The sequence below is a fragment of the Rhodococcus sp. PML026 genome, assembly GCF_000963615.1.
In the GTDB taxonomy this organism is placed as follows: Bacteria; Actinomycetota; Actinomycetes; order Mycobacteriales; family Mycobacteriaceae; genus Rhodococcoides; species Rhodococcoides fascians.
This window is the reverse complement of record NZ_KQ031371.1, coordinates 402317-459987: the sequence shown is the minus strand read 5'-3', so window position 1 is coordinate 459987 and position 57671 is coordinate 402317. Positions and strand designations below refer to the sequence as shown.

The window sequence follows — 57671 nt, the reverse complement described above, 5'->3', positions numbered from 1 at the left end:
GGAAATCCTGTTGTCATTGGGCATATGGTAGTACAGGCAATGTCTTCCTACCGATGACTGCGGGGTCGAATTCTGCTCGATCGCGAATCGCTGCCGTAATTGCCACAAAGCGTATGACAATCCGTTTCGGCGAAGATCGCCTACCGGTGTTGCTATCATCCCGCAGATGAAAGCAAATGCTCCTCTGCGGGTGATGGCCGTTCTTGCGGCTCTGGTGTTGCCGTTCGCTGCGACGCCGGCAGTGGGTGCAGCTCCCGTCGTGCGGGCTCAGGCCGGTCCGGTGAACTGTGGCGGACAGTCCGACGCCATCCGGATCGGAGTCTCGCCGGGCGCGTCGATAGGTAGCCTCTCCCCAGCAGATCTGGATCGCGAACTGACGCTTGCCAAAGCCGCAGGAGCCTTCGCGGTTCGTCTCGACATCGATTGGTCCGCAATCGAATCGACACGGGGCGCTTTCGATTGGAGCCGAACGGACCGAGTGATCGATGCCGTCGTGGCCCACGGGATGTGCCCGCACGGCATCATCGCCTACACCCCCAGATGGGCGCGAGTAGCTGCCGCGGTCAACGATTCTCACTCCCGTCCTGCAAACCCGTCCACTTACGCGGCTTTCGCCAAGACGGTGGTTCAGCGGTACCAGAACCGCATCAAGATCTGGGAAGTATGGAACGAGCCGAACATCGTGACGTTCTTCAAGCCTGTTCCCGACGTCACGGCGTACTCGGCGCTGCTTCGAGCGGCCTACACGGCGATCAAACAGGTACAGCCCGGTTCGACCGTGCTCGTCGGGGGGATGGCACCGTCCGAGGACACGAACGGCAACATCGCGGGTACATCGTTCCTGTCGAAGATGTACGCGCAAGGATCCAACAAGTACTTCGACGCCTTCAACGTGCATCCCTACACGTGGCCGTTCCTACCCAACGACCCCAGCACAGCGTCATGGAACACCGCCATGAAGATGTGGTCGATGCGAGACACCATGGTTGCCGGCGGTGACAGTGGCAAACAGATCTGGATCACCGAATTCGGCGCACCGACCGGGACCAACCCCAACAGCGTCAGCGAGCAGGTGCAATCGGACAGCATCGGGATCGTTCTCGACGCCGTCCTCGGCAACGATTGGCTCGGACCGGCTTACGTCTACAGTCTCCGAGACGCCGGGTCCGACACCGCCGACACCGAACAGAACTTCGGCTTGGTTCGCAGAGACTGGACCCCCAAGATCGCCTACGGTCGCGTCGATGCCTACGCCGCGGAGCATTCGGCACCGTAGAACGATCGATTCCGCTGCCGGTGTTCGTAGGCTATGGTTCGCCCATGAATTCGCAGCCGGGGGGCGCGGTCCCTGATCGTAAGGACATCACGTTCGACTCGCACGGCGTCGACTGTGCGGCGTGGCTGTACCTGCCCGACAGCACCGAGCCGGCCCCGGTGATCGTCATGGCGCACGGTCTCGGCGGAACCCGGGGAATGCGACTCGACGCCTACGCAGAACGATTTCGCGCCGAGGGCTACGCGTGCCTGGTGTTCGACTATCGGTACTTCGGAGACAGTGGCGGGCGACCGCGACAATTGCTCGATATCGAGTCCCAGTTGCAGGACTGGGCGGCAGCGATCGCGTGCGCCCGGGGTCGGCAGGACGTGGACGGTTCGCGAATCGTGTTGTGGGGCTCGTCGTTCGGCGGTGGCCACGTCATCGTCGCGGCAGCACGGGATCAGCGTGTCGCCGCGGTGGTCGCGCAGTGTCCGTTCACCGACGGCATCGCCTCCGGGCTCGCTTCGAACACATGGACCTCGGTCAAACTGTCCGTGCGGGCCGTGCGCGATCTGCTGGGATCGGTGATCGGGCGACCGCCGGTGATGGTGGCGACCGCCGGACGACCGGGGACTACCGCATTGATGACGTCACCCGACAGTTACGACGGGTACCTCGCGCTCGCTCCGGACTCCGACGAGTCGTTCCACAATCGGGTTGCCGCCCGCTTCGCGCTGCAGATCGTGCGCCATCGGCCCGGACGTCGAGCGAAGGACGTCCGCTGCCCGATACTCTTCGTCGTCTGCAACACGGATTCTGTGGCACCGGCGAAGGCCACCCTGCGATACGCCCGGACAGCCCCGCTCGGCGAGATCGAAACCTACGACGCAGGCCATTTCGACATCTATCTCGGTGCTGACTTCGAGCAGGTGGTCGCAGACCAAATCGCCTTCCTCCTGCGCACTGTCCCGCCGCTGGTGGCTGCGGATCAGTAGACGTCGCGCACGTACCGCTTCTCCGCAGCGAGAGCCTTGACGTACGCCTCGGCACTGCCCGGGGCCAGTTTCCCGTGCTGTGCGACCACGCCTTTCAGGGCCGCATCCACGTCTTTGGCCATTCTCGACGCGTCGCCACAGACATAGAAGTGGGCACCTCGGTGAATCCAGTTCCACAGCTCGCTGCCGTGTTCACGCATGCGATCCTGCACGTAGACCTTGTCCTTCTGATCCCGGGAAAAGGCGACGTCGAGACGGTCGAGCGACCCGTCGCTCAGCATCGCGGTGAGTTCGTCGCGGTAGTAGAAGTCGGTGTCCGCGTGCTGTTCGCCGAAGAAGAGCCAGTTCGGGCCGGTGTGCCCGAGCGCGCGCCGCTCGTGCAGGAACGCCCGGAACGGTGCAATGCCGGTGCCGGGACCGACCATGATCATCGGCGTGGCGGAATCCTCGGGCGGTTTGAAATGGGTCGATTTCTGTACGTATATCCCGATGTCACGGTTGGCGGCATGGTCGGCCAGATACGTCGAGCACACCCCGCGTCGAGCGACACCGTGCACGTTGTATCGCACAGCCGAGACGGTCACCTGCACCTCCTCGGGATTCTCCTTCGGGCTCGACGAGATGGAATACAGACGCGGCTGCAACGGCTTGAGAACGCCGAGCCAATCGTCCACCGACGCGCGAACCGGATGTGCGGCAAGTACATCGATCGATTGCCGTCCCCACATCCAGTCGGCGAGCGTGTGTCTGTTGTCCGGATGCAACATGGCTTCGAGGTCGTCGTCCGCGGTACGCCGGTGTACGAACTTCAACAGATCCGGTGTGGCACGGGCGATCTCGAGGTGCCGACCCAACGCCGTACGGAGCGGCATTTCACCGTGCTCGGCCAAGTCGACGACGGCGTCACCGTCGAGGCCGGTGGCACCGAGCCACTCCTGCACGTACTGGTCACTGTTGCGAGGCCAGACCCCGAGTGCGTCACCCACCTCGTATTCGAGGGTGCCCGCAGGAAGGTGGAATCCGAGTTGACGGACGTCCTTGAGCGATCCGCGTGCGGTGAGCACTCGATTCCGAACGAGAGTGGTCACGAGGGGCGACTTCTTGCTGTAGCGCGGTCCTACGTCAGCGGCCGCAGGCCGACGTGCGGGTGCCCCAGGCTCGGCCGGCGCGGTGGCGGGATCGGACGTTGGCGAGTCACCTGCCAGCAGCGCGCTCACCGAGTCGAGCCATTCGGCGGCCTCGTTCTCGTAGTCGGGCTCGAGGTCGACCCTGCCGAGTAGTCGCCGCGCACCGAGTTGCTCGAGGCGTTCGTCGATCTTGCGGCCGTGCCCGCAGAAGTCTGCGTAACTCGAGTCGCCGAACGCCAGCACGGCGTAACGGATTCCGTCCAGTGCGTGTACCGAATCGGTTGTCAGGCTCTCCCAGAAGGTTGCGCCGTTGTCGGGTGCTTCGCCGTCCCCGGTGGTACTGCTGACGATCAACACGTCGGCCTCGGCCGGTAGTCGGTCTGCGGTGAACGAGTCCATGGAGTGTTCGGTGACGGCAGACCCAGCAGCTCGCAGATGAGAAACACTGGACTGGGCGAACTCCTCGGCAGTTCCCGTCTGCGAGGCCCACAGCAGGAGCAGTGGTCTGCCCGCTGCCGACGAGGTGTCCCCGGCGGTTGCTTCGGTGCCCGGCGAGGGAGTGCGCGAGAACAGGCCTGCGAGAACACCGTCGAGCCACGCGTGCGTCTCGGGAGTCAGCGGGGTCCGTTCGGGCAACGTGGGGATTCCCGGCGCGGAGCGACCTGCGTCGGTCCGAAGTCCCTCCAGCAGGCCGGCCATGTAACTTTGCTCGATGACGGTGAAAGGTTTTGCGGGTCGGCTCGGGCGGCCGACCAACACGGCGAGAGCGTCGACCGGATCGTGCACGTCCTCGGACGTATCGGGCGAATCCGATTGAGCAGCAGATACTTTCGTCAGCGACACGGCGCAGGCCTTGAATTCGGGTTGCTGCGAGTAGGGATCGACGGCGTCATTGGTCACCGCGTTGATCGCCAGGGATTCACCGAACTCGTCGCTCCAGTGGAACGGTGCGAAGCAGCCGCCAGGTAACACTCGGTCGGTGACCACGGCGGGCAGTACCGCACGGCCTCGACGCGACGACAGTTCGACGGTATCGCCGTCGGACAGATCGAGCCGGCCCGCATCGGTCGGGTGTATTTCCACGAACGGGCCGGGGTTCAGTTTGTTCAGCTTCGCGACTTTGCCGGTCTTGGTCATGGTGTGCCACTGATGGGGGAGTCGCCCCGTGTTGAGCAGGAACGGATAGTCGTCGTCCGGCATTTCGGCCGGTGCCATGGCGGGTCGGGCGAGAAACTGCGCTCGACCGCTTGCGGTGGGGAACGACAGGGCAGGAATCGAGCCGTCCTCCGACACCCGCAGGGTTTGGCTGACGCCGTCGTTGAGGTACCGGATGGGGTGTCTGGTGGTAGTCGACTCGGGCGGGCACGGCCACTGAATCGAACCATCGCGGAGCCCGTCGTAGGTGACGCCGCGAATGTCGTAACCGGTGGCGGGGTTCGAGAACTGCTTGATCTCCTCGAAGATCTCTTCGGCACTGGAGTACGTGAACGACTCGGAATAGCCTAGAGCGCAGGCCATGTCGGCGATGATCTTCCAGTCGGGGAGTGCTCCGCCGGGTGCTTCGACAGCCGGCTGGAACAGCGTGAGGTTCCGCTCGGAGTTGACCATGACACCATGGGCCTCGGTCCACAGCGCAGCGGGCAGCATGACATCGGCGTATCGGTTGGTCTCGGTGTCGGCGAAGGCGTCTTGAGTGATCACCAGTTCGGCACGTTCGAGACCGTCGATCACGGTTGTTCGATTGGCGACGGACGCAACAGGATTGGTGCAGATGATCCAGCAAGCTTTGATGTCGCCCGCAGCCAACTTCGAGAACATCTCGATGGTTCCACCACCGACGTCGGTGCGCAGTGTTCCGGGCGGGATTTTCCAGGCCTGCTCGACGAACGCGCGGTCGGTGTCGTTGGTGACCGCCCGTTGGCCCGGCAGTCCGGGGCCCATGTATCCCATTTCCCGGCCACCCATCGCGTTCGGCTGACCGGTCAACGAGAAGGGGCCGCTTCCGGTCCGGCAGATAGCACCCGTGGCCAGGTGGAGATTGCACAGTGCGTTGGTGTTCCAGGTGCCGTGGGTGGACTGATTGAGTCCCATCGTCCAACAGCTCATCCAGTTCTCTGCAGTCCCGATCATCTCCGCTGCGGCACGCAGATCTTCCTCGGCGAGACCGGTTGCAGCGCAGACCTTCTCGGGGGTGTAATCGCGAAGAAACTCCGGCATCGCGTCCCAGCCGTCGGTGAACTGGGCGATGAAGTCAGGGTCTGTGTTTCCGCCGTCGACGATCAGAGCCAGCAGGCCGTTGAGCAGCGCCAGATCGGATCCCGGTTCGAGCATGAGGTGCAGGTGCGCCTTGTCGGCGGTGGCGGTGCGCCGCGGATCGACCACGATCAGTTTCGCACCGGCCTTGACCCGGTCCATCATTCGCAGAAACAGGATGGGGTGGCAGTCGGCCATATTGGAGCCGATGACGAGGAACACGTCGGCGTTGTCGAAGTCTTCGTACGACCCCGGCGGACCGTCGGCTCCGAGTGACTGCTTGTAGCCGGTCCCCGCGCTGGCCATGCACAATCGTGAGTTGGATTCGATCTGATTGGTACCGATGAACCCTTTGGCCAGTTTGTTCGACAGGTACTGAGCCTCGATCGACATCTGCCCCGATACGTACAGCGCAACGGAATCGGGTCCGTGTTCGTCGAGGATCGTGCGGAGCCTGCGGGCAGTATCGGTGATGGCCACCGAGGTGTCCGTACTCTCCGGCCGGTCACCGCGCCGGTGGCGAATTCGAGCCTTGTCGAGGCGGCCCGGCGCGGCAAGCATGTCTGCGGTGGTGCTTCCCTTGGTGCACAGTCGGCCGAGGTTCGCCGGGTGGGTCTTGTCGCCGACCGACTTGGTGACCGTGGGCCCGATCGGCAGCGTCGACCGGGAGCTCGACTGGGACTTCGCCGCCGACGGCCCACCGACCTCGAGCACCATGCCGCATCCCACGCCGCAGTATGCGCAGAGTGTCTTCACCGTGGTGACCATGGCTTCCACAGTGCCCGGTGCAGTGTGCGCGGCCATTACACATCGGTTAGCCGGATATGACGTTGTCCTCACCGGGCGTCGAACGAGGCGGTGATGTGCGTTCGCGGCACCGCTCTGTGTGGCAGGGAGGTAACACCAACTTTCTGCAGTGCGATTGGTACTCGAACGTTATTCGTCGAACGGGCTGTCGAGTGGAATGTGTGGATTCTGCGCTGGCAGAATCGTCCGGGTCGGGCTCGAAGTGGGAAGTGGTGTGTTCATGAGGGTGTCTCGAGGATTCGTTCTCGCCGCGGTGGGAGTTGTCGCTTCGGTGGCGGTGCTGTCCGGGTGCAGCTCGCAGACGGACATCTCCGAACCCTCCGTTCCGATCGATTCCAATCCGATGACCGAACTGATGAAACCGAAGCTGACCGCGAGCGTGCTCGACGGAGCAGTCGGCTTCTCACCGGCGGACCCGGTGACCGTCTCGGTTGCCGACGGCAAGTTGTCCTCGGTCACCATGCTCAACCCCGATGGCGAGCCGGTATCGGGAGCCATTGCTCCGGACGGGCTGTCGTGGACCAACACCGAACCCCTCGGCTACAACCGCGAGTATCGAGTGCAGGCCGATGCGTACGGACTCGGAGGATCATCGAGCACGGTGTCGAGCTTCACCACCAGCCAGCCGGGCAATTTCACCAAGCCCTACGTTCTGCCGAATCCGGGCGACGTGGTGGGTATCGGGCAGCCTGTCGCGGTCCAGTTCGACGAGGCGATCACCGACAAGCTTGCTGCCCAGAATGCGATCACGGTCACCACGACGCCGGCCGTGGAAGGTGCGTTCTACTGGGTGAACAACAAAGAGGTTCGCTGGCGACCGGAGAACTACTGGGCACCGGGCACCAAGGTCGACGTGGCCGTCAACGTGTACGGGCGTGATCTCGGTGACGACATCTACGGCCAGGAGAATGCGACGACGTCGTTCACGATCGGCGACGCGGTCATTGCCACTGCGGACGACAACACCAAGCAGGTGACGTTCAACGTCAACGGCCAGGATGTCATCACGATGCCGACGTCGATGGGCAAGGACTCCACCCCGACGGACAACGGCGTCTACATCATCGGTGATCGATTCGAGCATCTCGTCATGGATTCGTCGACCTACGGTGTGCCGGTCAACTCGTCCACCGGGTACCGCACTCCGGTCGACTGGGCGACGCGGATGTCGTACAGCGGCATCTTCTTCCATTCCGCACCGTGGTCGGTGGGGCAGCAGGGCTACTCCAACGCCTCGCACGGGTGTCTGAACCTCAGTCCGACCAACGCCAAGTGGGTCTACGACAACACCAAGCGCGGTGACATCGTCGTGGTCAAGAACACCGTCGGTGGAACGTTGTCGGGCACCGATGGTCTCGGCGACTGGAACATTCCCTGGGACGAGTGGAAAGCGGGCAACGCCACCACTGTCTGATCGGTGTCGATCAGCTTCGATCGCGGGTTTGGTAGAGCGAAGGATCTATCCCGAGTGTCTTCAGGTACGCGACCGGTTCGATGCTCGAGCCGTTGTTGCGGACCTCGAAGTGCAGATGCGGTCCCGTCGAATTGCCGGTGCTGCCGACCGCCCCGAGGACATCTCCCGGTGCCACCTCGTCACCGACGGACACAGCGAGGCTGGACTGATGGCCGTAGTAGGTCTCGGTGTTTCCGCTCTTGACCCGAACGAGCTTGCCGTAGCCGTCGCCCGCGTCTCCGGCCTGAACGACGGTTCCGCCGGTCACCGCATGGATCGGGGTTCCGCTGTCGGCAGCCAGGTCCACACCCTGGTGGTACTGCGCGCCGTTGCCGGTCGGGTTGTTGCGTCCGCCGTAACCCGAAGTGATGCGATATTTGCCTGCGTCGATCGGGAGCACTGCGCCGCCGAGACCGACGGTGGGCGGCGCACTCGGAAGTTCGATCTCGGGTACATCCGCGGGAGTTGCGGTATCCGGCACCGACAGCACGTCGCCGTCGAGAACGATCGCCGCGACCTGGTTGATGAGCACACCGGTGGCGTCGAGCACCGCGGCGAGTATTGCGGCCCGCTGCTGAGCATCGGGCTGGGGGATCGGGATCTGAGGTAATTCGATCGTGGGTTGAGCGGTGGCCACCGCTGGGCTGAGCAAGCCGGTTGTGCCGATGCACAGTGCTGCCGACAAGATCGAACCCGCTATGACTCTGTGCATTCTGCGACCCACGAAAAGCCTCCTCGTCTCTGCCCGCCGTGCACCCGTCGGATGGGTGCGAGCTGGGCGTCGAGCATGTTCGGTGACGCTTCGGGGCACGCTGAACTCACGTAGCAGAAAACACATGAATCACGTTGGTACTTTTCTTCCCCAAAAGTGCCATTGGTAACCGTACGTCACAGAAACCCCATAAGAAACTCGAAAACTGAATTACAACAACGTAATTCGAGGTCAGGGTGGGTACGCACCGTCCGCTCGAACACCCTTACGAAGGGTGGAGTGAATGCACGAAAAAGGCCGGTCTCGCGAGGAGACCGGCCTTCTTCGTGTGGGGTGAGCGACGGGACTCGAACCCGCGACATCCAGGATCACAACCTGGTGCTCTACCAGCTGAACTACGCCCACCATTGCACGCGTCCGCAGAACCTTTTCGGGCTCTGCATCAGCAGCGTCGACAATACTAGCGGGTTGAATCCGAGGTTGCTAATCCGCCCCCGATTGCGTGTCGAGTTCGGCAACAACTGCTGCGATGTCGCTGGTAGAGGGCCCCGGCGGAGCCACGAAGGCCGTCCGGCGGTAGTACTGCAACTCTTTGATCGACTCCTTGATGTCCGCGAGGGCGCGGTGCGCAAGGCCCTTGGCCGGCTGCCCGTAGTAGATCCGTGGGTACCACCGTCGAGAAAGTTCCTTGATCGAGCTGACGTCGATCATTCGGTAGTGGAGGTAGGTGTCGAGCGCGGTCATGTCGCGAGAGATGAATCCACGATCGGTCCCGATCGAGTTTCCCGCGAGCGGAACCGTTCCGGCCACCGGGACGTGCTCCTTGATGTACGCGAGCACGCGCTGCTCGGCTTCCTCCAGGCTCACCGTCGACGCGCGCACCTCGTCGGTCAAGCCCGACTTGGCATGCATGTCGGTGACGACGGCCGGCATGTTCGCCAACGCATCGTCGTCGGCGTGGATGACGATGTCGACACCCTCTCCGAGGATGTTGAGCTCACTGTCGGTCACCAACGCCGCGATTTCGATCAGCTTGTCCTTGCTCAGGTCCAAGCCGGTCATTTCACAGTCGATCCACACGAGTTTGTCCTGCACTCGCTCCACAGTAGTGCGCCCACCACAGCCACTAGGGTTTGCGGTGGCGATCGACCCCGTTCACTTCAGCGCACGTTCACGAAAGGATGCGGACATGACAGGCGACCCGACGCAGCCGGCACCCACGCTCAGCCCTGCCGAGAAGGCGAAGGCGGCCAAAGCGGCGGCCGTGGAAGCCGCACGGGTGGCTGCCGAAGCTCTGGCTGCGGCCGACGCCGCCGAGGCCGAGGCGCGTGCCGCAGAGCAAGGGTCGGCACCGGCGGTGCACGGTAAAGCAAGCGAGATCGCCGCCGGATACACATCGGCAGGTGCGGCATTGGAACTGGGAACCGTCGTTCTGGACGGTGTCACCGACCCCGCTGCCCGCATTCGTATTCCGTTGGCCACGTTGAACAGGCACGGTCTCGTTGCCGGGGCCACCGGAACCGGCAAGACCAAGACGCTCCAGGGGATAGCCGAACAGCTTTCTGCCGCAGGGGTTCCCGTCGTCATGGCCGATGTCAAAGGAGATCTCTCGGGCTTGTCCGCGCCGGGCGAAGACACCGACAAGATCCGCAGCCGCGCTGCGGACACCGGCCTGACGGACTGGGCTCCAGCCGGACACCCGGTGGAATTTCTCTCGCTCGGCACTGAGGGAATCGGGGTGCCGGTGCGGGCCTCGATCACCGCGTTCGGACCGATTTTGCTCAGCAAAGTGTTGGGGCTCAACAACACTCAAGAGTCGACCCTGGGGCTGATCTTCCACTGGGCCGATTCCCAGGGACTTGCCTTGCTCGATCTCAAGGACCTGCGGTCGGTGATCATGCATCTGACGAGTGACGAAGGCAAAGCCGACCTGAAAGGCATCGGCGGTGTCTCGTCGGCGACCGCCGGAGTCATCCTGCGCGCCTTGGCCAATCTCGAGGCCGACGGCGGCGACACCTTCTTCGGCGAACCGGAACTCGAGACCGAGGACCTGCTCCGCGTCGGACCCGACGGACGAGGCGTCATCACCTTGTTCGAGCTCGGTGCTCAGGCGTCACGCCCGGTGATGTTCTCCACCTTCCTGATGTGGGTACTGGCCGATTTGTTCCAGACGTTGCCCGAGGTCGGTGACGTCGACAAGCCCAAGCTCGTGTTCATCTTCGACGAGGCGCATCTGCTCTTCGCCGACGCGTCGAAAGCCTTTTTGCAGCAGGTGGAACAGACCGTCAAGCTCATTCGCTCGAAGGGCGTCGGGGTCTTCTTCTGCACGCAGCTGCCCACCGACGTCCCCAACGACGTTCTCTCCCAATTGGGCGCGCGAATCCAGCATGCTCTGCGCGCCTTCACTCCCGACGACCAGAAAGCACTGAACAAGACGGTGCGCACCTACCCCAAGACCGACGCGTACGACCTCGAGAAGGCACTGACGTCGTTGGGAACCGGAGAAGCGATCGTGACGGTGCTCTCTGAGAAAGGCGCTCCGACACCGGTCGCGTGGACGAAGATTCGCCCGCCCCGGTCCCTGATGGACACCATCGGCAACGACGCCATCGCGGCCGCCGCGTCGTCGAGCACCCTCTCCGCCAAGTACCGCGAGACAATCGATCGCGAGTCCGCCTACGAGCGGATGAACGCTCGCGTGGCCGACGTGCCCGCTCCGGCAGAGAAGTTCGATATCCCACCGCTGCCCGCCGATCTGCCGGAACTACCCCCGAGCGAGCCGGACGGGCCGTCGGCCGCGGAGCGCATCATGGGCAACCCAGCGGTCAAGAGCTTCCTTCGATCGGCTGCCTCGGCCGCCGGGCGGGAAATCTCGCGCAGCATCTTCGGAACCGGTCGGCGTCGGCGGCGCTGAGCTTGCTCAGTCGGGAGTGGAGCCCGCGGAACGACCAGGATTCGGGTACTAGCTGCCGAGCTTCTTGTAGAAGCTGCCGATGATCGGCGCCGAAATGCTGCGCGGGCTGTACTGCCCGGCTACCGACATGCCCTTGCTGAGCAGGCCGGGAACGACGCGCATCTTGTTCTTCGCCAGGCCGTCCAGTGACAGCTTCGCGGTGTAGGCGCTGTCGATCCACAGGAAGTCGGGAACCATCTTGTCGACGATCGACGCATCGGCCGGGTCGGGTGTCTCGGTGCGGACCGGGCCTGGAGCGAGCAGGGTGACGTTGACGCCGGTGCCCGCGAGCTCACCGCGCAGTGACTCCGAGAACGTGTTGACGAAGGCCTTCGTCGCGGCGTAGGTCGCGTTGTTGGGGATGGCCATGTTGCCCGCCGCAGAACCGGTGATGAGGATGCCGCCTGCTCCGCGACCGATCATGCCGGGCATGACCGCCAACGTGAGGTCGTGTACAGCAACGGCATTGAGCTCCACCTGATCACGCTCGTACGCGGGATCGAGCCCGGCCACCGGTCCGAACGTCGCGATGCCTGCGTTGTTGCACAGGATCGAGATCTCACGCTCGGAGAGCTCGGTGACCAGCTCCTGGCGCTGCTCGCGGTTGGACAGATCCGACGCCCGCACCTCGACGGTGACGCCGTGCTCGGCGGTGAGCTTCGCGGCCAGCGCCTCGAGCAGTTCGCCGCGTCGGGCCACGACGATCAGCGAGTGACCACGGGTGGCGAGTTCGGTGGCCAGGGCTTCACCGATACCGGAGGAGGCTCCGGTGACGACGGCGCGGGCATCGGGGCTGGGCTTGGGCAGGCTCACGGTGAGACAGGCTAGCGGACAGATCAGATCGTGGCCGCGAGCCGGGTGCCCTGCTCTATCGCCCGTTTGGCGTCCAACTCTGCCGCCACGTCCGCACCGCCGATGATGTGTGTGGTGGTGCCCGCGGCCTTCAGCTCGTCGACCAGATCCCGGACCGACTCCTGGCCCGCGCAGATCACGATGGTGTCGACCTCGAGCAAGCGTGGGCGTTCGTGCTTCTCGCCGAACGAGATGTGCAGGCCCGCATCGTCGATCTTCTCGTAGTTCACCCCCGAAAGCTGATGCACGCCTTTGGCTTTCAACGCTGCGCGGTGAACCCACCCGGTGGTCTTCGCGAGACCGGCCCCGATACGTCCCGGCTTGCGTTGCAGGAGGTAGACCTCCCGAGGAGATGCGGCCGGCACCGGGGTGGTCAACGCGCCCGGCGCGGCCTCGGGCTCGGTGACTCCCCACTCCTGCTTCCATTCCTTCAGGTCCAGCGTGGGGGAGGCGTCGGTGGTGAGGAACTCGGAGATGTCGATGCCGATACCGCCGGCACCGATGACCGCGACCCGGTCGCCGACGGCCCTACCGTCGCGCACCAGTTCCGCGTACGAGAGCACGGACGGGTGATCGATACCTGGGATCTGCGGCATCCGGGGAGTGACACCGGTGGCCAGGACCACCTCGTCGAATTCGCCCGCGGCGAGTTCTGCGGCGGTAACCCGAGTATCGAGGTGTACCGCAACATCCGCGTCGCGCAGAGCGGTGGAGAAGTAGCGAATGGTCTCGGCGAACTCTTCCTTGCCGGGAATCAGACGGGCGATACCGAATTGGCCGCCGATCTCGCTCCTGGCCTCGAACAGGCTGACAGCGTGTCCGCGTTGCGCAAGGGTGAGCGCCGCAGACAGTCCGGCGGGCCCGGCCCCGACGACCGCCACCTTCTTGGTCTTCTTCGTCGGCAACAACTGCAGGTCGATCTCGCGACCGGCGCGAGGGTTGACCAGGCACGAGACCTTTTTGTGTACGAAGGCATGGTCGAGGCAGGCCTGATTGCAGGCGATGCAGGTGTTGATTCGATCCGCGGAATCGGAAGCAGCCTTCTCGACCCAGAACGGATCGGCGAGCATCGGCCTGGCCATCGCGATCAGCTGCGCGTCGCCGCGGGCGAGGATGTTCTCGGCGATCTCGGGCATGTTGATGCGGTTGGACGCGGCGACAGGGATGCTCACGTATTTTTCGAGCTTGCCGGTGATGTCGGCGAACGCCGCCCTGGGGACGGAGGTGACGATGGTCGGCACCCGCGATTCGTGCCAGCCGATGTCGGTGTTGATGATGTCCGCGCCTGCGGCCTCGACGTCCTCGGCGAGGGCAACGATGTCGTTCCAACTCTGGCCCTCCTCGACGAGGTCGGCCATCGACAGCCGGAACACGATGAGGAAGTCCGGGCCAACCGCAGCCCGCGTCTGTCGCACGATCTCGACTGCCATTCGGCGACGGTTCTCCGCAGAACCGCCCCATTCGTCGCGTCGCTTGTTGGTGCGCTCGGAGAGGAACTGGTTGATGAAGTAGCCTTCGCCGCCCATGATTTCGACGCCGTCGTAGCCGGCGCTCTGTGCGAGTCGGGCGCACCGCACGAAGTTTCTGATCTGCCAGCGAACGCCCCTCGAGGTCAATCGCCTGGGCCGAAAAGGATTGATGGGAGCCTTGATCGACGATGCCGACACACTCAGCGGCTGGTAGGAATAGCGTCCGGCATGGAGGATCTGGAGCGCGATCTTGCCGCCTTCGCGGTGCACGGCAGTGGTGATCCGGCGGTGCCGACGGGCCTCGATGCGGTTGGTCAGCTTGGCCCCGAACGGCAACAGCCACCCGGTGCGATTGGGGGCGTAACCCCCGGTGATGATGAGTGCGACTCCGCCGCGGGCCCGCTCGGCGAAGTAGGCAGCCAGGCGGCCGGTGTCGCGGGCGCGATCTTCGAGGCCGGTGTGAATCGATCCCATGATCACGCGGTTCTTCAGCGTGGTTGCGCCGACGTTCAATGGCGACAACAGAATCGGGTACGGACCAGTGGTCTGCTCGGTCTTCACAGTTTCTCCAATACCTCGGTGCACCATTCGGTGAATCCTTCTTCGACACGAATCCCGCCGCGGAGCACCAGGTATTGATGCAGCGCGGTACCGGTCAGGGCAGCGGGGGCCGGAAAGTCCTGCTTCTCGATCAGTCGATACACGTCGAGACGGGTGGCATGTACGTCGCGGTGGCGGGCGACTTCGACTTTCAACGCTTCGATGTCACCGTTGGCCGCTCCGCGAATCTTCACGGCGAGCTCCTCGCGAAGCTGCGAGGGATCGGTCGGCGCGGCGATCCACCGATCGAGTTCGCCTCGGCCCGCAGCGCTGACCGAATAGACCTTCTTGTCGGGTCGGCCGTCCTGCGCGACTGCCTCGCCGGTGATCCAGCCCGCTCCATCCATCCGCGTCAGAGTGCGGTAGATCTGCTGGTGAGTTGCACTCCAGAAGAAGCCGATGGACTTGTCGAACCGTCGGGCGAGCTCGTACCCCGAGCCGCTCAGCTCGGTGAGGGAGACCAGAATCGCGTGTTCCAAAGCCACACCCGAGAGTATGTATGCAACGTGGTGACTATGCAACTAGGTGCACCCAAATGTGGGCCCGTCGCGGGCTAGTGTTGGCAACCATGGGAACCCAGCCGGAGGCCGCTGTCGTCGGAGTCGCCACAACGCGCAAGCAGGTCACCGCCTGGGGGTTCTGGGACTGGGGATCGGCCGCGTTCAATGCCGTCATTCTCACGTTCGTGTTCTCGGTGTATCTCACCGATGCCGTCGGTGACGACCTACCCGGATCCATCTCGGCGACCACGTGGTTCAGCTGGTCGATCGCCGCGTCCAGCGTCGTCATCGCACTGCTCGCGCCGGTGTGCGGGCAGTACTTCGACGCGCGCGGCAAGCGCAAATGGCTGCTGGGGCTATTGACCGCGTTGACGGTCGTGGCCATGGCCGGCTTGTTCTTCGTACAGGACGACTACCACTATCTGTGGCTCGGGCTGCTGCTGCTCGGTCTCGGTTCCATCATGTTCGAGCTGGCCAGTATTCCGTACAACTCGATGCTGCGGCAGGTCTCCACCCCGGCCAATATCGGACGCGTGTCCGGATTCGGTTGGGCGATGGGCTATTTCGGTGGAATCGTCCTACTGCTTCTGTGCTACCTGGGCTTCATCGTCGGGGACGGCGACACTCGGGGCCTGCTGGGGCTGACCACCGACGGTGGGCTCAACATCAGGCTCGTCGCCGTGCTGGCGGCCGTCTGGTTCGCCGTCTCGGCCATCCCGGTGATGTTTGCGGTTCCCGAAGTGCCCAGGGCCATCGCCGATCCCGAGGCGGCACAGGCCGGCTTCGCGGAGTCCTATCGCGTTCTCTTTCGTGATGTGCGCGAGTTGTGGAGCGCAGACCGGCGTGCCGTCTACTACCTGATCGCCAGCGCACTGTTCCGAGACGGACTGGCGGGCGTGTTCACTTTCGGGGCCGTTCTCGCCGTCAGCGTCTACGGCATCGGCGCGGCGGACGTACTGCTGTTCGGCGTCGCCGCCAATGTCATCGCAGGCCTCGGTGCCATCGTGGCCGGACGGTTCGACGACAGAATCGGACCCAAGAAGGTCATCGTCTTCTCCCTGACGTCGATGATCGGTGCCGGAACCATTCTGCTGTTCGTGTCGGGCCCGACGATGTTCTGGATCTTCGGGCTGATCCTGTGTCTGTTCGTGGGGCCCGCGCAATCGTCTGCGCGCACCTTCCTGGCCCGACTGGCACCGCCCGGGCGCGAGGGGCAGTTCTTCGGACTGTTCGCGACGACGGGTCGGGCCGCGTCGTTTCTCGCGCCCTCGCTGTTCGGGCTGTTCGTGTGGATGTTCGACGCCGACCGCGCGGGTATCGCCGGGCTGATCATCGTCCTCGCCGCCGGGCTGCTGGCATTGCTGAAAGTTCGCGCCCCGGAACAGGTTTAGACCGACCCGATACGATCCAAGATCTCGGCTGCGAGTCTGTCGGGGGCTTCCTCGGGGATCCAGTGGGAGATGCCGTCGAGTTCGACGAATCGGTACGGCGCATCGACGAACTCGCCGCAGCGCTCCGCGCCGGCTCGACCGATGGCGGTATCGCCGTTGCTCCACACGTAGGTGGTCGGCACCGTCACCGCAGGTAGGTTCGCGAACTCCCGCGTCATCGCGGCATACCAACTCGACGCAGCCGTCAGTGCTCCCGGCACCGTCAGATGGCGAACGTATTCGTCGTCGAGGCTTTCGGCCCCGAACATCGCGCGGAGCCGTTGGGCGTCGTTCTCGGTCAGCACTCGTTCGGCCTTCTCGGGTTCGCGAAGCAAGCCGAAGTACTGGGACCGCTGTTGCTGGTCCGGGTCCTCGCGAATGGCCCAGTTGAACGCCGCAGAGTGCGGAACAGATGCGGCAGTGAGGCTTCGGACGCGGTCGGGATGCTCGGCGGCGACATGCCAGGCGACCACAGCGCCCCAGTCGTGACCCACCAGGTGCGCCGAGTTCAGGTCGAAGGCGTCGAGCAGACCGAGGACGTCCTCGGTGAGACGCTCGATGCGGTAGTGCTCGACGCCGATCGGGCGGGCACCGGGGGAGTAGCCCCGCTGGTTGGGGGCCAGGACGCGGCAGCCCGCGGCCGTCAATTCGGGGGTCACCCGCGACCACGACGCGTTGGTCTGTGGAAAGCCGTGCAGCGCAACGACGGGTACGCCGTCGACGGGACCTGCCTGCGCCAGCTCGAACGTGTACTCGCCGATGTGTACCTCGGTGGTCATGATGCTCCTTCGCGGCTCGCGCTCGTGCCCGACGGTCAAGCCCGTCGCGGTTCCCATTTGCTCATCCCCAGCATGATCATCCGGATCTGCTTCTCGGTGCGTTCGATGAGGTCTTTCTCGTTCTGACTACCCGGTCGGTCGATTTCCAACAGACCGACCACCGCCGTCAGCATCGTCGAGACCAGGAGGTCGGCCGTCATCTCGAGATCGGAGACGTCCCATCGTTCGAGACCGGGCATGCGAGAGAGGTCGATGGTCAGCTCGCTGACGAACAGCCGGAGCTCGGTGGCGAATGCGCGACGTACCTCGGTGACTCCGCCGTAGCGCTCGCGACTGAGGAAGCGGAACTGATCCTCGTGGCTGCGGACCTGACGAACCAGGATGCCGAAGGATTCGGTGGCCGTCTTGGTACTCGGGTTGCGTCTGGCGTCGCGCAGCATCTGGCGCAGCATGCGCATGCTGTCCTCGACCAACGCGACCCCGAGGTCTTCCATGGACGCGAAGTGTCGATAGAACGCGGTGGGGACGATGCCGGCGGACCGCGCGACCTCACGCAGGCTCACGCTCGCGAACGACCGTTCGCGAAGCAGATCGAGTGTGCCGTCGATCAAGGCCTGCCGCGTGCGCTCCTTGCGCTCCGCGCGGGTACCCGGTTCTGTCACGGCGTCCAGTTTATGGGCGGGCACTCTGTGATCTCCCCTCCGGTTGCTTCCGCGGTCCCCGTGAACTTCACATGAGGTCTGTAATGGCGGTCACATAAACGTTGACAGGTACCGGTGTCGCTCTGTCACACTCATGTTAGTGCACAATCGTTCACTGAATGGGTCGTAGGGTTCGATCCGGTTAGGGAGGATGGAATGACGCTTCAAGAACGTCCGACGCGACCCACGGGTTCGCGCAAGTTCTCGCTTCTTTCCCTGTTCGAGGCAATGGCCACGCCCCACGCGCTCGATCGGTACCTGGAGCTGGTCGACCCCATGACGACCGTTCGTGATCTGCGCGGCGAAGTGACCGAGATACACCGGTCCACCGAAGATTCGCTGACGCTCACCATCCGCCCCACCCGACAGTGGAAGGGCTTTCAGGCCGGCCAGTTCGTTCAGGTCGGGGTGGTCATCGACGGCGTACGTCAGACTCGCTGCTACTCGCCGGCCTGTTCGCAGTACCGCAAGGACGGCCGAATCGAGCTGACGATCAAGGCGCACCCCGAGGGGCTGGTCTCGCAGTATCTGCACAAGAACGCCCACGTCGGCCTCGTCGTCAGCCTGTCGCAGGCGGACGGCTCGTTCAAGCTTCCCCAGCCACGCCCGGCGCGCACGCTGCTGATCAGCGGCGGCAGCGGCATCACGCCCGTGCTGTCCATGCTCAGGTCGCTGCTGGACGAGGGGTACAGCAGCGACCTGACCTTCCTGCACTACGCGTACACCGAGAACGACGTCGCGTACAAGCAGGAGCTCGAGAAGATCGCCGCCGAGCACGACAACGTGAACCTCGTCTTCGCGTACACCGAGCAGACGACCGGCGGGGACCTGCACGGGTTCTTCGGCAAGGAGCACCTCGACGCCGTGGCACCGTGGTTCGCAGACGCGGACACCTTCCTGTGCGGTCCGCCCGGGCTGATGAAGGGCGTGACGTCGTTCTTCGACGACGCAGGGCTCGGCGACCGACTGCACCTCGAGGAATTCACACCGTCCTTCGCCACCGTGAGCGACGACGTCACGGGAACCACCACGTTCTCCGGAAGTGACGTCGCCGCCGAGAACGACGGTGCAACGTTGCTCGCACAAGCCGAGGGAGCCGGTCTGTCGCCGGCCAACGGGTGCCGAATGGGCATCTGCTTCACCTGCACCTCGGTGAAGAAGTCCGGCTGCACCAAGAACATCAAGACCGGTGAGACCGACACCGAATCCGACAAGAAGATCCAGCTCTGTGTGTCCGTTGCCGTCGGCGACGTCGACATCGACATCTAGTCCCGGAGCTCCCGCCCACCACCCGATCGAATTGGAGATCAGCAGATGCTCGGAACGATTCTCTCGATCCTGCCCACCGCCGTCATTCCCTTCCGACGCAACGAAACGCTGCCTGACGAGCCGACCGTACTGACGTACGAACAGGTCGAAGAGCTCGGCCGCGAACTCGACGACCTGCGGGCCCGCACCGTCGCCAAACTGGGCGACGAGGACCGCGAATACATCTACAAGATCATCAAGGCGCAGCGCGGGCTCGAGATCACCGGACGCGCACTCATGTACCTGCCTTTCGTCCCGCCGGCGTGGCTCGCCGGTGTCGGCGCACTCGGCGTCGCGAAAATCCTCGACAACATGGAGATCGGCCACAACGTCATGCACGGCCAGTACGACTGGATGCGTGAGCCGGGTCTGAACTCCGAGGTGTTCGAGTGGGACACAGTCTGCCCGGCAGACCAGTGGAAGCACTCGCACAACTACATGCACCACACGTTCACCAACATCGTCGGCATGGACCGCGACATCGGGTACGGCATCCTGCGCATGGATCAGGACCAGAAGTGGAACCCGTACTACCTCGGCAACCCCGTCTACGCATTCCTGCTCATGACGTTCTTCGAGTGGGGCGTCATGCTGCACGACCTCGAGACCGAGAACATCGTCGCCGGTAAGCGCAAGTGGCACGACGTCAAGCCGTTGCTGCAGGGAATGTGGCGCAAGGCGGGCAAGCAGGCTCTCAAGGATTACGTCATCTTCCCCGCTCTGACCGGGCCGTTCTTCGCCTCGACCGTGGTCGGCAACGTTGCTGCGAACCTGATCCGCAACGTGTGGACGTACTCGATCATCTTCTGCGGCCACTTCCCGACGGGGGTGCAGACCTTCAGCAAGGAAGAGACCGCCGACGAGAGCCGGGGCGAATGGTACGTCCGTCAGATGCTCGGATCGGCCAACATCGAGGGTTCGCCGCTGTTCCACATCATGTCCGGCAACCTCTCGCACCAGATCGAGCACCACCTCTTCCCGGATCTTCCCGCGCACCGCTACCCGCAGATCGCACCCGAGGTCAAGGCTCTGTGCCAGAAGTACGACCTGCCGTACAACACCGGCGGCTTCTTCCACCAGATCGGTACCGTGTGGGGCAAGATCTTCAAGCTCGCTCTGCCCAACTCGCTCACCGGATCGGCTGCCCCGGCCAGTGTTATCGTCGAGCGTAAGAAGACCGACGCAGCGTGACGACTTCGAAGGGGGCGGTCCTGGTGGTGGGAAGGTTCGAGCGCAACAAGGACACCGTGCAGGATTTCACCGAGTCTGCGGCGACACACGTCGGCAGAATCGTGGTGATCATCGCCGGAGCGGTCCGTGACGTCACTCGCGAGATCGGTGATCTGATCACCGATGGAATCGAAATGCGCGAGGCCGCGAAGAAGGCCGAGCGTGACGCGCCGCTGGGCACCGTGATCAACGGGGAGTTCGAGACCCGCGACCGGCACTGACTCACCGCACGATCGACGAAGCCGCCCGAGCATTGCTCGGGCGGCTTTCTCGTGTCTCGGCGCGGATGGCTAGCGGCGGCGCAGTCTCCACAGTGACGTGGTTTCGCGCGACCGGGCTTCGTGCAGAACATCGGAGGCGTCGGTCGCTCGAGAATGCGATGGCACGGTGTCCATCCGGTCGACGACGGTCAGGCCGGCCTTGTCGATCGACGCGAGAAGGTCTGTGCGCGTGACTAATCCGAGCAGCTCGGCGAGGTCGGACAACACCAACCAGGCCTCGCCGTCGGGCGTCAGATGCCCGCCGAGGCGGCTGAGGAACGATTTCAGCATGCGAGAACCGGGATCGTAGACGGCATGCTCGATCCCCGACGTCGGCTTGGTGGGGATCCACGGCGGGTTGCAGACGATCAATCCCGCGCGGCCGCTCGGGAAGATGTCGGTCTGCACCACCTCGACCCGATCGCTGTACCCGAGTGCGTCGAGATTGGCGCGGGCGCACGCGACCGATCGGGGGTCCTTGTCGGTCGCCACCACCGCAGGTACGCCCCGGCGCGCGAGTACCGCAGCCAGCACACCTGAGCCCGTCCCGATGTCGAAAGCCCGGTCCGTGGCAGGTAGCGGTGCGTCGGCGACGAGCTGGATGTACTCACCGCGGACAGGCGAGAACACTCCGTAGTGGGGATGAACGGACGCGTCCAGCGCCGGCACGAACACTCCCTTGCGGCGCCACTCGTGTGCGCCGATGATCCCGAGGAGTTCACGGAGTGACAGCACGCAGGCCGAGGCATCGGAACCCAGTGCTTCCGCTACGGCCGATCGCACCTCCGGCGCTCGGCCGAGATCGAGCCGTAGATCCGAATCGAGTTGCACCAGAAGCATTCCCAATACCCGTGCGCGCCGCGCCTGGTACTGACGATGCAGGTGGAACCGCTCGGCGGGCGACGCGTTCTCGGGCTGTGTGGCCGGTGGTACCCGCCGCGTCATGGCCGACAGGAGCTGGCGAGCGTTGTTGTAATCGCCACGCCACAGCAGGGACTCGCCGATCGTCGCCAGCTTGTAGGCCACGTCCGCCGTCGTCGCGTCGTCGACGATCCGCACCACCCGTGGTGGCGGCGCACCGTTCTCCGACTGCCATCGCGCGGACCGTTCGATGCCGTCCTCGACCCACGTGACGCTCATGCTGCAGTGTGCGGGTACTCCGCACTGCGATGTTGGAAGGCAAGGATATTGGGGTTCACGATGACACCCTCCCTGATTTCGATGGAACGCTCGATGGTGGCGTCCTCACTCCACGCCGCGGGCCCGTCGAGAACCACGCGAAGGTAGGGCAGCAACGATTCGCTGATCTCCCACGTCGCCGAATTCCACAGATAGGACGGGCTGTGGTCGACGGCGTAGTAGTGCACGTTGTCACCGACGGTGAACATCGGGTCGGCGAACGACGTGGGCCGAGCCCATTCGAATCCCATTCCCTCGTCACACGAGACGTCCACGACCAGGGTGCCCGGCGTCAATGTGGGCAGGTCCTCGTTCGCCAAGAACGTCAGTGGTGAGTTCGTATCCTGCAGTACGCAATTGACGATCACATCGTGGTCGGACAGAAACTGCGAGAGTGGGATTCGACCGTCGGGAGTCAGAGCTCGGCTCTGGCGGGGATCGGCGTCGTCGAGATCGAAATTGACGATGTTGGCCGAGTGGATCGGCGAACCCACCGCCGTGACCCCACGCTGAGTGAGGACATCGACGTCGTGGATCCCGTGTGCACTGAGCGCGGTGACCGCGCCGCGCGCCGTGGCTCCGAAACCGATGACAGCGGCCCGCAACCTGCGGCCGTAGTCCCCGGTGGAACCGATCAGCTGCAATGCGTGCAGCACCGAGCAGTACCCGGCCAATTCGTTGTTCTTGTGGAACACATGAAGATTGAACCAGCCGTCCTGCGTCCAGTGGTTCATGGCCTCGAAGGCGATCAGCGTGAGCTTGCGATCGACGGCGATCTGGGTGAGCCTTTCGTCCTGCACACAGTGCGGCCAACCCCAGAGCGTCTGGCCGGGTCGAAGAGACTCGAGATCTTCGGCCTGAGGCTTCGGCAGCAGAATCACGTCGCACCGAGCAATGAGTTCGGCGCGGGTGCCGATACCCGCGACCTGCGTGGCCAGGTGCTCGTCGGAGATTCCGAACGGTTCGCCGTAGCCGGATTCGAGGAACATTCGGCTTCGAATGTCGGCGTCGATGCGATCGAAATGAAGAGGATGAATCGGTAGTCGACGCTCATCGGGCTTGCGCGAACGTGAGAGGACTCCGAGAGTGAGCTGATGCACGTGTAACCCTTCGTTACGCGAAGTCAACCACAGTAACGCGAGTCGGCCAGCGTTCGCGCTGGTCAGAGGGTGCCCCCGGCAGGATTCGAACCTGCGACCAAGGGATTAGAAGGCCCTTGCTCTATCCCCTGAGCTACGGAGGCTGGCACGCGCGGACAGGCCCGCTCGAGCACGGTTGACGAGTGTACCTTTCCGCCTACGGCGATCACACCGGCATGGGTTGAGGGAGCAGTGCAGGGGGAAGCCTGTGATGTCGTAGACGTTCCGGCCGGCACCCGAAGGAGGTTCGATGCACGACATTCTGGACGAGCTACTGCACGCCTGGCGGACCGGCGACGCGGCCGCGGTGGCAACGGTTGTGCAGACATTCGACTCCGCGCCGCGTCCTGTGGGTGCGTCGATGATGGTCGGCCAGGACGGTGCGGTCGCCGGTTCGGTGTCCGGCGGCTGCGTCGAGGGTGCCGTGTACGAGTCGGCGCACGACGTGATGCAGTCCGGTACCCCGATACTCACTCGATACGGGGTGTCGGACGACGACGCATTCGCAGTCGGGCTCACGTGTGGGGGAACGCTGGATGTGTTCGTGCAGGCGGTGTCGAAGCACACCTTTCCCGAGTTCGGTGACGTCGTGGCGAACGTGCGCCGCAACGTCCCGGTTGCAGTGGCCACCGTGATCGCTCATGCCGACGCAACACGGGTCGGTCGGAGAGCAGTTCTGACGGAGTCGGGTATTCGCGGTTCCCTCGGCAGCTCGCGGGCGGACGCCGCCATTGCCGACGACGCGAAAGGGCTACTTGCAGCGGGACGTTCGACTGTTCTGACGTACGGAACCGACGGCCAGCGCCGCGGTCGGGGAATGCAGGTGTTCGTGTCCAGTCATGCGCCGTCGCCGAGAATGCTCGTGTTCGGTGCCATCGACTTCGCTGCGGCGGTTGCGCAGCAGGGTGCCTTTCTGGGCTACCGCGTCACCGTCTGCGACGCCCGATCCGTGTTTGCGACCCCGCAGCGCTTTCCCGCTGCCGAGCAGGTGGTGGTCGCGTGGCCGCACGACTACCTGAACCAACAGTGGGCGGCGGGGGAGTTGGACGAGAGGACCGTGGTCTGTGTGTTGACTCACGACCCGAAGTTCGATGTGCCACTGCTCGAAGTGGCGTTGCGGATTCCGGCCCTGGCGTTCGTCGGAGCGATGGGCTCGCGGCGAACCCATGACGACCGCATCGCCCGGTTACGGGCGGCAGGAGTGACCGAGACCGAACTCGCGCAATTGTCGAGCCCGATCGGACTCGACCTGGGTGCACGCACGCCGCAGGAGACCGCGGTGTCCATTGCGGCGGAGATCATCGCCCAGAGATGGGGCGGGAGCGGCACGCCTCTCCGGCAGCAGCACGGACGCATCCACCACGACTCGCTGGACGCCGAGGACGGGGCAAAGTACGACGCTGTGTAGGACTCGCGTTTCGAGTACTGCCGAACACCTCTTACTCTGGTGGTATGGCCACACCGGATCTCGACAAGACCGACCCGTCGCACGCCGGGGACTCCACCGGCGATGTGCGGTCGGACGAGGGTGCGGGCAGTGCAGATCCCCGCTCGACAACCACGTCGGTGTTCGTCACTGCCGGCGTCATCGCCGGTGTCGTCGCTGCCCTGATCGTCATGCTGTCCGCGTCGGACGCGTTGGTCCTGCTCGGTATCCCTGATCCCGGCCCGGCCACCACCTACGGACTGCCCGCCCTGCGTGCGATCGGTGAGATCGCAGCGGTCATCGCGGTCGGCTCGTTCCTGCTGGCGGCGTTCCTGGTTCCGCCACAGAAGAACGGCGTGCTCGACGTGGACGGCTACCGGGCGGTTCGCACCGGCTCGGTCGCATCCATCGTCTGGGCCGTATGTGCGCTTCTCCTCGTGCCGTTGACGCTGTCCGACACCTCCGGCCAGCCGTTCGCCGAGGCCGTGAAGCCGGCGAATCTGTGGATCGCGCTGGATCAGGTGGAGATCGCCAGTGCATGGCGGTGGACGGCCATCATGGCCGTCGTCGTCGCCATCGCATCGCGGACGGTACTGCGGTGGTCCTGGACGCCTGCGCTGCTCGGATTCTCGCTGGCCACTCTGCTGCCCATTGCGCTCAGTGGTCACTCCTCGGCGGGCGGATCGCACGACATCGCGACCAACTCGCTGATCCTGCACCTCGGCGCCGCGTCGTTGTGGGCGGGCGGGCTGTTCGCACTGCTTGCACATGTCCGCAGACGCGGCGCGCACACCGACGTCGCTGCTCGGCGGTTCTCCACGATCGCCGGCGTCTGCTTCGTCGTCATGGGCATCAGCGGAGTCATCAACGCCCTGGTTCGGGTGTCCCTCGCCGACCTGTTCACCACGACGTACGGCCTGCTGATCGTGGGCAAGATTCTCGCGTTGATCGTGCTCGGCGGATTCGGCTGGATGCAGCGGCGCCGCGCTCTGCCCGCACTGATCGCCGATCCCACCGCCCGTGGACCGCTGCTCCGGTTCGCCGGGGCCGAGGTGCTCGTTCTCGCCGCGACCGTTGGTCTGGCCGTCGGCCTCGGGCGAACACCACCGCCCGCCGAGATCGACCCGAACCTGACGCCGACCGAGGCCGCGCTCGGATACGACCTCAGCGGACCGCCGACGTTCGCTCGTATGGCTTTCGACTGGCGCTTCGACCTGATCTTCGGCACCGCCGCGATCGTGATGGCCGTGGTGTATCTGATCGGGGTCCGTCGGCTGCGACTGCGCGGCGACGCGTGGCCCGTCGGTCGCACCGTCGCCTGGGTCCTGGGCTGCCTCACACTGCTGATCAGTACGTCGTCGGGCATAGGACGGTATTCCACGGCAGTGTTCAGCGTGCACATGACCGGACACATGATGCTGTCGATGCTCGCGCCGGTTCTGCTCGCGCTCGGTGGTGCACTGACGTTGTCGTTGCGTGTCCTGCCCGCGGCAGGCAAGGACGGCGTCCCGGGGATGCGCGAGTGGTTGCTGATGGGCCTGCACAGTCGACTGTCGCAGTTCGTCACCCACCCGCTCGTCGCGGCGCTGATCTTCGTGGGCGGCTTCTACGTGCTCTATCTCGGCGGAATCTTCGGGGCCGTGCTGGACAGTCACGGAGCTCATCTGTTGATGAACCTGCACTTCGTGCTCAGCGGATACCTGTTCTACTGGACGGTCATCGGCGTCGATCCGTCTCCGCGCAAGATTGCTCCGGTCACCAAACTCGCCGTGGTGTTCGGCTCACTGCCGTTCCATGCGTTCTTCGGTGTGGCGCTGATGAGCATGAACACAGTCATGGGTGCCTGGTTCTACCGCACGCTCGGCCTCGACTGGAACTCCGACCTACTGGGGGACCAGAAGCTCGGTGGCGGCATCGCGTGGGCAACCGGCGAGGTGCCTCTGGTGCTGGTCATGCTCGCACTGCTGATCCAGTGGTCCCGCAGCGACGATCGCGACGCCAGGCGCGGTGATAGAGCCGCCGAACGTGACCACGACGCCGACCTGGCCGCGCACAACGCGATGTTCGCCGAGCTGGCCCGTCGCGATCGCGACGGCAGGCAGTAGCTTCTCGTCAGTCGCTGCCGGCGATCTTGTGCAGAAGCCGGTCGAGTTCGGTGCGTTCGGCCGGCTCGAGGCCGTCGAACAGGTCCGCGGACACCTGACGTCGTGCCTCGTCGACGCGGTCGAGCAGGGCGCGGCCGGCGTCGGTCAGCTCGACCAGGACAGCGCGTCGATCACTCGGGTCCGGCGCTCGCGTCACCAGTTCTGCCGCTTCGAGTGAGTCGACGATGTCGGTGGCCGATCGAGCGACGATACGGAGGTGCTCGGCCAGATCACGCAATCGGACCGATTCTCGTTCGCGCGCCAAGACGTGCATGGCCCTGCTCTGCGACGGGTTGAGTCCGAACGGTTCCAGCGCGGTCATGTGGCTTCGCCGAATTCTTCGGGCAACGGCCATGAACGAATCGCTCAGGTTGGGCGAGTGTCCGGTGTCCATACGACGGATCATAGCGAGGCTTGCTCACAACCTCATAGTGAGGTAACCTCTGCATATTACTTCAGCTACCACGGAGGTCTACTTGGAAAGCCGTCCCGAACGCGTACCACTCGCTTCCGATCCAGCGCCAGTCCGACGAGTCCTGGCTCTGTTCACGCCCTACCGGCGCAAGATCGCTGTCGTCAGCGCGATCATCGTGGCCAGCGCCATCATTGCGCTCGCCTCTCCTCTACTTCTTCGCGAACTCCTCGATCATGCAATTCCCGACCGCGACGTCACGCTCGTCAGCCTCATCGCGGTCGGCATGATCGCTGTTGCAGTCGCCACCAACACTCTCGGCGTGGTGCAGACCTGGATGTCCAACGGCGTCGGTCAGCAACTCATGCACGATCTGCGCGTGCAGGTCTATTCGCACCTGCAGAGACAGTCCCTCGGATTCTTCGCGCGAACGCGCACCGGTGAGGTGCAATCGCGTATCGCGAACGACATCGGCGGCATGCAATCCGTCGTCACCAACACCGCGACGTCCATCGCGCAGAACGCCACGACGGTCGCTGCGACCGTGGTCGCGCTCTTCCTGCTCGATTGGAAGCTCGCCACGTTCTCGCTGATCATCCTGCCGATCTTCGTGCGAGTCGCTCGACGTATCGGCGACGAGCGTCGCAGGATCTCGACCAAGCGGCAGAAATTGCTCAGCGATCTGTCCGTCCAGATCGAGGAATCACTGTCCGTCAGTGGAATTCTTCTGGGCAAGACCACCGGTTCCGCCCAGGCGTTGACCGACAAATTCGCCGACCGATCGCACGAGGTGGCCGGTGTCGAACTGGCCGCGATGATGGCGGGCAAGTGGCGGATGGCGACAATTCAGATCAGCTTCGCCGTGATGCCCGCTCTGGTGTACTGGTTCGCCGGCATCACCATCGGTCAGGGGAGTGCATTGACGATCGGCACCCTGGTCGCGTTCACCGCATTGCAGACCCAATTGTTCCGGCCCACCATGCAATTGCTCAACACCGGCGTCGAAGTACAGGCATCCTTGGCGTTGTTCGGCAGAGTCTTCGAGTATCTCGATCTGCCCATCGATGTCGCCGAACCCGAGCACCCGGTCACACTCTCGCGAGAGAGCGTGCGCGGCGATGTCGCATTCCGCGGCGTCGACTTCACCTATGCCGCCGCGACTGTCCCGACTCTGTGCAACATCGATCTCGATGTACCGGCCGGGAGCACGCTCGCGCTCGTCGGCGCAACCGGATCGGGCAAGACCACGCTGGGATACCTCGTTGCCCGCCTGCATGATCCGACAGCCGGATCGGTGACCATCGACGGTGTCGACTTGCGGCACCTGGCGTCGGAGAACATTGCCGACCTGGTGGGCGTCGTCTCTCAGGAGACCTACCTGTTCCACGCCACCATCAGGGAGAACCTGCGGTTCGCCAAACCCGACGCCACCGACGACGAGATCGTGGCTGCCGCTCGGACGGCCCAGATTCACGACTTCATCGACGGCCTCGACGACGGTTACGACACGATGGTCGGCGAGCGCGGCTACCGATTCTCCGGCGGTGAGAAGCAGCGCATCGCAATCGCCCGAACTGTCCTGCGCAACCCGCCGATTCTGGTGCTCGACGAAGCGACGAGCGCCCTGGACAATCGCACCGAACGCGCAGTGCAGACAGCGCTCGACGGTTTGATGCACGGCCGTACCACCATTCTGATCGCCCATCGCCTGTCCACCGTGCGTGCAGCAGACGCCATCGCGGTACTCGATCACGGCATCGTGCGCGAAGTCGGAAGCCACGAGGCTCTGCTCGCCGAAGACGGTATGTACGCCCAATTGGTCCGTGCCGCAGACGATGTCGTGGACAGCGTTGCTGCATGATCAGGGTTGTTGCATGATCAGGGTTGTTGCATGAGCTGGGCTGCCGCGTGAGCGAGTTTCGAACGATCGCCGGCCGGGTTGTGTGCGAGACCGAGGTCAAGAGATCGCGGTTCGTCACCGTGGTGGACCGGGCGAGCACCGAGGCCGACGCTCGCGCGGTCATCGCAGCGGCGCGGAAAGCGGATCCGACTGCCGGACATCACTGTTCGGCATTCATCGTCGAATCCTCGGCTGCAGGCATCGTTGTCGTCGACGAAGACTCGACCCACCGCATCGAGCGATCCAACGACGACGGCGAACCCAGCGGCACGGCAGGAACGCCCATGCTCGAGGTGTTGCGCGGTCATCGGCTGACCAACGTGGTCGCGGTGGTCGGCAGATATTTCGGCGGCACCAAGCTCGGTACCGGCGGATTGGCCCGCGCGTACGGCGGTGCGGTCACCGAGGCACTTGCCCAGGCTCGGTTTCTCACCCGAGAGCGACGCGACGTGCTGACCCTCGAACTCGACCACGCCGAGGTGGGACGCGTCGAATCGGAGTTACGCGGACACGGGGCCTTGGTGCTCGATACCGCCTACGACACTCGAGCCGTGCTCACCGTCGCCGTCGCAGACGCCGATTCGACTGCAGCGCTGGTGGCGTCGCTCACCGCCGGACGGGTGGTGCCGGCTCTCGGTGGGCACGTCTACGTCGAAACAACCGAGTAGCACACCGGTCCGACACGAGTGGCGTCATGACCAGCCGATCCTGGACGTTCATCCACAGGCTCAGCGGTTGTCCACATTTCGCGAACACGTCCGTCACGGGCGGCTCCGGCGTAGCAGTGTCGATCTCGATCGCAATCACGCGACATTCATCGAGAGGAAGACACCATGTACGAAGCTCAGTGCGCTGTTGTGGGCACCGTCATCACCAATCCCGTCAAGCGCTCCACGCCCACCGGCGACGAGGTCCTCAGCTTCCGGATGGCGAGCAATGCCCGACGGCAGGACCGCAACACCGGTGAATGGACCGACGGCGGCACCCTCTATCTCACGGTCACGTGCTGGCGTCGACTCGTGCGCGGCGTCGGCGCATCGTTGATGAAGGGCGATCCGATCATCGCCTACGGACAGCTGCGCACCAACGAATACACCAATCGCGACGGCGTCGAACGATCCGACCTCGAGATGCGTGCCAGCGCCGTCGGGCCGGACCTTGCGCGCTGCAACGTGGCAATCCAGCGGACCAGGACGGTCGCGCCCGAAGTACCTGCAGACGAGGCACTCACCGACGACGATCGGGGTGCCGCCGAACCACCGGAGGACGAGCCGGACCGCGATCGAATCGGTGACGACATCCGCGAGGCGGTACCCGCCTGACGGCCCGCCGACATCCGTCGTCCCCGGTGGATGCAACCCGCGAACGACCGCGGACGACGGATGTGGGCTCGGCGCGGACTCGGTCGATGGTGTTCCGACGCGGCCGCACCGATAAGCTGGGCGGCATGGCTGAATTCATTTACACCATGAAGAAGGTGCGCAAGGCGCACGGCGACAAAGTCATCCTCGACGACGTGACGATGAGCTTCTACCCGGGAGCGAAGATCGGCGTCGTCGGCCCGAACGGCGCCGGTAAGTCGAGCATCCTCAAGATCATGGCGGGAATCGATCAGCCCGGAAACGGTGAGGCGTTCCTCGCTCCCGGTGCCTCGGTCGGCATTCTCATGCAGGAGCCGATTCTCGACGACACCAAGACCGTTCGCGAGAACGTCGAGGACGGCCTCGGCGAGACGATGGTCCAGCTCAAGCGCTACAACGAGATCGCCGAGCTGATGGCAACCGATTACTCCGACGAGCTCATGGAAGAGATGGGCGAGTTGCAGGAAAAGCTCGACCACGCCGACGCCTGGGAGATCGACTCGCAGCTCGAACAGGCGATGGACGCGCTGCGCTGCCCGCCGCCCGAGTCCCCGGTCACCAACCTCTCCGGTGGTGAGAAGCGTCGCGTCGCCCTGTGCAAGCTGCTGCTCAGCAAGCCCGACCTGTTGCTGCTCGACGAGCCGACCAACCACCTCGACGCCGAGAGTGTGCTGTGGCTCGAGCAGCACTTGGCCGCCTACGCCGGTGCCATTCTCGCCGTGACTCACGACCGGTACTTCCTCGACCACGTCGCGCAGTGGATCGCCGAGGTCGACCGCGGACATCTGTACCCGTACGAGGGCAACTACTCGACGTACCTGGAGAAGAAGGCCGAGCGCCTCGAGGTCTCGGGAAAGAAGGACCAGAAGCTGCAGAAGCGGCTCAAGGACGAACTCGCCTGGGTTCGCTCCGGTGCCAAGGCTCGCCAGGCCAAGAGCAAGTCTCGTCTGGCTCGCTACGACGAGATGGTGGCCGAGGCCGAGAAGACCAGGAAGCTCGACTTCGACGAGATCCAGATCCCCAACCCGCCGCGCCTCGGCGACGTCGTGGTCGAGGTCAAGAGCCTGGACAAGGGCTTCGACGGCCGCGTGTTGATCAAGGATCTGTCGTTCACGTTGCCGCGCAACGGAATCGTCGGCGTCATCGGACCCAACGGTGTCGGCAAGACGACACTGTTCAAGACCATCGTCGGGCTCGAGGAGCCGGACGGCGGCGAGGTGAAGATCGGGCAGACCGTCAAGCTCAGCTATGTCGACCAGAACCGCTCGGGCATCGACTCGAAGAAGACGGTCTGGGAAACGGTCTCCGACGGCCTGGACTTCATCACCGTGGGCAACTCGGAATTCCCGTCCCGCGCGTACATCAGCTCGTTCGGATTCAAGGGCCACGATCAGCAGAAGCCCGCCGGAGTTCTCTCCGGCGGTGAGCGCAACCGTCTGAACCTGGCAATGACGCTCAAGCAGGGCGGCAACCTGATCCTGCTCGACGAGCCGACCAACGACCTCGACGTCGAGACACTCGGATCGCTCGAGAACGCGCTCGAGGAATTCCCCGGTTGCGCCGTGGTCATCTCGCACGACCGGTGGTTCTTGGACCGCACCTGCACCCACATCCTGGCGTGGGAAGGCGGCTTCGGAGACAACGAGGCTGCCTGGTACTGGTACGAGGGCAACTTCGAGGGCTACGAGGCCAACAAGGTCGAGCGGCTCGGCCCCGACGCGGCGCGTCCCCACCGCGTCACGCACCGGAAGCTGACCCGAGACTGACATGTCGGCACAGACCTTCACCTGCACACTTCAGGTGCGGTGGGGTGATTCCGACCGCCTCGGGCACGTCAACAACACCCGGTTCGTCGAGTACCTCCAGGAAGGCCGCGTTCAGTTTCTGAACGCGGTCTTGGGGGGCTCGAAAGGTCGCGGCGCGGTGGTGGTTCGTACGTTGACCACCAACTTCCTGCACCCGATCCTGGACGACTCCGGCCCGCTGGTGATCGAGCTGTGGATCACTCGTGTCGGAACCACCTCGTACGGCGTCCGGCACGTCGTCACCGATCGAAACGGAACGGTGTGCGCAGACGCGGAGGCACTGATGGTGGCCTTCGACCTCGACACCTCCTCGTCCAGGCCGCTGCGCGAACACGAACGAACTGCACTGAGCGAGTATCTCCACAGCGATTCGTCCTGACTGCCGGATCGGCCTGACGCGCTGGTTCCCGAGATCTCTGCGGTTGCGGGGTCACCCGCACTAGGGTCGAGGGGTCATCGACGACCGGCGATCGGCGGGCGTCGGGAAATCCTCACGAGGGAGTACTCGAAAACAATGTCACGCTCGCTTGACCTGACCGACGACGACTGGGCCGACGGGCTCGACGACAGGCTTGTGGCCGAGTTGGCGACATTGCGTACGGAGTATTTCGAGCACACCGACGCCACTGCGGTCGCAGTGTCCGCGCATACCCCCGACATCACCTCTTTTCGGCGGCACGTTCGGCTCGCCGCAGAGCGGCTGCCGGGGACGGCGAATGTGGCGGTCCACCGACCGAACGAGTCTGCAGCACAGCAGGTAGCGGGAAGCTACCTACAAATCGTCACCGACGACATGCCGCTGCTGGTCGAATCGATCATGTCGCTGCTCTCGCGTCTCGGCATCGAATACACCGACGTGGTCCATCCCATTCTCTCCGTCGATCGGAACGCAGAGGGAGTGCTCGTCGGGCTGAGTTCGGCCGGCATCGCGGAATCCTGGATACACGTGCAGCTGCACCCGTCCACCTCCGACGATGCCGTCGCGCAGCTGGAAGAGGAGACGAGTCGAGTACTCGCCGATGTGCGTCAGGTCGTCGGCGACACCGACGAGATGCGTCGCGTGCAGGCTGCCGTGGCCGATCGGTTGGACGGTGTCGCCGCAGCGTCCGGCGACACCGACTCCGAAGCAGCCGTCGCACACCGGGATGCGGCTGCCTTGCTGCGTTGGCTGGGCGACGGCCATTACACCTTGCTGGGTTACCGCAGATACACGATCGACGGTAGCGACGGCGACCGAACCGCAACCGGTGTGGAATCGAGCAGCCTGGGTGTGCTGCGCGATGCCGGTCAACATGGAGACGGACCCGAACCGGTCGGTGAGCGCGACCTGGTTGCTCTGACGCAGGGGCCGAACCCCGCCACGGTTCATCGTGCTGTCTACCCCTATTTCGTCAGTGTGATCGACGCCGACGACTCCGCCGAGCATCGGTTCGTCGGCGTCTTCACCGTCACCGCGCTGCACGAGAACGTCCTCGACATTCCGGTGATCGAGCGTCGAGTGCGGTCGGTGATCGCCAAGGCCGGCCATGATCTCGGGTCCTTCTCCGGCCAGGCCATGCTCGAGGTGCTGCAGTCGATGCCGCGGTCGGAACTGTTCGCGACCTCTGCCTCGTGGCTGTTCGAAACGGCGAGTGCTGTTCTGGCGCTGGGTCGTCGGCGCAAGGTCAAGCTGTTCGTGCGACCCGATGCGAGTGGGTCCTTCGTCAGTGCTCTGGTGTACCTGCCGCGAGATCGCTACACCACTCGCGTCCGACTCGCGATCCAGGACCGACTGCTCCGAGAGCTCGGTGGTACCTCGCTCGACTACACCGCACGCGTCACCGAATCGGATCTCGCGCTGCTGCACGTGACGGTGCGCCGCGCACCGGGCACCGTCTCTCCCCACCCGTCGGTCGACGACATCACCCGGATCGAAGCGGCGCTGACCGAGACCACCCGGACGTGGGAGGACTCGTTGGGTGACGCCGTGTCCCTCGACCGAGCCGTCGACCCGGCGCGCATTCAGCGCTACACCGAGGCTTTTCCCGAGGCGTACAAGCAGGACTTCAGTCCGGCCAGGGCCGTCACGGACATTGCCCGCCTCGAAGCACTCGGCGACGAAGCGATCGACATGCAGCTCTACCGAAACGAGCGTTCGGCCGTGGGGAGCTGGCGCTTCTCGCTGTACATCGGCGGTGCGGGCGTATCACTGTCCCAGGTGTTGCCCATTCTGCAGAGTCTCGGTGTGGAGGTCGACGACGAGCGGCCGTACCCGGTGGTGCGTCCGGACGGAATGTCTTGCTGGATATACGATTTCGGTCTCTCTGCCTCGCGTGAGATGTTGCGCTCGGCCATCGACGGGGACCTCGACGCCGAGCTGTCCGAGGCAGGCACGGCCGATCGCGAGAGCCGGGTCCAGCATCGATTCACCGACGCATTCGCGGCCGTGTGGAGCGGCGCGGCAGAAGCGGATCGTTTCAACGAACTGGTGATGCGCGCAGGTCTGCACTGGCGGCAGGCCGTGGTGTTGCGTGCCTACGCCAAGTACTTGCGGCAGGCGGGTTTTCCCTACAGTCAGTTCAACATCGAGGGCGTCCTCCTGGCGCATCCGCGCACCGCGCGGCTGCTCGTCGGACTGTTCGAGGCGCAGTTCGATCCCGAGACCAGTGCCGAAGCGGACGCGCAGGCCATCGGCACTCAGCTCGGTGAGCTCATCGACGAGGTCGTCAGCCTCGATGCCGACCGCATTCTGCGCAGCATGTTCGAGCTCATCCGAGCGACGTTGCGCACCAACCACTTCGTGGTGGGATCCGACGGTGCACATCGCCCGTACCTCTCGCTCAAGTTCGACCCGCAATCCATCGCAGAGCTGCCCAAACCGAAGCCCACGTTCGAGATCTTCGTGTACTCCCCGCGCGTCGAGGGGGTGCATCTGAGGTTCGGTGCGGTGGCCCGAGGCGGGTTGCGCTGGTCCGATCGACGGGAGGACTTCCGGACGGAGATTCTCGGGCTCGCCAAGGCTCAGATGGTCAAGAACGCAGTCATCGTGCCCGTCGGGGCCAAGGGTGGATTCGTCGTCAAGCGTCCTCCGGTGACCACCGGTGGAGCCGACCGAGATCGACAGGCATACGCCGAGGAAGGCAAAGCCTGCTACCGACTGTTCATCGCCGGGTTGCTCGACATCACCGACAATCTCGACCGCGCCACCGGGTCGGTATCGGTACCTACCGGGGTGGTGCGCCGCGACGGAGACGACACCTACCTCGTCGTCGCGGCGGACAAGGGCACCGCGACCTTCTCCGACATGGCCAACGGCATCGCTGCCGAGTACGGATTCTGGCTCGGTGACGCCTTCGCGTCCGGTGGATCCGCCGGATACGACCACAAAGCCATGGGAATCACCGCGAAGGGTGCGTGGGAGAGCGTCAAGCGGCACTTCCGTGAGCTCGGAATCGACACGCAGAGTCAGGATTTCACGGTCGTCGGCGTCGGCGACATGAGCGGAGACGTATTCGGTAACGGCATGCTGCTGAGCCGACACATTCGCTTGCTCGCGGCGTTCGACCACCGGCACATCTTTCTCGACCCCGACCCCGATCGGGAGTCGTCGTTCGCCGAGCGGGAGCGCTTGTTCGCCCTGCCGCGGTCGTCGTGGGCGGACTACGACACCTCGCTCATCAGTGCCGGCGGAGGGGTGTGGGAGCGGACCCGCAAATCCGTACCCATCAGCGCCGCAGCACGTTCGGCCCTCGGGTTGGACGAATCGGTTGCTGCGCTGTCACCACAAGAGTTGGTGAACGCGATCCTGAAGGCTCCCGCCGATCTGCTGTGGAACGGCGGAATCGGCACCTACATCAAGGCTTCCAGTGAGAGCAACGCCGAAGTCGGCGACAAGGCCAACGATGCAGTGCGGGTCGACGGCGTGGATGTGCGGGCGGCCGTGGTGGGGGAGGGCGGAAACCTCGGTGCCACCGCACTGGGCAGGATCGAGTACGCCGCAGCCGGCGGCAAGATCAACACCGACGCCGTCGACAACTCGGCGGGCGTCGACTGTTCCGATCACGAAGTCAACATCAAGATCCTGCTCGAGACTGCCATCACCAACGGAAACCTGGCGCGCGAAGACCGCGATGAGCTGCTTGCGTCCATGACCGACGAGGTCGGGCGATTGGTGTTGTGGGACAACATCATGCAGAACGAGTTGCTCGGTACGTCCAGATTCGACGCACCACATCTGGTGACGGTGCACAGCCGGGTCATCGAGGATCTGGAGACGCGTCGAGGGCTCGACCGGGAGCTCGAGGCTCTGCCCACCGAGGCCGATCTCCGTCGTCGCAAGCAAGACGGGCGTGGACTGACGTCGCCGGAACTCGCGACGTTGATGGCGCACGTGAAATTGGCACTGGAAGCGGAACTGCTCGACAGCGAGCTTCCCGACAGCGACGTCTTCGCCCCCCGGCTACCCAAGTATTTCCCCGAGCCACTGCGGGATCCGTACGCAGATGCCATCAAGGCGCATCCGCTACGGCGTCAACTGGTGGCGACGACGCTCGCCAACGAGGCCATCGACTGTGGCGGAATCACCTACCCGTATCGGTTGACCGAGGACTCCGGTGCCGCAGGCACCGACGCCATCCGCGCATTCGCCGCGGCCACCGAAATCTTCGGCCTCGACGAGGTGTGGGATTCGATTCGCGCTGCCGACGTACCCACCGCAGTGTCCGCCGAGCTGCTGCTCGAATCGCGTCGCATGCTCGATCGAGTATCCCGGTGGCTGTTGGCCAATCGGCCGCAGCCGTTGGCGGTCGGGGCCGAGATCAGTCGCTATGCCGGGCAGGTTCGCGCTCTGCAGCCGCGGGTCGCGTCGTGGATCTCCGGTCACCAGGCGGTCGATTTGGACCGGCGTTCGGGGGCCGCGATGGAACGAGGTGCTCCGGCCGAGCTGGCACGTCGGATCTACGGCTTGCTCGACGTGTATTGCCTGCTCGACATCATCGATATCGCCGACATCGTCGACCGGGACGGGGCGGAGGTGGCCGAGCTCTACTTCGCGCTCGACGCGCACATCGGCATCGACTGGTTGCTCACCGCGGTCTCGAAGCTTGCCCGCGGCGATCGATGGCATTCGTTGGCGCGCTTGGCTCTTCGTGACGATCTGTACGCCTCCCTTCGCGGAATCACCAAGGCCGTGTTGGCCGCGGGCGAACCGGACGAGTCGGTCACGGAGAAGATCGCCGAATGGGAATCGACCAATTCGTCGCGGTTGGCCCGCTCGCGTGCAGCGCTCACCGAGATCGCCGAGACGGGGACGCTGGACCTGGCGACACTCTCGGTTGCCGCCCGACAGGTGAGAAACATGGTTCCCTGACAGCATGGAACTTTCGTTCGATCGAGAAGAGGTAGTAAGCGCGTGAGTGTGCCCGACGACCATCTGTCCGACAAGCGACCCGCCACCGAGCGGGTGGGCTTTCACGCCGCTGTGGATGTGCGGTGGTCGGATATGGATGTGTATCAACACATCAACCACGCGCGAATGGTGACGTTGCTCGAAGAGGCGCGGATCCCGTGGCTGCTGGTGGACGGCAGGCCGACTGCGAATCTGCGTCACGGTGCCGTCATTGCCGATCTGCACGTGAAGTATCGCGGCCAGCTGCGACACGAGGACGGACCCCTCGACGTCTTCATGTGGATCGATGCGGTCCGCGCGGTGGACTTCGTCGTGGGGTACGAGGTGCGGGCACGCGGGGCGTCGCTGGATACTCCGGCAGCGGTGGTGGCGTCGACGCAGATCGCGGCGTTCGACATCGACGCGCAGCGACTGCGTCGGCTCACTCCCGCCGAGCGCGAGTTCCTGGTGAGTTGGCAGCGTGTATGAGCGCGTTCTGACCGTTCCCGATGCGGTCGAGCGGGAGAACCTCCAGACGTTCTGCAGCAGGGCATTGCGCCTGGACGAGGCTGCTGTCGTTCGGTTGCGCACTCGGGCCGGCGGGGGCGTGTCGTGTTGGGCGGCAACCGGTTTCGATGCGCTCGCCGCGCGGGTGATTGCGGGAACCATCGTGCCCGACGACACCAGTGCGGGTGCCGATGTGTTGGTGTCCGCTCTGCAGAACGCGGACGACGGCGTGATCGACCCGGGTTTCTCGATGGACTCCGCCTGGCGTGGCACCCTTCCTCCCGACGGCGGATTCGAGCATCTCGACGACGTCCCCGCGCGGGTGCTCATCGGACTCGCACAGCGCGGTGCCGCACTGGCGAAGGAACACGGCAGCAGTCACGGGCCGCCGAGCTCGTTGCTCGAACAGCAGGTGTTGCACGTGACCGGTGACGGCGACGACGTCTCGGTCACCATGCGCACCGTATTCGGGTTGACCGCAATGGGTTTCGTGCCGCACGACGGTAACGATCCGTTGACGATCGACGTCGACCCGGAGAGGATCGCCGCCGCAGAGGTGGTACGAGTACGCGCCACCAAGGTGTGGTTGCGCCTCGATGCCAGGTTCGGGTCGGTGTTCGTTCGCCGCCCGGGCCAACAGTTGTCGCTCACCGTCGAACGCTGAGCGTGGCCGGTCGGCCGGTTCGGACGAGCCGGCCGGCCGGCTCAGACGAGCCAGGCGGCCGCGTTCGCGGGAAGCATCCCGTCGACCAGCGGAGTGCTGGTCAGCAACACTTCGCCGGGTGGGAGTGGGATCGACTCGTCGGAGGAGTTGAGGGCGCAGATCAAGCCCCCGCGGCGCCGGAAGGCCAGGCACCCGGGAGGGGCACCGTACCAATCGATTCCGCCGCCGGTGAACTCCGGCCGCAGGGTGCGCAATTCGAACGCCGTGCGGTACAGGCTGAGCATCGAATCGACCTCTTCGAGCTGCGCCTCGGCGGTCAGCCCCTTCCACTCCGGCGGCATCGGCAACCAGGTGCGATCGGTGGTGGAGAACCCGAACGGAGGGGCATCACCCTCCCACGGCATGGGGACTCGGCAGCCGTCGCGTCCGCGCTCGGTGTGCCCGGACCGCTCCCCCACCGGGTCCTGCAGGGCGCTGTCGGGCAGCTGCACGTTCGGTAGCCCGAGCTCGGCACCGTTGTATACGAAAATTGTTCCAGGAAGGGCCAATTCGACGAGAATCATGGCCCGGGCCCGGTGATAGCCCAGGTCTCCGTCGCCGTATCTGGTGACCTCGCGTTCGACGTCGTGGTTCGACAGTGTCCACGTCGGGGTGCCGCCGACCAGTTCGACGGCCGCGAGCGAGTTGGAGATCGCATCGCGGATGGTCTCGGCGTCGAAATCGACACTGGCCAAGCGGAAGTTGAAGCCCAGGTGCAGCTCGTCGGGGCGGATGTATTCGGAGAACCGGACGTTGTCCTGGACCCAAATCTCGCCGACCGTCACCGCGTGGGGGTATTCGTTCATGACGGCTCTGATGCGGCGGTGCAGTTCGTGGACTCGGGGGTTGTTGAACCGGGGATCGTCGTCGTCGTTCTTCATCAGTGCGTTGAACTCGAGGCTCATGTCGGCCAGCTCGGCAGGTTTTGCCATGCCGTGGGCGACGTCGAGTCGAAATCCGTCGACGCCTCGGTCCAGCCAGAACCGAAGTGTGCGCGCGAAGTCGTCGAAGACCTCGGGGTTGTCCCAGTTCAGATCCGGTTGTTCGGGCGCGAAGATGTGCAGGTACCACTGACCGGGGGAGCCGTCCCTCTCGTCGACTCGCGTCCAGGCGGGACCCCCGAAGATGCTCGGCCAGTTGTTCGGCGGCCGCGAACCGTCGTCGCCGAGCCCGTCTCGAAAGATGTAGCGCGCTCGCTCGGCGCTGCCACGAGGGGCGTTCAGAGCCGCCTGGAACCACCGGTGTTCGTCACTGGTGTGATTGGGCACCAGATCCATCGTGACCTTGATGTCGCGGGCGTGCGCCTCGTCGAGCAACGCGTCGAAGATCTCGAGACTGCCGAACATGGGGTCGATGTCTCGGGGGTCGGAAACGTCGTAGCCGTGATCGGCCATGGGCGACCGCGTGATCGGTCCGATCCAGATGGCGTCGATACCGAGCAATTCGAGGTAGCCGAGCTTGTCTCTGATGCCGTCGAGATCACCGATTCCGTCACCGTTCGCATCTGCGAACGACCGGGGATAGATCTGGTAGAAGACGGCGTCCTGCCACCACGACAACTCGGTGCTTTCGATCGGATCGGTCACAACTGGCAATAGTGCCAAACGAATGGGCTTCGAACGATTCGAGGGCGCTGGGGTGCACCCGGCACCCTGCACTGGCGGTCGATCGGAAGGTAAAGGATTGTGCTCATTCACATGACCGACACGTATCCCCACGTTTGGAAAGTGTTGTATGTTCTGCAACGTAAAACGTGCAGCGGCCGGTGCCGCGCCCGACGGTGAGGACGCGACGACACCATGAGAACCTCGACCATTGCTGTGCGGCTGGAAGATGTTTCGCTCTCCGACAGTCCCATCGAACCCACGTGGATCCTCGAGGGAAACCCGCGGGCGCGCGTCGCGGAGTGGTCCAGAAGCACCGACGGCACCACGACCACCAATGTGTGGGATTGCACGGCCGGTCGCTTTCGGTGGTACTTCGCAGTCGACGAGATCGTCCACATCATGGACGGGTCGGTCGTGGTGTCCAGCGAAGACCACGCGCCCCGGACTCTGGTCGCCGGCGACGCAGCGTTGTTCCGGGCCGGCACCTGGTCGGAGTGGCACGTCGAGAACTACGTGCGCAAGCACGCCATCTTGCGGCAGCACCTGCCCGCGCCGCTGAGCTTCGTGCTCGGGGTAGCCGGCTCGCTCCGCCGCCGGCTCGGCCGCCTCCGAGGTGGCGCAGCGGGCCTGCGGCGAGGCGCATCGCTGTAGTTCGTGACGCCGTAGAACGTGACGCCGTAGCTCTCAGATTGCCGAGTTCGTCATCGAATTGGCGGCCATCTCCATGTAGTCGACGAGTTGCGTTCGGTGCGCAGAATCCAGGACCGCCGGGTCGATCGAGGCGATCGCGATGTGCATGCATCGAAGCCAGGCGTCACGTTCGAGCGGCCCGATCCGAAACGGGTTGTGCCGCATCCGCAATCGTGGATGACCACGTTCGTCGGAGTACGTACGAGGCCCGCCCCAGTACTGCTCGAGGAACATTCGCATCCGCCGTTCGGCCGGAGCCAGGTCCTCCTCGGGATACAGGGGCCGCACGATCTCGTCCTTGGCCACTTCCTCGTAGAACTTCGCCGTGAGCAACCGGAACGTCTCCGCACCGCCGACCGCGTCGTAGAACGTCTGCTGCGGTTCGGTCATCAAACTCTCTCTGTTCGTTCCTCGTCGGCGTCGGTCACGCTCATTGTCCCTCAGCTGCTGCTCTCGACTGCAACCCCACCCGGACGGCCCAGCGCATACGGGGCTTTGATACCGGCATCGTCGAACGACTGCAGGATGTCGCGGTGGAGGCGACGCTGCACTGCCCATTGGCGGCCGGGTCGGGTCTTGATCGTGATCCGGATGGTCACGGTATCGGCGCTGACGGCATTGACGCCGAGCATCTCCGGGGGTTCGAGGATGTCACTGTCGAAGTCGCCGGAGTCCACGACCTCGTTGGTGGTTCTCTCGGCCACCGCGCAGGCCTCGTCGATGTTGGCCGTGTGGGAGACGGGGAGGTCGAGGACAGCTACCGCGAACCCTTGGCTCATGTTGCCCACCCGCAGAACTTCACCGTTTCGGCAGTACCACACGGTGCCGTTGACATCTCTGATCGTGGTGACGCGCAATCCCACGCTTTCGACCGTGCCGATCGCCTCACCGAGATCGACGACGTCGCCGACCCCGTACTGATCCTCGAGAAGCATGAAGATTCCGGACAGGAAGTCGCGGACGAGGTTCTGCGCACCGAAACCGAGGGCGACACCGACGATCCCCGCCGACGCGATGAACGGGGCGACGTTCACACCCACGACGTCGAGCACCGACAGCACGAACCAGGTCAGGATCATGACCGACACCGCAGATCGGAGTACCGAACCGATCGTGTTGGCCCGCTGTCTGCGCCGTTCGTTGAGTATCTCGCCCTTCACCGTTCCCGAGGACCGGTCGCGTAACGGCCGGAGAAGTGCAGGTGATCGGCCGGCGTCGTGTCGAGTGAAGCGGTCGATCATTCGGTGCAACACGAGCCTGAGCACGATCGCCAGAACCAGATAGCCGAGGATCTGCAACGGACGGTCGACCAGCCAGTCGCGTCCGGTGTCGGTCAGTTCGAATGCTCGGGTGTCGAGCTCTCGCAGCAGCGAAGGTTCGGGTAACGGCGATACGGACAGAAGGGTTGATACAGCCACCCGAAAAGTCTACGGAGACACAGAAATCTTGCCAGTCGCGCAGCGCATAGCGGTATCGATCCTCGAACTCGCTGATCGGAAACCGGAATGTTCACCGATCGGCAACAGAAAATGCGCAGAAAAAGGCTGTGCGCGGGCGGTGTATTCGTGTTCCACTGTGAACCGTGTTCCACGCAAGCCATGCGCGGGCGCCGACACTCCCTGGAGTAATGCATGAAGAACTCTCAACACCGCCACCGACAACTCCCGCCCACTGAGGGCCGCACCACGCACGACCAGCGTGAGACGGCCTCGGGGGCTTCTCCGCTGCGCGTGGTGCCGACGGCCCACAACGCCACGGGCGACGACGCCGTGCCGGCGTGGGTCAAGCGCCGTGTGCTGCTGCTCAACGCAACTTTCGAACCACTGACCGCGCTTCCGATGCGCCGGGCGGTGGTTCTTCTCGTTTGCGGCAAGGCCGACGTGATCCACGACGATCCGGAGGGGCCGTTCATCCGGTCGGCCGATTACTCCGTCCAGGTGCCGTCGGTGATTCGGTTGCGGACGTTCGTCCGAGTTCCCTATCGAGCGCGGGTGCCGATGACGCGCGCGGCACTGATGCATCGCGACAGATTCCGCTGCGCCTATTGCGGCAGCAAGGCCGAGACCGTCGATCACGTCGTGCCTCGCAGCCGCGGCGGCGGCCACTCGTGGGAGAACTGCGTGGCGTGCTGCGCCTCCTGCAATCACCGCAAGGCGGACAAGCTGCTCAGTGAGATCGGGTGGACGTTGCGAGCCCAGCTCGTGCCACCGAAGGGCCCGCATTGGCGTCTGCTGGCGACCACCAAGGAGTTGGACCCGAGCTGGTTGGCTTACCTCGGCGAAGGTGCTGCCTGACTGTCGGCCGTTGGCTCTTTTCGGTCACAACACCAGCCCCGACGTGGTCCGACGGGCAATTGTCGACTAACGTCACACCCCGTGAGCATTTTGGAGACCACGCTGATATTCGGGGTGATTCCGGTTGCGGTGATCGGAATCGTCGGCGCGCTGTCCTACTTGACCGACAAGCAGCCGGGGATGGACGTCGCTCCGTACCGGCTGACGGACGAGTGGACGCGCGAGCCATTGCTGTGGAGCGCTACGGACGAGGTGACTCCGTTCGGAGGCCACGGATCGCACGACGCGGACACAGCCGATTCGATCGGAGGTGCTGCAAGTGGCAAGTGGTGAACTGGTACGTGGCGGTGACATCCGAGAAGAGGACCTGCCGTTCGGGGCTGCGCTGACGGCGAGTGGTCGCGTATCGGTGGCACACGAGTTCGGCACGCCGAGCCCGGAGCACCTGCCTTTCGCGACGCAGGATCTGGTCGCGCTCGACGACGCACTGAGCGAGGCGACCCGGAAGACGAAGATTCGGTTCAACATCTACGTCGGTGACCTGGGAGTCGATCCGGCTGCGGGAGCGGATTCGGTCTTCCCCGGCACCCCCGATGCGATTCGTTCGGTTCTGATCGCTGTCGACCCCAACCGGCACGCGCTCGAGATCCGCACCGGAAAGCGGGTCTCGAACCGTGCTACCGATCGGGTTGCTCAGCTCGGCGTCACCGCTGCGCTCGGCCCGTTCCGCGACGGCAACCTCATCGACGGTCTCGTGACCTCGGTCCGCGTGATGGCGGCATCCATCCTCGCGCCGTAGCTCGTCGCGCTCCATCCCCGTAGTTCTCGGCCGGCGGTCCCGGCGACGACGAGGGCCGGCTGCATCTCACCTTCGCGGGTGAGACGCAACCGGCCCTCGTCGTATGTGTACCTGCGATCAGCCGGCGTCGTATGCCCGGGCCGCGAGTGCCCGAACGACTCCGGCGCGGCCTTCGATCACCAGTCGGCGCAGAGCGGGTGGAAGATCGCCATCGAGGAACCTGTCGGCTGCGGCCAACGACTGCTCGCTGATCGACCACGAGGGGTAGAGGCCCACCACGACGGTCTGTGCGACTTCACTCGATCGACGAGCCCACACGCCGTCGATCGCCTCGAAGTAGCGGTCGACGTACGGCTCGAGCAGTTCGCCCTGGCCGGGGCCCGCGAAACCACCGATGATCGACCGCGCCGTGATGTTCGGAACCGCGTCGTCGTCGACGACGGTCGTCCATGCCCGCTCCTTCACCTCGGCACTGGGACGCGCAGCTCGTGCAGCGGCAGCCGACCGCGCTCCGGCGGCGGTGTTGTCCTTCTCGGCTTCGGCGTCGATGACCGGCGAATCGAGCCCGTCGGCATCGATGGCTCCGGCCGCCGCAAGGGCGGTGACGATGCGCCACCGCAGATCCGTATCGATGTCGAGTCCGGCCAAGGACTGCCCCTGGGCGTCACCGTCCAGGAGAGCGCGCAATACCTCGACATGGCGCTCGCTGAGTTCGGTACCGGTGAGGGCGTTGACGAACGCCAACTGGTGATCCGAGCCCGACTCGGCACCGCGGGCCAGCTCGAGCACTGCGTCGGCGAACTCCGGGACTCCGTGTTCTGCCGCCCACGCCGGATCGGCGTAGCTGGTGACAGCCGTCTGCGCCTGGAGCAGAAGGCGTTGCACCACACCCACTTCGGTCTCGCTACCGATTCCGCGCTGGACCAGAGCCACGAAGTCGCGTGCCTTCATCTCGGCGGACCGAGTCATTTCCCATGCGGCCGACCAGGCGAGAGTGCGGGGGAGCGACTCGGCGATGTCGCCGATCCGATCGACGAGAACACCGAGCGAATCCGGATCGAGCCGCACTGCGCAATACGTCAGGTCGTCGTCGTTGACCAGCACGAGCTTGCCGCGCGATACACCTACGAGCGCTTCGACATTCGTCGATTCGGCAGCATCGAGGTCCAGCTCGACGCGGTCGGTACGCACCAACTTGCCGTCGACGTCGTCGTAGATGCCGATTGCGATGCGGTGTACGCGATGCTCGCCCGCGCCCGGTGCTGCGCCGGTCTGCGACACTGCGAACCGGGTGAACCTGCCCTCCGAGTCGACGTCGAAATCGGGGCTCAGAGTATTCAGGCCGGTGGTCCGCAGCCACTGCGCACCCCAATCGGAGAGATCGCGACCCGATGACTTCTCCAGTGCCGCAAGCAGATCCGAGAACGTTGCGTTGGCGAAGGCGTGATCGACGAAGTAGGCCCGCAACCCGGCCAGGAAGTCTTCCTTACCGACGTACGCAACCAGCTGCTTGAGCACGCTGGCACCCTTGGCGTACGTGATGCCGTCGAAGTTGACCTCCACGGCGGCCAGATCGGGGATGTCCGCGGCGATGGGGTGCGTCGAGGGCAGCTGGTCCTGTCGGTATGCCCAGGCCTTCTCGACGTTGGCGAACGTCGTCCACGCGTTGGTGTACTCGGTCGCCTCGGACTGGCACAACACGGAGGCGAACGTCGCGAACGACTCGTTGAGCCACAGGTCGTCCCACCACGTCATCGTCACCAGATCGCCGAACCACATGTGCGCCATCTCGTGCAGCACGGTCTCGGCGCGTCGCTCGTAGGAGTACCGCGTCACCTTGGACCGGAAGACGTAATCCTCGAGGAACGTGACGGCCCCGGCGTTCTCCATGGCTCCGGCGTTGAATTCGGGCACGAACAGCTGGTCGTACTTGCCGAACGCATACGGGGTGCCGAAGTTCTCGTGGTAGAAACCGAAACCCTGCTTCGTCTCGGTGAACAGTCGCTCGGCATCCATGTGTTCGGCAAGCGATGCGCGGCAGTAGATTCCGAGAGGGATGGTGCCGTGATCGTCGGTGTACGAATCGGTCCACTCGGCGTAGGGACCGGCGATCAGAGCAACCAGGTATGTGCTCATCAGCGGCGTCGTGTCGAACACGTGCTCACCTGCGGCCGGCTCGGCACCGTGCGCTGCGTTGGAGATGACGGTCCAGCTCTCGGGAGCGGTGACCTTCAGGTCGAACGTGGCCTTGAGATCGGGTTGATCGAAGCACGCGAACATGCGCTTGGCGTCCGCAGTCTCGAACTGCGAGTACAGGTACACCGAACCGTCCGACGGATCGACGAAACGGTGCAGGCCTTCGCCGGTGTGCGAGTAGACGCAGTCGGCATCGACCACGAGTTCGTTGTGTTCGGCGAGATCGACCAGAGCCAGCCCCGTCGACTCGTCGTAGTTCGTCGTGTCGAGCGCTGTGCCGTTGAGCGTCGCCGACCGGATGGTGCCTGCGACGATGTCCACGAAAGTCGACGCTCCGGCGGTCGCGGCGAACGTGATGGTGGTGAGCGAGCGGAACGTCTTCTCGCCGGGATTGCCCTCGCCGTCGGTGAGATCGAGAACGATCGCGTACTTCGTTTCCCCGATGATCGCCGAGCGCTCGGAGGCTTGGTCACGCGTCAGGTTGGGAGCAACCACTTCAGTCGACACCTCTTCGTGTAGTTATGGGTAGTGCCGTCCATCCCATCACGTCCGCCGTGTCGCGCGCTGGCTGACGGGTCGCGTGGAATGTCCGCGCGGTGGCCGGGTGTTACGACATGAAGAGACAGCGACATCGACTTTCGAGGAGCAGACAGTGGCCGGTTCAGGACAGAAAGACACCGCTGATTTTTGGTTCGACCCGCTGTGCCCATGGTGCTGGATCACCTCACGTTGGATTCTCGAGGTCCAGCAGGTGCGCGACATCGACGTCAACTTCCACGTCATGAGCTTGGCCGTCCTTAACGAGGGCCGCGACCTGCCCGAGGAGTACGCCGCGATGATGAAGAAGGCGTGGGGTCCGGTGCGGGTGGCGATCGCCGCGGCGAAGAGCAACGGCGACGAGATCCTCGCGCCGCTGTACGCGGCCATGGGCACGCGAATTCACAACGAGGGCAACAAGGATTTCGACGTCGTCATCCGAGAGTCCTTGGCCGAACTCGACTTGCCCGCCGATCTCGCCTCGGCAGCCGAGAGCACCGATTACGACGAGGACCTACGCACCAGCCACCACGCAGGAATGGACAAGGTCGGCCCCGATGTGGGCACTCCCACCATTCACGTCAACGGCGTGGCGTTCTTCGGCCCTGTGCTCTCGCGGATTCCACGCGGTGAAGAGGCAGGCAAGTTGTGGGACGCGTCGGTGATCTTCGCGGCGTACCCGCACTTCTTCGAGCTCAAGCGCACCCGCAACGAGGACCCGCAGTTCGACTGATCGCGAGACCCTCGTGCGTGGAAACTCGTAGCAGGATCCGAACTTTCACGCACGAGGGGCTAGTTCGCGCACGGGGGTCAGGCGACGATTCGATCCGAGCCGCTGTCGGTGCCGAACGTCAGATGCTCGCCGAAATGGAAGCGCCTGGCCGACCACGCCGCTGCGGCGGCATCGAGGATGTCGTCGACGAGCGGCCCGTTCGGCAGGTCGTCCAGATCGAGATCCCCGGTCCATCGTGTCAGTGCGGCCAACCGTTGCCCGACGCCGCGGCCGGTCTTCTTCGATGCGTAGACCGTGGTCGGTGACATCGCCCTGAACGAGCATTCGGGATGCACTTCGACGTACCGTTCCGGATCGAAGTCCGAATCTCGCCACGCCCGGACCGCGGGCAAGATGTGCCACGTTTGTTTACTGATCGCCTTGCCGGTCTTCGACCGCGAGATCGAGCACGCCTGTTCGTACGACACCGCGCCCAGAACGTCCGCGACCGGGGTGTGAAAGATCGAACTGCGCGCCGTCCCCAGGAACCTCTTCGCCTCCAGTTCGCTGACGCGATAACCGTCCACGGGTAGCGACAGCGGCATGTCGACGCCCACTCGCGCGCAGTCTCGGGTGTGCTCCAACACGTCGGAGACGGAGGAGCAGGCCGTCCACGTCACTCTCGTGCCGTCGAACAATGCGACCACCCACGCACCCTTCGCGCCGTCGACACCGGCGAATTTCTCGGCTCGTGACATCACCTGTCAGACTCTAGGCATGCGCGTATACCTGGGTGCCGACCACGCCGGCCTCGAGTTCAAGAATCAGATCATCGAACACCTGACGGCAACCGGGCACGAGCCCGTCGACTGCGGTGCGTTCGACTACGACCCGGTCGACGACTACCCGGCCTTCTGCATCGACGCAGCACGTCGCGTCGTCGCCGATCCGGGCAGTCGCGGCCTCGTGCTCGGCGGATCCGGAAACGGCGAGCAGATCGCCGCGAACAAGGTGCCGGGCGCACGCTGTGCCCTCGCGTGGAGCGTCGAGACGGCAAAGTTGGCTCGCGAACACAACGATGCGCAGCTCATCGGCATCGGCGGCCGCATGCACACGTTGCCCGAAGCACTTGCCATCGTCGACGCGTTCCTCGGCACCCCGTTCTCGGGCGAGGAGCGCCACCAGCGTCGCATCGACATCCTGTCCGAGTACGAGCGCAGCGGCGAAGCACCCGAGGTTCCGGGAAAGCCCGAGTAAGTGCCCGAAGGGCATACCCTGCACCGACTCGCTCGGTTGCATCAACGTCGGTTCGGCGGGGCACCGGTGGAGGCGAGCAGTCCCCAGGGACGGTTCGTTTCCGGTGCCGCGCTGATCGACGGCCTCGTCCTCGAGAAGGCCGAGGCGTGGGGCAAGCATCTGCTGCACCGCTACGAATCCGACCTGATCGTGCACATTCACCTCGGCCTGTACGGAAAGTTCACCGAACACGCTGTGCCACTGGATGATCCGGTCGGTGCGGTGCGTCTGCGCATCGTGGGGGAGAAGTACGGTGCCGACCTGCGCGGCCCCACGGCCTGCGAGATCTACACCGAGCAGCAGGTCGACGCCCTCCTGGCGCGTCTGGGGCCGGACCCGCTCCGCAAGGACGCCGACCCGGATGCGGCCTGGGCACGAATATCCAAGTCACGCACGGCCATCGGCACGTTGCTGATGGATCAGAAGGTGCTCGCCGGCGTCGGCAACGTCTACCGCGCCGAGATCCTCTTCCGGCACGAGATCAACCCGATGCGGCCCGGAAAGGACCTCGATCGAGCCGAGTGGGACGCCATCTGGCTGGATCTCGTGGACCTCATGGCCATCGGTGTTCGGCGCGGTCGCATCATCACCATCCGGCCCGAGGACGATCACGGTGACACCTACGGTGCCCGCCGACCGCGTTCGTACGTCTACCGCAGGGAAGGCCTCCCGTGCCGCGTGTGCGGAGCCGAGATCCTGCACTCGACGATGCAGGCGCGAAACCTGTTCTGGTGCCCCGTCTGTCAGGCGACGTAGGGCCGGCGAGCTAGAACCCGCCGAAATCCCCTCCGCCTCCGCCGCCGTCGAAAAAGCCACCGCCGTCTCCGCTGTCGAAGAAGCCGCCGCCGTCACCGCCGTCGTTACCTGCTCCGGCGTCGCCACCGTCGTAATTGTCACCAGCACCCCCGTCGGAACCGTCCGCACCCAGGTCGCCACCCGCTGCAGTCTCGTCCGGAACCCCGGCCATGCCGGAGAACATCGCCGAGAACAGGAACATCGAGCCCATTCCCCATGCGCCGGCGACCAAGGCCGGACGCCACCACGGTTCGGAGTACCAGCCTGCGGGGACGGGTCGGCCCGCCACTCGTCCGCCGGGGTAGTAGTTCGGGGTCCGGTCCGACGGGTCCGGTGAGGCCGCGATCTCTCGTCCCTCGAAGTCGACCTTGCGTTCCTCGGTGACACGGCCTGCCTGCTGTTGGCCGTCGATGCCCTGCACCTCGGGGCCCGGGTCCATGCCCATCGCCAGGCGCGCTGCGCGAATGTAATAGAGCCCTTCCAACGCGGTCTGCTTGGCCAGCCTCGCCTGCTCGACGGTTGTCGCCTGGTCGATCTGCGAGCCTGCTGCGATATTGCGCTCGGATGCGTCGGCGAGGGCCTGCTTGGATGCGGTGTCGGAGCCCACGAGGTTGTAGACCTGGCCGCCGAGCCGTTCGATCGACTGGCGGGCGTCGGCCTTCGCATCGGCCAGTGCGGTGGCCGCGGCTGCGGCGGAGTTCTTCTTGCTGCGAAGCACCAGCAGTGCCACTACGGCCACGACGATGACGATCAGGACGATTTCCACTTCTGAGCCTTCCATCGGCGATACATGTCCAGTTCGTCCGATTCACTCGAACACTGTCGACGATACGCGGACACGAAAAAGCCCCGCACTCGTGAAGTGCGGGGCTTTCGATGGAGCCGATGACGAGAATCGAACTCGCGTAGCCTGTTTGGAAGACAGGGGCTCTACCATTGAGCTACATCGGCGTGCAAACAACAGTCGTGGGATCGCCAGTTCCGTCGCCTGCGTTTCAAGACTGTACCCAAAGCGGTTGCCGGATTCCAAACCGGCCCGTCGAGCCCGGTCTCACGGAACGTCATGGGTGGGGCGCCCATGAGGGGCTACTATCGGTTGCTGTTCAATGGTGTCCGTACGACGGGGTGTGGCGCAGCTTGGTAGCGCATCCGCTTTGGGAGCGGAGGGTCGCAGGTTCAATTCCTGTCACCCCGACAAATGAGAGCCGCGGGCACGGCTCACCGTGCTCGTGGCCAGCGGAAGACAGCAAGCCAGAACTGCCAGCAAGCAAGAATCACCACAAAGGAGCATGTCCCGTGAAGAGCACCGTCGAGCAGCTGAGCCCGACGCGAGTCCGTATCAACGTTGAGGTGCCCTTCGAGGAGCTCAAGCCTGATTTCGACCGCGCGTACAAGGCTTTGGCTCAGCAGATCCGCCTCCCCGGATTCCGTCCCGGCAAGGCTCCGGCCAAGTTGCTCGAGGCGCGAGTCGGCCGTGGTGCAGTACTCGAGCAGGTCGTCAACGACGCTCTTCCCTCTCGCTACTCCGAGGCCGTGACCAACGAGAAGGTCAAGGTCATCGGCCAGCCCGAGATCGAGATCACCAAGATCGAAGACGGCACCGAGCTCACGTTCACCGCCGAGGTCGACGTGCGTCCCGAGATCGAGCTGCCGGATTACTCGACCATCAGCGTCGTCGTCGATCCGCTCGAGATCAAGGACGAAGCCGTCGACGAGCAGCTGCAGTCGCTCCGTCAGCGTTTCGGAACCCTCACCGGTGTCGATCGCCCGGTTCAGTCCGGCGACTTCGTGTCCATCGATCTCTCGGCCACGGTCGACGGCGAGAACGTCGAAGAGGCCACCGCCAGCGGGCTGTCCCACGAGGTCGGTTCCGGCCAGCTCATCGAGGGCCTCGACGACGCGATCATCGGCGTCTCGGCCGACGAGTCGAAGGAGTTCACCTCCACGCTCGTGGCCGGTGAGTACGCCGGCAAGGAAGCCGTCGTCACGGTCAAGGTCGTGTCCGTCAAGGAGCGCGAGCTGCCCGAGGCCGACGACGAGTTCGCCCAGCTCGCCAGCGAGTTCGACACGTTCGACGAGCTGATGGCCGATCTGAAGACGCGCGTCGAGCGAGTCGCGAAGGTCGAGCAGGCCGGTCAGATTCGCGACAAGGTGCTCGAGACGCTGCTCGAGACGCTCGAGATTCCGGCTCCCGAGGCCGTTGTCAAGGCCGAGGTCGATTCCCAGGTGCACGAGGCCATCCACGGCCTCGATCACAACGAGGAAGCGCTCGCCGAGTTGCTCGAGTCGCAGGGTTCGAGCCGCGAGGAGTTCGACAAGGACGTCAAGGAGGGTGCCGAGAAGTCGGTGCGCACCCAGCTCCTGCTCGACGCCATCGCCGAGGCCGAGAACACTCAGGTCGGCCAGGACGAGCTGACCGAGCGGATCATCTTCCAGGCCCAGCGCTACGGCATGCCGCCCGAGCAGTTCATCCAGCAGGTGCAGCAGGCCAACCAGCTCGGTGCCGTGTTCGCCGATGTCAAGCGCGGTAAGGCGCTTGCCTCGGTCGTCGAGCGCGTCACCGTGACCGACACCAACGGTGCCAGCGTCGACACCGCCGAGCTGTTCGGCAGCCCCGCCGATGCTCCCGACGAGGTCGAAGCAGCTGATTCTTCCGAGGGCGAACAAGAGAAGTAACGCTCACAGCGAACGACGGCGGTTCCGGGACTCCGGAGCCGCCGTCTTTCGTTAGTGTCTGTGTCAGGAACCAACGATTTGTTATGGAAAAGGCAGGTACCGTGACTGTTCAGAATCCGGCGGCTTCGCACGAGCAGAGTCCCGTCATGACTTCGGCCGCAGCAGGGCTGAATCTCAGCGACTCCGTGTACGAGCGTCTGCTTCAAAACCGCATCATTTTCCTCGGTACCCAGGTCGACGACGACATCGCCAACAAGTTGTGCGCGCAGATCCTGCTCCTGTCGGCCGAGGACCCCACCCGCGACATCTCGCTGTACATCAACTCGCCCGGTGGCTCGGTCACCGCAGGTATGGCGATCTTCGACACCATGGAATTCGCCGAGTGCGATATCGCCACCTACGGGATGGGCCTGGCTGCCTCGATGGGCCAGTTCCTGCTCTCGGCCGGCGCGAAGGGCAAGCGGTACGCCCTGCCGCACGCGCGCATCATGATGCATCAGCCTTCGGCCGGTATCGGCGGCAGCGCTTCGGACATCGCGATCATGGCCGAGCAGTTCGCGCACACCAAGCGTGAGATGGCCGAGCTCATCGCTCAGCACACCGGCCAGACCGTCGAGCAGATCACCGAGGATTCCGACCGTGACCGGTGGTTCACGGCACAGGCGGCCAAGGAATACGGGTTCGTGGATCACGTCGTCAGCCGCGCGCGGCAGGCCGGCGGAGTCGGCGAGTAATTCGGCCGCTACCGGCGACCCTCGATCACTCACATCTTGGAGAAACGATGACAAACCTGTTCGATCCCAACCAGTTGCCGTCCTCGCGGTACATCCTTCCGTCCTTCGTCGAGCACTCGAGCTACGGCGTCAAGGAGTCGAACCCGTACAACAAGCTGTTCGAGGAGCGCATCATCTTCCTCGGCGTCCAGGTCGACGATGCGTCTGCCAACGACGTCATGGCACAGCTGCTGGTGCTCGAGGGCCTCGACCCCGACCGTGACATCACGATGTACATCAACTCGCCCGGTGGCTCGTTCACCTCGTTGATGGCCATCTACGACACGATGCAGTACGTCCGCGCCGACGTGGCGACAGTGTGCCTCGGCCAGGCGGCTTCGGCTGCCGCGGTACTGCTCGCAGCCGGCACCCCCGGCAAGCGCGCGGCTCTGCCGAACGCACGAGTGCTGATCCACCAGCCCTCGAGCGGCGGAATCCAGGGCCAGGTCTCGGACCTCGAGATCCAGGCCGCCGAGATCGAACGTATGCGTCGACTCATGGAGACCACCCTCGGCCGCCACACCGGCAAGGATCCCGACGTGATCCGCAAGGACACCGATCGCGACAAGATTCTCACCGCCGAGCAGGCCAAGGACTACGGCATCATCGACACCGTGTTCGAGTACCGCAAGCTCTCGGCTCAGAAGTAGCACGCAAGTACCACCGGTCGGATCGCCTCGCGGTCCGGCAGACGATCGGACGCCGGGCACGAGTGGACAACTCGGCCCGGCTGTCTCGATTCACGCCCCGAATGCCGTGATTGGTGAAAACGGGCGGCGAATCACCGGAAACAACCCGCCCATGTTCGGCGAACACGGGTAGCGTCGCATCCAAGAACTCGGTCGGAGCATCTCGAACTCGGCATGCCATCGATCGAGAAGTAGCCCGTCCTTCCGCGTATGCGGTCGGCCGGGTCGTACGCGGACAAGGAAGTAGGAACCTCCGAATGGCACGCATCGGTGACGGTGGCGATCTGCTGAAGTGCTCGTTCTGCGGCAAGAGCCAAAAGCAGGTCAAGAAGCTCATTGCAGGACCAGGGGTGTACATCTGCGACGAGTGCATCGACCTGTGCAACGAGATCATCGAGGAGGAGTTGGCCGAATCGAGCGAAGTCAAGCTCGACGACCTGCCCAAGCCTTCCGAGATCAAGGACTTTCTCGAGAACTACGTGATCGGCCAGGACGCTGCGAAGCGCACGTTGGCCGTCGCTGTCTACAACCACTACAAGCGCATTCAGGCCGGCGACAAGGCGCGCGATGTGCGCGGCGAATCCGTCGAGCTGGCCAAATCGAACATCTTGATGCTCGGTCCCACCGGGTGCGGCAAGACGTATCTGGCCCAGACCCTCGCCAAGATGCTCAACGTGCCGTTCGCGATCGCCGACGCCACCGCACTGACCGAAGCCGGGTATGTGGGTGAGGATGTCGAGAACATCTTGCTCAAGCTCATCCAGGCCGCGGACTACGACGTCAAGCGGGCCGAGACCGGCATCATCTACATCGACGAGGTCGACAAGATCGCTCGCAAGAGCGAGAACCCGTCGATCACGCGCGATGTCTCGGGTGAAGGCGTACAGCAGGCACTGCTGAAGATCCTGGAAGGTACCCAGGCCAGCGTCCCGCCGCAGGGCGGACGTAAGCATCCGCATCAGGAGTTCATCCAGATCGACACCACCAACGTGCTCTTCATCGTCGCCGGTGCTTTCGCCGGTCTCGAGAAGATCGTGTCCGACCGCGTCGGTAAGCGCGGTCTCGGCTTCGGAGCCGAGGTGCGTTCCAAGGCCGAGATCGACACGCAGGATCACTTCGCCGAGGTGATGCCCGAGGATCTGATCAAGTTCGGTTTGATCCCCGAGTTCATCGGTCGTCTCCCGATGATCGCGTCGGTGACCAACCTGGACAAGGAATCACTGGTCACCATCCTGTCCGAACCGAAGAACGCGTTGGTCAAGCAGTACCGTCGACTCTTCGACATGGACGGCGTCGAGCTCGAGTTCACGTCCGAGGCACTCGAGGCAATTGCCGATCAGGCGATCCTGCGTGGCACCGGTGCTCGTGGGTTGCGCGCGATCATGGAAGAAGTGCTGCTTCCGGTGATGTACGACATCCCGAGCCGGGACGACGTGGAGAAGGTCGTGGTCACGGCAGAGACGGTCAACGACAACGTCCTGCCGACCATCGTTCCGCGCAAGCCCGAACGCCCGGAGCGTCGCGACAAGTCGGCCTGACCAGCTCCGGCACGACACAGAACGAGCCCCGATCATCGAACGCGATGATCGGGGCTGGTTCTGTGTTGTGGAGGTTCTCGATCGAGGTTGTCAGCCGAGGACCGAGATGTGCGGGTGCAGGTCCGGGTCGACCGCAGCACACCGCTGCGCCACCAACGGGTCGTGGCCCGGCACGACATGCTCGGGGCTGTCGGCGAGTTCCTTGATCCGGTCGAACGCGCCGAACATGTCCGGCAGGCAGTGCAGAATCGCGAAGGGACTGTCGGATTCGATGTTCTCGTAGAAGTGACTCGCATCCGACGCCAGCACCAGGGTCCCGCGCTCGGTGTGCACGCTGACTACCTGCATGCCCGCGGTATGTCCGCCCACCGCATGCACCGAGAGTCCCGGTGCCAGTTCGCGGTCGCCGTCGACGATGTCGAGACGCGGACTTCCCGTGACGTGGTCGATGTCGGACCGCGAGTGCAACCAGCGTTCCTGCCCGACGCGGGTCGCCCACGGACCGTTCCAGTAGTCGAGCTCTTTCTGCTGGACGACGTAGCGGGCCGACGGCAGATCTGCGACGACTCCGGTGTGGTCGTAGTGCAGATGGGTCAGCACACATACGTCGATGTCACCGGGGGAGATTCCCAGCTCTCCGATGAGGTCCACGGGGGAGCCGACGTAGTCCAGTCCCTTCATCCGTGACGCCGTCGCCGGTGCGAGACCGGCGTCGACGAGGACGGTCTCGGTGTCCGACAGCGCGAGCCACACGTAGTACGCGGTGGGGTGCGGCTCGTGACCGCGCTCGTCCGTATAGTGGAAGTGCGTGCTGCGCAGGGATGTTCGGCTCGCATAGCGCACGGCGTACACACGCCATTCACCGCTACGGTCCGGTCGCAGTCCGTCGATCATCGCGGGTCAGTTCGACGTCGTACGAGCGACCGACTCGCGCCGAGTCGTTCGGGTGGATCGTCCGAGCTCGTCGGTGGGCGTGCGATAGGTCTCCTTGGACGTGGACACGATCGCAACGTTGACGGCGCAGAACACGGCGGTGACGATGGCGACCGGCAACCACGCACCGATCTCGGCCCCGGCGATGGCACCGGCAATGGTGGGCGCGAATCCTGCTATGGCGAAACCGATCTGGGTACCCAGCGCAGTTCCGGTCAGACGTACCCGAGCCGGGAACATCTCGCCGTAGAACGAGGGCCAGACACCGCCCGTCGCGCTGTGGACGAAACCGAACATGACGATGCCGAAGACGAAGATGAGCGCGTAGTTTCCGACCGAGATGGACCAGAGGTATCCGAACATGAGGATTGCGCAACCGATCGATCCGAACAGGAACACCGGCTTGCGACCGACGCGATCGGACAGCGACCCGAAGAACGGGAGTGCGAACAGCGCGACGACGTTGGCGAGTACGCCGACCCACAGCATCGGAGTTCGTTCCAGGCCGACAGTGTTGACTGCGTACGACAGCGCATAGACGGTGAAAATCGTACTGACCGAGGCGATCACGGCGGCAAACATGACTCGAAGAACGGCGGGCCAGTGCTCGGACAGCAGTTCGGTCAGCGGGAGACGCTGCGGCTCGGCGGACGCCACCTCTTCCTCGAAGACTGGGGTCTCGTCGAGCGAGCGCCGGATCAGGAATGCGGCGACAACGACGAAGGCGCTGAGGAAGAACGGGATTCGCCAGCCCCAGCTGAGCAACTGGTCCTCGGGGAGCATGGCGACCGGGAGAAAGACTGCCGTGGCAAGGATCTGACCGCCCTGGGTGCCGCTGAGGGTGAAGCTGGTGAAGAACGCCCGTCGGTGGTCGGGTGCGTGCTCGAGGGTCATGGAGTTGGCACCCGCCTGCTCACCGCCCGCAGAGAAGCCCTGGGCCAGGCGCAGCAGGACCAGGATTATCGGGGCCGCGAGGCCGATGGATTCGTACGAGGGAAGGACGCCGACTCCGAGAGTGGCGACACCCATCAGCAGGACGGTGGCAACCATGACCTTCTTGCGGCCGTAACGGTCACCGATGTGACCGAGCACCAATGCGCCCAGTGGGCGGGCCAGGTATCCGACCCCGAAAGTCGCCAGGGCCAACAACGTTCCGGTGGCGGGGTTGGAACCGGGATAGAACACGCGGCCGAAGACCAGCGCAGCGGCGGTGCCGTAGATGAAGAAGTCGTAGTACTCGAGGGCGCTGCCCACCCAGGCCGCGGTTGCGGCTTTACGCGGGTTGGCTCCGGGGCGCAGGGGCGGGTGACCGGACGTGAGGGGATCCATCGGTGTCGTCTCTTTTCGTGTGACGGGAAGCCGGGCGCACAGTTCGACATACACGACCCGATCGGCCGCTAATGTACGAAATAGTTAACTCCGGGCGCTCTTAGATATTGAACGTGATCCATGCCACGTGTCAACCCCCGATGCGATGCGGGTCGCTCGATCTCGGTGTCAGGCGTCGG

At 64.4% G+C, this 57671-nt stretch carries 50 protein-coding genes and 4 tRNA genes (2 of these 54 running past the window's edge); 30 read left to right on the top strand and 24 right to left on the bottom strand.

Features of this window, described 5'->3' with window-relative positions; translation table 11 throughout:
• Positions 1-17, bottom strand: the 5' end (the start) of a protein-coding gene (locus VF34_RS09715; RefSeq protein WP_045841297.1) for a GAF domain-containing protein. 691 nt of this gene lie to the left of the window's left edge; the window shows 17 of its 708 coding nt (coding positions 1-17); its start codon is at positions 15-17; its stop codon lies beyond the left edge, outside the window.
• A gap of 149 nt (positions 18-166) precedes the next feature.
• Here VF34_RS09715 and VF34_RS09710 point away from each other — a divergent pair, with 149 nt between their 5' ends.
• Both VF34_RS09710 and VF34_RS09705 read left to right on the top strand, forming a co-directional pair.
• Positions 167-1276, top strand: coding sequence for an endo-1,4-beta-xylanase (locus VF34_RS09710; RefSeq protein ID WP_052718652.1), 1110 nt, complete (start codon positions 167-169; stop codon positions 1274-1276).
• A gap of 44 nt (positions 1277-1320) precedes the next feature.
• A complete protein-coding gene (locus tag VF34_RS09705) occupies positions 1321-2253 on the top strand; it encodes an alpha/beta hydrolase (protein ID WP_045841296.1) in 933 nt (310 codons plus the stop codon).
• Here VF34_RS09705 and VF34_RS09700 read toward each other — a convergent pair.
• On the bottom strand, positions 2247-6437 hold the full coding sequence (locus tag VF34_RS09700) for a bifunctional nitrate reductase/sulfite reductase flavoprotein subunit alpha (protein ID WP_045841295.1): 4191 nt from the start codon (positions 6435-6437) through the stop codon (positions 2247-2249). The genes VF34_RS09705 and VF34_RS09700 overlap by 7 nt on opposite strands.
• Before the next feature lie 223 nt (positions 6438-6660).
• Between VF34_RS09700 and VF34_RS09695 the strand changes: the two genes are divergently transcribed.
• A complete protein-coding gene (locus VF34_RS09695) occupies positions 6661-7854 on the top strand; it encodes a L,D-transpeptidase (protein ID WP_032368475.1) in 1194 nt (397 codons plus the stop codon).
• 10 nt (positions 7855-7864) lie between these two features.
• On the opposite strand, the gene VF34_RS09690 is transcribed toward VF34_RS09695, so the two are convergent.
• The 3 genes from VF34_RS09690 to orn all read right to left on the bottom strand — a co-directional run bounded on the left by VF34_RS09690 (position 7865) and on the right by orn (position 9700).
• Positions 7865-8578, bottom strand: coding sequence for a M23 family metallopeptidase (locus VF34_RS09690; protein WP_231578205.1), 714 nt, complete (start codon positions 8576-8578; stop codon positions 7865-7867).
• Positions 8579-8934: 356 nt separating this feature from the next.
• Positions 8935-9010, bottom strand: a tRNA-His gene (locus VF34_RS09685).
• A gap of 78 nt (positions 9011-9088) precedes the next feature.
• Positions 9089-9700 (bottom strand): oligoribonuclease, encoded by a 612-nt coding sequence (gene orn / locus VF34_RS09680; RefSeq protein WP_027497616.1) that lies wholly within the window; start codon positions 9698-9700, stop codon positions 9089-9091.
• Positions 9701-9794: 94 nt separating this feature from the next.
• Here orn and VF34_RS09675 point away from each other — a divergent pair, with 94 nt between their 5' ends.
• Positions 9795-11519 carry a helicase HerA-like domain-containing protein gene (locus VF34_RS09675; protein WP_045841294.1) on the top strand — a complete coding sequence of 575 codons (1725 nt, stop codon included), beginning with the start codon at positions 9795-9797 and terminating at the stop codon, positions 11517-11519.
• 48 nt (positions 11520-11567) lie between these two features.
• Here the strand turns inward: VF34_RS09675 and cmrA are convergent, their stop codons facing one another.
• Genes cmrA through VF34_RS09660 form a run of 3 tightly spaced genes read right to left on the bottom strand, consistent with a single transcriptional unit; the run spans position 11568 to position 14964 of the window.
• A complete protein-coding gene (gene cmrA, locus VF34_RS09670; protein WP_032370197.1) occupies positions 11568-12371 on the bottom strand; it encodes a mycolate reductase in 804 nt (267 codons plus the stop codon).
• A gap of 23 nt (positions 12372-12394) precedes the next feature.
• On the bottom strand, positions 12395-14467 hold the full coding sequence (locus VF34_RS09665; protein ID WP_045841293.1) for an NADPH-dependent 2,4-dienoyl-CoA reductase: 2073 nt from the start codon (positions 14465-14467) through the stop codon (positions 12395-12397).
• The gene (locus VF34_RS09660) at positions 14437-14964 is read right to left on the bottom strand and encodes a PadR family transcriptional regulator (protein WP_032390923.1); all 528 of its coding nucleotides are present in this window, start codon (positions 14962-14964) and stop codon (positions 14437-14439) included. The genes VF34_RS09665 and VF34_RS09660 overlap by 31 nt, the downstream gene beginning before the upstream one ends.
• A gap of 83 nt (positions 14965-15047) precedes the next feature.
• Here VF34_RS09660 and VF34_RS09655 point away from each other — a divergent pair, with 83 nt between their 5' ends.
• Positions 15048-16370, top strand: a complete 1323-nt coding sequence (locus VF34_RS09655) for an MFS transporter (RefSeq protein ID WP_045841292.1) — start codon at positions 15048-15050, stop codon at positions 16368-16370.
• Here the strand turns inward: VF34_RS09655 and VF34_RS09650 are convergent.
• A complete protein-coding gene (locus VF34_RS09650) occupies positions 16367-17188 on the bottom strand; it encodes an alpha/beta fold hydrolase (RefSeq protein WP_045841373.1) in 822 nt (273 codons plus the stop codon). The genes VF34_RS09655 and VF34_RS09650 overlap by 4 nt on opposite strands.
• A gap of 35 nt (positions 17189-17223) precedes the next feature.
• Complete coding sequence (locus VF34_RS09645; protein WP_027497609.1) at positions 17224-17850, bottom strand: TetR family transcriptional regulator; 627 nt, start codon at positions 17848-17850, stop codon at positions 17224-17226.
• 195 nt (positions 17851-18045) lie between these two features.
• On the opposite strand from VF34_RS09645, the gene VF34_RS09640 reads away from it, so the two are divergent.
• The 3 genes from VF34_RS09640 to VF34_RS09630 are packed head-to-tail and all read left to right on the top strand — an operon-like array spanning position 18046 to position 20648.
• On the top strand, positions 18046-19158 hold the full coding sequence (locus VF34_RS09640) for a ferredoxin reductase (RefSeq protein ID WP_045841291.1): 1113 nt from the start codon (positions 18046-18048) through the stop codon (positions 19156-19158).
• A gap of 45 nt (positions 19159-19203) precedes the next feature.
• Positions 19204-20388 carry a fatty acid desaturase family protein gene (locus tag VF34_RS09635; protein ID WP_045841290.1) on the top strand — a complete coding sequence of 395 codons (1185 nt, stop codon included), beginning with the start codon at positions 19204-19206 and terminating at the stop codon, positions 20386-20388.
• A 23-nt stretch (positions 20389-20411) separates the two neighbouring features.
• Positions 20412-20648 carry a hypothetical protein gene (locus VF34_RS09630; protein ID WP_027497606.1) on the top strand — a complete coding sequence of 79 codons (237 nt, stop codon included), beginning with the start codon at positions 20412-20414 and terminating at the stop codon, positions 20646-20648.
• 69 nt (positions 20649-20717) lie between these two features.
• On the opposite strand, the gene VF34_RS09625 is transcribed toward VF34_RS09630, so the two are convergent.
• The 3 genes from VF34_RS09625 to VF34_RS09615 form a co-directional block, all read right to left on the bottom strand.
• Positions 20718-21827: a methyltransferase gene (locus tag VF34_RS09625; RefSeq protein ID WP_045841289.1), complete on the bottom strand. Its 1110-nt coding sequence runs from the start codon at positions 21825-21827 to the stop codon at positions 20718-20720.
• Positions 21824-22966, bottom strand: coding sequence for a N(5)-(carboxyethyl)ornithine synthase (locus VF34_RS09620; RefSeq protein ID WP_032406772.1), 1143 nt, complete (start codon positions 22964-22966; stop codon positions 21824-21826). The genes VF34_RS09625 and VF34_RS09620 overlap by 4 nt, the downstream gene beginning before the upstream one ends.
• A 70-nt stretch (positions 22967-23036) precedes the next feature.
• Positions 23037-23109: transfer RNA gene (locus tag VF34_RS09615), tRNA-Arg, on the bottom strand.
• 146 nt (positions 23110-23255) lie between these two features.
• On the opposite strand from VF34_RS09615, the gene VF34_RS09610 reads away from it, so the two are divergent.
• Together VF34_RS09610 and VF34_RS09605 are read left to right on the top strand one after the other, a co-directional pair.
• The gene (locus VF34_RS09610; RefSeq protein WP_045841288.1) at positions 23256-24413 is read left to right on the top strand and encodes an XdhC family protein; all 1158 of its coding nucleotides are present in this window, start codon (positions 23256-23258) and stop codon (positions 24411-24413) included.
• 44 nt (positions 24414-24457) lie between these two features.
• Positions 24458-26536 carry a bifunctional copper resistance protein CopD/cytochrome c oxidase assembly protein gene (locus VF34_RS09605; protein ID WP_045841287.1) on the top strand — a complete coding sequence of 693 codons (2079 nt, stop codon included), beginning with the start codon at positions 24458-24460 and terminating at the stop codon, positions 26534-26536.
• 7 nt (positions 26537-26543) lie between these two features.
• Here the strand turns inward: VF34_RS09605 and VF34_RS09600 are convergent, their stop codons facing one another.
• On the bottom strand, positions 26544-26969 hold the full coding sequence (locus VF34_RS09600; protein ID WP_032382725.1) for a MarR family winged helix-turn-helix transcriptional regulator: 426 nt from the start codon (positions 26967-26969) through the stop codon (positions 26544-26546).
• 82 nt (positions 26970-27051) lie between these two features.
• On the opposite strand from VF34_RS09600, the gene VF34_RS09595 reads away from it, so the two are divergent.
• The 8 genes from VF34_RS09595 (at position 27052) to VF34_RS09560 (ending at position 38589) form a co-directional block, all read left to right on the top strand.
• Complete coding sequence (locus VF34_RS09595; RefSeq protein ID WP_045841285.1) at positions 27052-28848, top strand: ABC transporter ATP-binding protein; 1797 nt, start codon at positions 27052-27054, stop codon at positions 28846-28848.
• 47 nt (positions 28849-28895) lie between these two features.
• Positions 28896-29555, top strand: coding sequence for an IMPACT family protein (locus tag VF34_RS09590; RefSeq protein ID WP_045841284.1), 660 nt, complete (start codon positions 28896-28898; stop codon positions 29553-29555).
• 165 nt (positions 29556-29720) lie between these two features.
• Positions 29721-30209 (top strand): single-stranded DNA-binding protein, encoded by a 489-nt coding sequence (gene ssb, locus VF34_RS09585; RefSeq protein ID WP_032382727.1) that lies wholly within the window; start codon positions 29721-29723, stop codon positions 30207-30209.
• A 125-nt stretch (positions 30210-30334) separates the two neighbouring features.
• On the top strand, positions 30335-32014 hold the full coding sequence (gene ettA, locus VF34_RS09580) for an energy-dependent translational throttle protein EttA (protein WP_027497597.1): 1680 nt from the start codon (positions 30335-30337) through the stop codon (positions 32012-32014).
• Position 32015: 1 nt separating this feature from the next.
• Positions 32016-32432: an acyl-CoA thioesterase gene (locus tag VF34_RS09575; protein WP_032399523.1), complete on the top strand. Its 417-nt coding sequence runs from the start codon at positions 32016-32018 to the stop codon at positions 32430-32432.
• A gap of 135 nt (positions 32433-32567) precedes the next feature.
• Complete coding sequence (locus VF34_RS09570) at positions 32568-37400, top strand: NAD-glutamate dehydrogenase (RefSeq protein WP_045841283.1); 4833 nt, start codon at positions 32568-32570, stop codon at positions 37398-37400.
• A 42-nt stretch (positions 37401-37442) separates the two neighbouring features.
• Positions 37443-37907 carry an acyl-CoA thioesterase gene (locus VF34_RS09565; protein ID WP_045841282.1) on the top strand — a complete coding sequence of 155 codons (465 nt, stop codon included), beginning with the start codon at positions 37443-37445 and terminating at the stop codon, positions 37905-37907.
• Positions 37900-38589 carry a DUF8010 domain-containing protein gene (locus tag VF34_RS09560; RefSeq protein ID WP_032368215.1) on the top strand — a complete coding sequence of 230 codons (690 nt, stop codon included), beginning with the start codon at positions 37900-37902 and terminating at the stop codon, positions 38587-38589. Before VF34_RS09565 ends, VF34_RS09560 begins: the two co-directional genes overlap by 8 nt.
• A gap of 41 nt (positions 38590-38630) precedes the next feature.
• Here VF34_RS09560 and VF34_RS09555 read toward each other — a convergent pair whose 3' ends face one another.
• Positions 38631-40238: a glycoside hydrolase family 13 protein gene (locus tag VF34_RS09555; protein ID WP_442970633.1), complete on the bottom strand. Its 1608-nt coding sequence runs from the start codon at positions 40236-40238 to the stop codon at positions 38631-38633.
• 189 nt (positions 40239-40427) lie between these two features.
• Here VF34_RS09555 and VF34_RS09550 point away from each other — a divergent pair, with 189 nt between their 5' ends.
• On the top strand, positions 40428-40886 hold the full coding sequence (locus tag VF34_RS09550) for a cupin domain-containing protein (protein WP_032399526.1): 459 nt from the start codon (positions 40428-40430) through the stop codon (positions 40884-40886).
• Between the two features lie 33 nt (positions 40887-40919).
• Here VF34_RS09550 and VF34_RS09545 read toward each other — a convergent pair whose 3' ends face one another.
• Entirely contained in the window at positions 40920-41315 is a 396-nt protein-coding gene (locus VF34_RS09545; protein WP_045841280.1) for a globin, read from the bottom strand.
• A 50-nt stretch (positions 41316-41365) separates the two neighbouring features.
• Positions 41366-42325, bottom strand: a complete 960-nt coding sequence (locus VF34_RS09540; protein ID WP_045841372.1) for a mechanosensitive ion channel family protein — start codon at positions 42323-42325, stop codon at positions 41366-41368.
• Between the two features lie 231 nt (positions 42326-42556).
• Between VF34_RS09540 and VF34_RS09535 the strand changes: the two genes are divergently transcribed.
• From VF34_RS09535 to VF34_RS09525, 3 genes are all read left to right on the top strand, one after another.
• Positions 42557-43219, top strand: coding sequence for an HNH endonuclease (locus VF34_RS09535; RefSeq protein WP_174557300.1), 663 nt, complete (start codon positions 42557-42559; stop codon positions 43217-43219).
• An 81-nt stretch (positions 43220-43300) separates the two neighbouring features.
• On the top strand, positions 43301-43552 hold the full coding sequence (gene ctaJ / locus VF34_RS09530; protein ID WP_027497587.1) for an aa3-type cytochrome oxidase subunit CtaJ: 252 nt from the start codon (positions 43301-43303) through the stop codon (positions 43550-43552).
• Positions 43539-44018 carry a DUF5130 family protein gene (locus VF34_RS09525; RefSeq protein ID WP_032368213.1) on the top strand — a complete coding sequence of 160 codons (480 nt, stop codon included), beginning with the start codon at positions 43539-43541 and terminating at the stop codon, positions 44016-44018. Before ctaJ ends, VF34_RS09525 begins: the two co-directional genes overlap by 14 nt.
• A 117-nt stretch (positions 44019-44135) precedes the next feature.
• Here VF34_RS09525 and pepN read toward each other — a convergent pair whose 3' ends face one another.
• Positions 44136-46709 (bottom strand): aminopeptidase N, encoded by a 2574-nt coding sequence (pepN, locus tag VF34_RS09520; RefSeq protein ID WP_045841279.1) that lies wholly within the window; start codon positions 46707-46709, stop codon positions 44136-44138.
• A 157-nt stretch (positions 46710-46866) separates the two neighbouring features.
• On the opposite strand from pepN, the gene VF34_RS09515 reads away from it, so the two are divergent.
• Entirely contained in the window at positions 46867-47484 is a 618-nt protein-coding gene (locus tag VF34_RS09515) for a mycothiol-dependent nitroreductase Rv2466c family protein (protein ID WP_032370209.1), read from the top strand.
• 77 nt (positions 47485-47561) lie between these two features.
• On the opposite strand, the gene VF34_RS09510 is transcribed toward VF34_RS09515, so the two are convergent.
• A complete protein-coding gene (locus VF34_RS09510; RefSeq protein WP_045841370.1) occupies positions 47562-48221 on the bottom strand; it encodes a DUF429 domain-containing protein in 660 nt (219 codons plus the stop codon).
• Between the two features lie 19 nt (positions 48222-48240).
• Between VF34_RS09510 and VF34_RS09505 the strand changes: the two genes are divergently transcribed.
• Positions 48241-48720 carry a ribose-5-phosphate isomerase gene (locus tag VF34_RS09505; protein ID WP_032374451.1) on the top strand — a complete coding sequence of 160 codons (480 nt, stop codon included), beginning with the start codon at positions 48241-48243 and terminating at the stop codon, positions 48718-48720.
• A complete protein-coding gene (locus tag VF34_RS09500) occupies positions 48721-49515 on the top strand; it encodes an Fpg/Nei family DNA glycosylase (RefSeq protein WP_032368209.1) in 795 nt (264 codons plus the stop codon). It begins immediately after the preceding gene.
• A gap of 10 nt (positions 49516-49525) precedes the next feature.
• Here the strand turns inward: VF34_RS09500 and VF34_RS09495 are convergent, their stop codons facing one another.
• A complete protein-coding gene (locus VF34_RS09495; RefSeq protein WP_032368466.1) occupies positions 49526-50320 on the bottom strand; it encodes a hypothetical protein in 795 nt (264 codons plus the stop codon).
• A 111-nt stretch (positions 50321-50431) separates the two neighbouring features.
• Positions 50432-50505: transfer RNA gene (locus VF34_RS09490), tRNA-Gly, on the bottom strand.
• Between the two features lie 170 nt (positions 50506-50675).
• Between VF34_RS09490 and VF34_RS09485 the strand changes: the two genes are divergently transcribed.
• The 5 genes from VF34_RS09485 (at position 50676) to clpX (ending at position 55230) form a co-directional block, all read left to right on the top strand.
• Positions 50676-50749 (top strand) — tRNA-Pro (locus tag VF34_RS09485).
• Positions 50750-50850: 101 nt separating this feature from the next.
• The gene (tig, locus tag VF34_RS09480; RefSeq protein ID WP_045841278.1) at positions 50851-52230 is read left to right on the top strand and encodes a trigger factor; all 1380 of its coding nucleotides are present in this window, start codon (positions 50851-50853) and stop codon (positions 52228-52230) included.
• Between the two features lie 83 nt (positions 52231-52313).
• Positions 52314-52964, top strand: a complete 651-nt coding sequence (locus VF34_RS09475; RefSeq protein ID WP_072692168.1) for an ATP-dependent Clp protease proteolytic subunit — start codon at positions 52314-52316, stop codon at positions 52962-52964.
• Positions 52965-53011: 47 nt separating this feature from the next.
• Entirely contained in the window at positions 53012-53653 is a 642-nt protein-coding gene (locus VF34_RS09470; protein ID WP_008715342.1) for an ATP-dependent Clp protease proteolytic subunit, read from the top strand.
• Positions 53654-53949: 296 nt separating this feature from the next.
• On the top strand, positions 53950-55230 hold the full coding sequence (gene clpX, locus VF34_RS09465) for an ATP-dependent Clp protease ATP-binding subunit ClpX (protein WP_027497577.1): 1281 nt from the start codon (positions 53950-53952) through the stop codon (positions 55228-55230).
• Between the two features lie 90 nt (positions 55231-55320).
• Here the strand turns inward: clpX and VF34_RS09460 are convergent, their stop codons facing one another.
• The 3 genes from VF34_RS09460 to VF34_RS09450 all read right to left on the bottom strand — a co-directional run.
• Positions 55321-56124: an N-acyl homoserine lactonase family protein gene (locus VF34_RS09460; RefSeq protein WP_045841277.1), complete on the bottom strand. Its 804-nt coding sequence runs from the start codon at positions 56122-56124 to the stop codon at positions 55321-55323.
• Positions 56125-56130: 6 nt separating this feature from the next.
• Positions 56131-57492: an MFS transporter gene (locus VF34_RS09455; RefSeq protein ID WP_045841276.1), complete on the bottom strand. Its 1362-nt coding sequence runs from the start codon at positions 57490-57492 to the stop codon at positions 56131-56133.
• A 168-nt stretch (positions 57493-57660) separates the two neighbouring features.
• Positions 57661-57671 carry the final stretch of a TetR/AcrR family transcriptional regulator gene (locus tag VF34_RS09450; protein ID WP_027497575.1) on the bottom strand. 664 nt of this gene lie beyond the right edge of the window, so only the last 11 of its 675 coding nucleotides appear in the window; its start codon lies beyond the right edge, outside the window; the stop codon is at positions 57661-57663.

Excerpts from the sequence above, each read along its gene's own strand:
- VF34_RS09710 (WP_052718652.1), top strand. The coding sequence starts at position 167 with ATGAAAGCAAATGCTCCTCTGCGGGTGATGGCCGTTCTTGCGGCTCTG.
- VF34_RS09705 (WP_045841296.1), top strand. The coding sequence starts at position 1,321 with ATGAATTCGCAGCCGGGGGGCGCGGTCCCTGATCGTAAGGACATCACG.
- VF34_RS09700 (WP_045841295.1), bottom strand. The coding sequence starts at position 6,437 with ATGGCCGCGCACACTGCACCGGGCACTGTGGAAGCCATGGTCACCACG.
- VF34_RS09695 (WP_032368475.1), top strand. The coding sequence starts at position 6,661 with ATGAGGGTGTCTCGAGGATTCGTTCTCGCCGCGGTGGGAGTTGTCGCT.
- VF34_RS09675 (WP_045841294.1), top strand. The coding sequence starts at position 9,795 with ATGACAGGCGACCCGACGCAGCCGGCACCCACGCTCAGCCCTGCCGAG.
- VF34_RS09665 (WP_045841293.1), bottom strand. The coding sequence starts at position 14,467 with ATGGTGCACCGAGGTATTGGAGAAACTGTGAAGACCGAGCAGACCACT.
- VF34_RS09655 (WP_045841292.1), top strand. The coding sequence starts at position 15,048 with ATGGGAACCCAGCCGGAGGCCGCTGTCGTCGGAGTCGCCACAACGCGC.
- VF34_RS09650 (WP_045841373.1), bottom strand. The coding sequence starts at position 17,188 with ATGACCACCGAGGTACACATCGGCGAGTACACGTTCGAGCTGGCGCAG.
- VF34_RS09640 (WP_045841291.1), top strand. The coding sequence starts at position 18,046 with ATGACGCTTCAAGAACGTCCGACGCGACCCACGGGTTCGCGCAAGTTC.
- VF34_RS09635 (WP_045841290.1), top strand. The coding sequence starts at position 19,204 with ATGCTCGGAACGATTCTCTCGATCCTGCCCACCGCCGTCATTCCCTTC.
- VF34_RS09625 (WP_045841289.1), bottom strand. The coding sequence starts at position 21,827 with ATGAGCGTCACGTGGGTCGAGGACGGCATCGAACGGTCCGCGCGATGG.
- VF34_RS09610 (WP_045841288.1), top strand. The coding sequence starts at position 23,256 with ATGCACGACATTCTGGACGAGCTACTGCACGCCTGGCGGACCGGCGAC.
- VF34_RS09605 (WP_045841287.1), top strand. The coding sequence starts at position 24,458 with ATGGCCACACCGGATCTCGACAAGACCGACCCGTCGCACGCCGGGGAC.
- VF34_RS09600 (WP_032382725.1), bottom strand. The coding sequence starts at position 26,969 with ATGGACACCGGACACTCGCCCAACCTGAGCGATTCGTTCATGGCCGTT.
- ssb (WP_032382727.1), top strand. The coding sequence starts at position 29,721 with ATGTACGAAGCTCAGTGCGCTGTTGTGGGCACCGTCATCACCAATCCC.
- ettA (WP_027497597.1), top strand. The coding sequence starts at position 30,335 with ATGGCTGAATTCATTTACACCATGAAGAAGGTGCGCAAGGCGCACGGC.
- VF34_RS09575 (WP_032399523.1), top strand. The coding sequence starts at position 32,016 with ATGTCGGCACAGACCTTCACCTGCACACTTCAGGTGCGGTGGGGTGAT.
- VF34_RS09570 (WP_045841283.1), top strand. The coding sequence starts at position 32,568 with ATGTCACGCTCGCTTGACCTGACCGACGACGACTGGGCCGACGGGCTC.
- VF34_RS09550 (WP_032399526.1), top strand. The coding sequence starts at position 40,428 with ATGAGAACCTCGACCATTGCTGTGCGGCTGGAAGATGTTTCGCTCTCC.
- VF34_RS09545 (WP_045841280.1), bottom strand. The coding sequence starts at position 41,315 with ATGACCGAACCGCAGCAGACGTTCTACGACGCGGTCGGCGGTGCGGAG.
- VF34_RS09535 (WP_174557300.1), top strand. The coding sequence starts at position 42,557 with ATGAAGAACTCTCAACACCGCCACCGACAACTCCCGCCCACTGAGGGC.
- VF34_RS09510 (WP_045841370.1), bottom strand. The coding sequence starts at position 48,221 with ATGTCACGAGCCGAGAAATTCGCCGGTGTCGACGGCGCGAAGGGTGCG.
- VF34_RS09505 (WP_032374451.1), top strand. The coding sequence starts at position 48,241 with ATGCGCGTATACCTGGGTGCCGACCACGCCGGCCTCGAGTTCAAGAAT.
- VF34_RS09475 (WP_072692168.1), top strand. The coding sequence starts at position 52,314 with ATGGAAAAGGCAGGTACCGTGACTGTTCAGAATCCGGCGGCTTCGCAC.
- VF34_RS09470 (WP_008715342.1), top strand. The coding sequence starts at position 53,012 with ATGACAAACCTGTTCGATCCCAACCAGTTGCCGTCCTCGCGGTACATC.
- clpX (WP_027497577.1), top strand. The coding sequence starts at position 53,950 with ATGGCACGCATCGGTGACGGTGGCGATCTGCTGAAGTGCTCGTTCTGC.
- VF34_RS09460 (WP_045841277.1), bottom strand. The coding sequence starts at position 56,124 with ATGATCGACGGACTGCGACCGGACCGTAGCGGTGAATGGCGTGTGTAC.
- VF34_RS09455 (WP_045841276.1), bottom strand. The coding sequence starts at position 57,492 with ATGGATCCCCTCACGTCCGGTCACCCGCCCCTGCGCCCCGGAGCCAAC.